The organism is Blastococcus sp. LR1 (assembly GCF_020166105.1).
Classification (GTDB): Bacteria; Actinomycetota; Actinomycetes; order Mycobacteriales; family Geodermatophilaceae; genus Blastococcus.
In genome coordinates this window covers 284,308-340,146 of record NZ_JAIUJY010000001.1, presented here as the reverse complement: position 1 = coordinate 340,146, position 55,839 = coordinate 284,308, and the positions used below count along the sequence as shown (strand labels likewise).

At 74.2% G+C, this 55,839-nt stretch carries 55 protein-coding genes, 1 pseudogene and 2 riboswitches (2 of these 58 cut by a window edge); of the genes and pseudogenes, 30 read left to right on the top strand and 26 right to left on the bottom strand.

Annotation, left to right across the window (positions count from 1 at the left end):
- Positions 1 to 324 carry the 5' portion of a heme-copper oxidase subunit III gene (locus tag LBW97_RS01630; RefSeq protein WP_224497662.1) on the bottom strand. The gene continues 300 nt to the left of window position 1, outside the view, so 324 of the gene's 624 nt are visible here — the first part of the coding sequence; the start codon lies at positions 322 to 324; its stop codon lies beyond the left edge, outside the window.
- A 123-nt stretch (positions 325 to 447) separates the two neighbouring features.
- Between LBW97_RS01630 and LBW97_RS01625 the strand changes: the two genes are divergently transcribed.
- Complete coding sequence (locus tag LBW97_RS01625) at positions 448 to 876, top strand: hypothetical protein (RefSeq protein ID WP_224497661.1); 429 nt, start codon at positions 448 to 450, stop codon at positions 874 to 876.
- A complete protein-coding gene (trpD, locus tag LBW97_RS01620) occupies positions 873 to 1,925 on the top strand; it encodes an anthranilate phosphoribosyltransferase (RefSeq protein ID WP_224497660.1) in 1,053 nt (350 codons plus the stop codon). The genes LBW97_RS01625 and trpD overlap by 4 nt, the downstream gene beginning before the upstream one ends.
- Here the strand turns inward: trpD and LBW97_RS01615 are convergent.
- Together LBW97_RS01615 and LBW97_RS01610 are read right to left on the bottom strand one after the other, a co-directional pair.
- Positions 1,922 to 2,209, bottom strand: coding sequence for an Lrp/AsnC family transcriptional regulator (locus tag LBW97_RS01615; protein WP_224497659.1), 288 nt, complete (start codon positions 2,207 to 2,209; stop codon positions 1,922 to 1,924). The genes trpD and LBW97_RS01615 overlap by 4 nt on opposite strands.
- Positions 2,206 to 3,987, bottom strand: coding sequence for a DEDD exonuclease domain-containing protein (locus tag LBW97_RS01610; protein ID WP_224497658.1), 1,782 nt, complete (start codon positions 3,985 to 3,987; stop codon positions 2,206 to 2,208). Before LBW97_RS01610 ends, LBW97_RS01615 begins: the two co-directional genes overlap by 4 nt.
- A 183-nt stretch (positions 3,988 to 4,170) precedes the next feature.
- Between LBW97_RS01610 and LBW97_RS01605 the strand changes: the two genes are divergently transcribed.
- The 5 genes from LBW97_RS01605 to LBW97_RS01585 all read left to right on the top strand — a co-directional run bounded on the left by LBW97_RS01605 (position 4,171) and on the right by LBW97_RS01585 (position 10,296).
- The gene (locus LBW97_RS01605) at positions 4,171 to 5,919 is read left to right on the top strand and encodes an NlpC/P60 family protein (RefSeq protein ID WP_224497657.1); all 1,749 of its coding nucleotides are present in this window, start codon (positions 4,171 to 4,173) and stop codon (positions 5,917 to 5,919) included.
- A gap of 85 nt (positions 5,920 to 6,004) precedes the next feature.
- Positions 6,005 to 6,328: a hypothetical protein gene (locus LBW97_RS01600; RefSeq protein WP_255600386.1), complete on the top strand. Its 324-nt coding sequence runs from the start codon at positions 6,005 to 6,007 to the stop codon at positions 6,326 to 6,328.
- Positions 6,329 to 6,513: 185 nt separating this feature from the next.
- A riboswitch (cyclic di-AMP (ydaO/yuaA leader) is annotated at positions 6,514 to 6,687 on the top strand.
- Between the two features lie 17 nt (positions 6,688 to 6,704).
- A complete protein-coding gene (locus tag LBW97_RS01595) occupies positions 6,705 to 7,796 on the top strand; it encodes a C40 family peptidase (RefSeq protein WP_224497656.1) in 1,092 nt (363 codons plus the stop codon).
- Positions 7,797 to 7,894: 98 nt separating this feature from the next.
- A complete protein-coding gene (locus LBW97_RS01590) occupies positions 7,895 to 9,178 on the top strand; it encodes a M48 family metallopeptidase (protein WP_224497655.1) in 1,284 nt (427 codons plus the stop codon).
- Complete coding sequence (locus tag LBW97_RS01585) at positions 9,175 to 10,296, top strand: glycosyltransferase family 4 protein (protein ID WP_224497654.1); 1,122 nt, start codon at positions 9,175 to 9,177, stop codon at positions 10,294 to 10,296. Before LBW97_RS01590 ends, LBW97_RS01585 begins: the two co-directional genes overlap by 4 nt.
- A 118-nt stretch (positions 10,297 to 10,414) precedes the next feature.
- Here the strand turns inward: LBW97_RS01585 and LBW97_RS01580 are convergent, their stop codons facing one another.
- On the bottom strand, positions 10,415 to 12,208 hold the full coding sequence (locus LBW97_RS01580) for a long-chain fatty acid--CoA ligase (RefSeq protein ID WP_374489195.1): 1,794 nt from the start codon (positions 12,206 to 12,208) through the stop codon (positions 10,415 to 10,417).
- Positions 12,209 to 12,362: 154 nt separating this feature from the next.
- On the opposite strand from LBW97_RS01580, the gene LBW97_RS01575 reads away from it, so the two are divergent.
- From LBW97_RS01575 to LBW97_RS01560, 4 genes are read left to right on the top strand one after another with little or no spacing between them, the layout of a single operon-like run.
- Positions 12,363 to 12,794, top strand: a complete 432-nt coding sequence (locus tag LBW97_RS01575) for an SRPBCC family protein (protein WP_224497653.1) — start codon at positions 12,363 to 12,365, stop codon at positions 12,792 to 12,794.
- A 5-nt stretch (positions 12,795 to 12,799) separates the two neighbouring features.
- Positions 12,800 to 13,948 carry an ArsA-related P-loop ATPase gene (locus LBW97_RS01570; protein ID WP_224497652.1) on the top strand — a complete coding sequence of 383 codons (1,149 nt, stop codon included), beginning with the start codon at positions 12,800 to 12,802 and terminating at the stop codon, positions 13,946 to 13,948.
- Complete coding sequence (locus tag LBW97_RS01565) at positions 13,945 to 14,253, top strand: hypothetical protein (protein ID WP_224497651.1); 309 nt, start codon at positions 13,945 to 13,947, stop codon at positions 14,251 to 14,253. The genes LBW97_RS01570 and LBW97_RS01565 overlap by 4 nt, the downstream gene beginning before the upstream one ends.
- Positions 14,250 to 15,236, top strand: a complete 987-nt coding sequence (locus LBW97_RS01560; RefSeq protein ID WP_224497650.1) for an ROK family glucokinase — start codon at positions 14,250 to 14,252, stop codon at positions 15,234 to 15,236. The genes LBW97_RS01565 and LBW97_RS01560 overlap by 4 nt, the downstream gene beginning before the upstream one ends.
- Before the next feature lie 9 nt (positions 15,237 to 15,245).
- Here LBW97_RS01560 and LBW97_RS01555 read toward each other — a convergent pair whose 3' ends face one another.
- Both LBW97_RS01555 and LBW97_RS01550 read right to left on the bottom strand, forming a co-directional pair.
- Positions 15,246 to 15,926: a hypothetical protein gene (locus tag LBW97_RS01555; protein WP_224497649.1), complete on the bottom strand. Its 681-nt coding sequence runs from the start codon at positions 15,924 to 15,926 to the stop codon at positions 15,246 to 15,248.
- Positions 15,923 to 16,741 carry a carboxylesterase gene (locus LBW97_RS01550; protein ID WP_224497648.1) on the bottom strand — a complete coding sequence of 273 codons (819 nt, stop codon included), beginning with the start codon at positions 16,739 to 16,741 and terminating at the stop codon, positions 15,923 to 15,925. The genes LBW97_RS01555 and LBW97_RS01550 overlap by 4 nt, the downstream gene beginning before the upstream one ends.
- Positions 16,742 to 16,851: 110 nt before the next feature.
- On the opposite strand from LBW97_RS01550, the gene LBW97_RS01545 reads away from it, so the two are divergent.
- Entirely contained in the window at positions 16,852 to 17,613 is a 762-nt protein-coding gene (locus tag LBW97_RS01545; protein ID WP_224497647.1) for a 1-acyl-sn-glycerol-3-phosphate acyltransferase, read from the top strand.
- Here LBW97_RS01545 and LBW97_RS01540 read toward each other — a convergent pair.
- Genes LBW97_RS01540 through LBW97_RS01530 form a run of 3 tightly spaced genes read right to left on the bottom strand, consistent with a single transcriptional unit; the run spans position 17,610 to position 20,717 of the window.
- Positions 17,610 to 18,224 (bottom strand): TetR/AcrR family transcriptional regulator, encoded by a 615-nt coding sequence (locus LBW97_RS01540; protein WP_224497646.1) that lies wholly within the window; start codon positions 18,222 to 18,224, stop codon positions 17,610 to 17,612. The two genes, LBW97_RS01545 and LBW97_RS01540, sit on opposite strands and share 4 nt — an antisense overlap.
- Positions 18,225 to 18,234: 10 nt before the next feature.
- Positions 18,235 to 19,176: an alpha/beta fold hydrolase gene (locus tag LBW97_RS01535; protein ID WP_224497645.1), complete on the bottom strand. Its 942-nt coding sequence runs from the start codon at positions 19,174 to 19,176 to the stop codon at positions 18,235 to 18,237.
- Complete coding sequence (locus LBW97_RS01530) at positions 19,173 to 20,717, bottom strand: NAD(P)/FAD-dependent oxidoreductase (RefSeq protein WP_224497644.1); 1,545 nt, start codon at positions 20,715 to 20,717, stop codon at positions 19,173 to 19,175. The genes LBW97_RS01535 and LBW97_RS01530 overlap by 4 nt, the downstream gene beginning before the upstream one ends.
- 105 nt (positions 20,718 to 20,822) lie before the next feature.
- Between LBW97_RS01530 and LBW97_RS01525 the strand changes: the two genes are divergently transcribed.
- The 7 genes from LBW97_RS01525 to LBW97_RS01495 all read left to right on the top strand — a co-directional run bounded on the left by LBW97_RS01525 (position 20,823) and on the right by LBW97_RS01495 (position 26,594).
- The gene (locus LBW97_RS01525) at positions 20,823 to 21,737 is read left to right on the top strand and encodes an SDR family oxidoreductase (protein ID WP_224497643.1); all 915 of its coding nucleotides are present in this window, start codon (positions 20,823 to 20,825) and stop codon (positions 21,735 to 21,737) included.
- A gap of 90 nt (positions 21,738 to 21,827) precedes the next feature.
- Positions 21,828 to 23,117 (top strand): cation:proton antiporter, encoded by a 1,290-nt coding sequence (locus LBW97_RS01520; RefSeq protein WP_224497642.1) that lies wholly within the window; start codon positions 21,828 to 21,830, stop codon positions 23,115 to 23,117.
- A 45-nt stretch (positions 23,118 to 23,162) separates the two neighbouring features.
- Positions 23,163 to 23,600 (top strand): RidA family protein, encoded by a 438-nt coding sequence (locus LBW97_RS01515; protein WP_224497641.1) that lies wholly within the window; start codon positions 23,163 to 23,165, stop codon positions 23,598 to 23,600.
- A gap of 2 nt (positions 23,601 to 23,602) precedes the next feature.
- The gene (locus LBW97_RS01510) at positions 23,603 to 24,088 is read left to right on the top strand and encodes a polyadenylate-specific 3'-exoribonuclease AS (protein WP_224497640.1); all 486 of its coding nucleotides are present in this window, start codon (positions 23,603 to 23,605) and stop codon (positions 24,086 to 24,088) included.
- 74 nt (positions 24,089 to 24,162) lie between these two features.
- A complete protein-coding gene (locus tag LBW97_RS01505; RefSeq protein ID WP_224497639.1) occupies positions 24,163 to 25,371 on the top strand; it encodes a CdaR family transcriptional regulator in 1,209 nt (402 codons plus the stop codon).
- A 101-nt stretch (positions 25,372 to 25,472) separates the two neighbouring features.
- On the top strand, positions 25,473 to 25,898 hold the full coding sequence (locus LBW97_RS01500) for an STAS domain-containing protein (protein WP_224497638.1): 426 nt from the start codon (positions 25,473 to 25,475) through the stop codon (positions 25,896 to 25,898).
- A 66-nt stretch (positions 25,899 to 25,964) separates the two neighbouring features.
- On the top strand, positions 25,965 to 26,594 hold the full coding sequence (locus LBW97_RS01495; RefSeq protein ID WP_224497637.1) for a hypothetical protein: 630 nt from the start codon (positions 25,965 to 25,967) through the stop codon (positions 26,592 to 26,594).
- A gap of 63 nt (positions 26,595 to 26,657) precedes the next feature.
- Here LBW97_RS01495 and LBW97_RS01490 read toward each other — a convergent pair whose 3' ends face one another.
- The gene (locus LBW97_RS01490) at positions 26,658 to 28,802 is read right to left on the bottom strand and encodes a methyl-accepting chemotaxis protein (protein ID WP_224497636.1); all 2,145 of its coding nucleotides are present in this window, start codon (positions 28,800 to 28,802) and stop codon (positions 26,658 to 26,660) included.
- A gap of 229 nt (positions 28,803 to 29,031) precedes the next feature.
- On the opposite strand from LBW97_RS01490, the gene LBW97_RS01485 reads away from it, so the two are divergent.
- The 3 genes from LBW97_RS01485 (at position 29,032) to LBW97_RS20295 (ending at position 33,729) form a co-directional block, all read left to right on the top strand.
- On the top strand, positions 29,032 to 30,369 hold the full coding sequence (locus LBW97_RS01485) for a class II 3-deoxy-7-phosphoheptulonate synthase (RefSeq protein ID WP_224497635.1): 1,338 nt from the start codon (positions 29,032 to 29,034) through the stop codon (positions 30,367 to 30,369).
- Entirely contained in the window at positions 30,366 to 31,385 is a 1,020-nt protein-coding gene (locus LBW97_RS01480) for a low specificity L-threonine aldolase (RefSeq protein WP_224497634.1), read from the top strand. Before LBW97_RS01485 ends, LBW97_RS01480 begins: the two co-directional genes overlap by 4 nt.
- A gap of 160 nt (positions 31,386 to 31,545) precedes the next feature.
- Complete coding sequence (locus LBW97_RS20295) at positions 31,546 to 33,729, top strand: EAL domain-containing protein (protein ID WP_224497633.1); 2,184 nt, start codon at positions 31,546 to 31,548, stop codon at positions 33,727 to 33,729.
- A gap of 24 nt (positions 33,730 to 33,753) precedes the next feature.
- On the opposite strand, the gene LBW97_RS01470 is transcribed toward LBW97_RS20295, so the two are convergent.
- The 5 genes from LBW97_RS01470 to LBW97_RS01450 form a co-directional block, all read right to left on the bottom strand.
- Positions 33,754 to 34,920, bottom strand: coding sequence for a S8 family peptidase (locus LBW97_RS01470; RefSeq protein ID WP_224497632.1), 1,167 nt, complete (start codon positions 34,918 to 34,920; stop codon positions 33,754 to 33,756).
- Between the two features lie 142 nt (positions 34,921 to 35,062).
- A complete protein-coding gene (locus LBW97_RS01465) occupies positions 35,063 to 35,980 on the bottom strand; it encodes a deoxyribonuclease IV (protein ID WP_224497631.1) in 918 nt (305 codons plus the stop codon).
- Between the two features lie 13 nt (positions 35,981 to 35,993).
- Entirely contained in the window at positions 35,994 to 37,982 is a 1,989-nt protein-coding gene (pknB, locus tag LBW97_RS01460; protein ID WP_224497630.1) for a Stk1 family PASTA domain-containing Ser/Thr kinase, read from the bottom strand.
- A gap of 123 nt (positions 37,983 to 38,105) precedes the next feature.
- A complete protein-coding gene (locus LBW97_RS01455; RefSeq protein WP_224497629.1) occupies positions 38,106 to 39,572 on the bottom strand; it encodes a glycine hydroxymethyltransferase in 1,467 nt (488 codons plus the stop codon).
- 25 nt (positions 39,573 to 39,597) lie between these two features.
- Positions 39,598 to 39,682: riboswitch (ZMP/ZTP riboswitch) on the bottom strand.
- Between the two features lie 4 nt (positions 39,683 to 39,686).
- Complete coding sequence (locus tag LBW97_RS01450) at positions 39,687 to 40,826, bottom strand: alpha-hydroxy acid oxidase (RefSeq protein ID WP_224497628.1); 1,140 nt, start codon at positions 40,824 to 40,826, stop codon at positions 39,687 to 39,689.
- Positions 40,827 to 40,839: 13 nt separating this feature from the next.
- Here LBW97_RS01450 and LBW97_RS01445 point away from each other — a divergent pair, with 13 nt between their 5' ends.
- The 3 genes and pseudogenes from LBW97_RS01445 to LBW97_RS19710 form a co-directional block, all read left to right on the top strand.
- Positions 40,840 to 41,163, top strand: a complete 324-nt coding sequence (locus LBW97_RS01445) for an Rv2175c family DNA-binding protein (RefSeq protein ID WP_224497627.1) — start codon at positions 40,840 to 40,842, stop codon at positions 41,161 to 41,163.
- 15 nt (positions 41,164 to 41,178) lie between these two features.
- Positions 41,179 to 41,601 (top strand): lycopene cyclase domain-containing protein, encoded by a 423-nt coding sequence (locus LBW97_RS01440; protein WP_224497626.1) that lies wholly within the window; start codon positions 41,179 to 41,181, stop codon positions 41,599 to 41,601.
- A pseudogene (locus tag LBW97_RS19710) lies at positions 41,598 to 41,807 on the top strand (lycopene cyclase domain-containing protein); the annotation flags it as partial. The gene LBW97_RS01440 and the pseudogene LBW97_RS19710, both read left to right, overlap by 4 nt.
- Here LBW97_RS19710 and LBW97_RS01430 read toward each other — a convergent pair.
- The 3 genes from LBW97_RS01430 to LBW97_RS01420 are packed head-to-tail and all read right to left on the bottom strand — an operon-like array spanning position 41,804 to position 45,326.
- The gene (locus LBW97_RS01430) at positions 41,804 to 42,739 is read right to left on the bottom strand and encodes a phytoene/squalene synthase family protein (RefSeq protein ID WP_224497625.1); all 936 of its coding nucleotides are present in this window, start codon (positions 42,737 to 42,739) and stop codon (positions 41,804 to 41,806) included. The pseudogene LBW97_RS19710 and the gene LBW97_RS01430 sit on opposite strands and share 4 nt — an antisense overlap.
- Positions 42,736 to 44,217 (bottom strand): phytoene desaturase family protein, encoded by a 1,482-nt coding sequence (crtI, locus tag LBW97_RS01425; protein ID WP_224497624.1) that lies wholly within the window; start codon positions 44,215 to 44,217, stop codon positions 42,736 to 42,738. Before crtI ends, LBW97_RS01430 begins: the two co-directional genes overlap by 4 nt.
- Entirely contained in the window at positions 44,214 to 45,326 is a 1,113-nt protein-coding gene (locus LBW97_RS01420; protein ID WP_224497623.1) for a polyprenyl synthetase family protein, read from the bottom strand. The genes crtI and LBW97_RS01420 overlap by 4 nt, the downstream gene beginning before the upstream one ends.
- Before the next feature lie 198 nt (positions 45,327 to 45,524).
- On the opposite strand from LBW97_RS01420, the gene metF reads away from it, so the two are divergent.
- Positions 45,525 to 46,439: a methylenetetrahydrofolate reductase [NAD(P)H] gene (gene metF, locus LBW97_RS01415; RefSeq protein ID WP_224497622.1), complete on the top strand. Its 915-nt coding sequence runs from the start codon at positions 45,525 to 45,527 to the stop codon at positions 46,437 to 46,439.
- Here metF and LBW97_RS01410 read toward each other — a convergent pair.
- Positions 46,429 to 47,064, bottom strand: a complete 636-nt coding sequence (locus LBW97_RS01410) for a hypothetical protein (protein WP_224497621.1) — start codon at positions 47,062 to 47,064, stop codon at positions 46,429 to 46,431. The two genes, metF and LBW97_RS01410, sit on opposite strands and share 11 nt — an antisense overlap.
- Positions 47,065 to 47,107: 43 nt before the next feature.
- A complete protein-coding gene (locus tag LBW97_RS01405; protein WP_224497620.1) occupies positions 47,108 to 47,905 on the bottom strand; it encodes a lipase in 798 nt (265 codons plus the stop codon).
- Between the two features lie 45 nt (positions 47,906 to 47,950).
- Between LBW97_RS01405 and LBW97_RS01400 the strand changes: the two genes are divergently transcribed.
- Both LBW97_RS01400 and LBW97_RS01395 read left to right on the top strand, forming a co-directional pair.
- Positions 47,951 to 48,643 (top strand): CDP-alcohol phosphatidyltransferase family protein, encoded by a 693-nt coding sequence (locus tag LBW97_RS01400; RefSeq protein WP_224497619.1) that lies wholly within the window; start codon positions 47,951 to 47,953, stop codon positions 48,641 to 48,643.
- A gap of 124 nt (positions 48,644 to 48,767) precedes the next feature.
- The gene (locus LBW97_RS01395; RefSeq protein ID WP_224497618.1) at positions 48,768 to 49,742 is read left to right on the top strand and encodes a carbohydrate kinase family protein; all 975 of its coding nucleotides are present in this window, start codon (positions 48,768 to 48,770) and stop codon (positions 49,740 to 49,742) included.
- Between the two features lie 107 nt (positions 49,743 to 49,849).
- On the opposite strand, the gene LBW97_RS01390 is transcribed toward LBW97_RS01395, so the two are convergent.
- From LBW97_RS01390 to LBW97_RS01365, 6 genes are read right to left on the bottom strand one after another with little or no spacing between them, the layout of a single operon-like run.
- The gene (locus LBW97_RS01390; RefSeq protein ID WP_224497617.1) at positions 49,850 to 50,509 is read right to left on the bottom strand and encodes a flavin reductase family protein; all 660 of its coding nucleotides are present in this window, start codon (positions 50,507 to 50,509) and stop codon (positions 49,850 to 49,852) included.
- Positions 50,506 to 51,642, bottom strand: coding sequence for a glycosyltransferase family 2 protein (locus LBW97_RS01385; protein ID WP_224497616.1), 1,137 nt, complete (start codon positions 51,640 to 51,642; stop codon positions 50,506 to 50,508). Before LBW97_RS01385 ends, LBW97_RS01390 begins: the two co-directional genes overlap by 4 nt.
- Positions 51,639 to 52,430, bottom strand: coding sequence for a carotenoid biosynthesis protein (locus tag LBW97_RS01380; RefSeq protein WP_224497615.1), 792 nt, complete (start codon positions 52,428 to 52,430; stop codon positions 51,639 to 51,641). Before LBW97_RS01380 ends, LBW97_RS01385 begins: the two co-directional genes overlap by 4 nt.
- Positions 52,427 to 54,085: an NAD(P)/FAD-dependent oxidoreductase gene (locus tag LBW97_RS01375; protein ID WP_224497614.1), complete on the bottom strand. Its 1,659-nt coding sequence runs from the start codon at positions 54,083 to 54,085 to the stop codon at positions 52,427 to 52,429. Before LBW97_RS01375 ends, LBW97_RS01380 begins: the two co-directional genes overlap by 4 nt.
- Positions 54,082 to 54,687: an N-acetyltransferase gene (locus LBW97_RS01370; protein ID WP_224497613.1), complete on the bottom strand. Its 606-nt coding sequence runs from the start codon at positions 54,685 to 54,687 to the stop codon at positions 54,082 to 54,084. Before LBW97_RS01370 ends, LBW97_RS01375 begins: the two co-directional genes overlap by 4 nt.
- Positions 54,684 to 55,178: a YbaK/EbsC family protein gene (locus LBW97_RS01365; RefSeq protein WP_224497612.1), complete on the bottom strand. Its 495-nt coding sequence runs from the start codon at positions 55,176 to 55,178 to the stop codon at positions 54,684 to 54,686. The genes LBW97_RS01370 and LBW97_RS01365 overlap by 4 nt, the downstream gene beginning before the upstream one ends.
- Positions 55,179 to 55,370: 192 nt before the next feature.
- Here LBW97_RS01365 and LBW97_RS01360 point away from each other — a divergent pair, with 192 nt between their 5' ends.
- Together LBW97_RS01360 and LBW97_RS01355 are read left to right on the top strand one after the other, a co-directional pair.
- Positions 55,371 to 55,697 carry a DUF6504 family protein gene (locus LBW97_RS01360; protein WP_224497611.1) on the top strand — a complete coding sequence of 109 codons (327 nt, stop codon included), beginning with the start codon at positions 55,371 to 55,373 and terminating at the stop codon, positions 55,695 to 55,697.
- Positions 55,697 to 55,839: the beginning of an SAV_6107 family HEPN domain-containing protein gene (locus LBW97_RS01355; RefSeq protein ID WP_224497610.1), read on the top strand. The gene runs 325 nt beyond the window's last position; the window shows 143 of its 468 coding nt (coding positions 1-143); the start codon lies at positions 55,697 to 55,699; its stop codon lies off the right edge, out of view. Before LBW97_RS01360 ends, LBW97_RS01355 begins: the two co-directional genes overlap by 1 nt.

The following is a 55,839-nucleotide window of genomic DNA, read 5'->3' as shown; positions in this document are numbered from 1 at the left end:
GATGGTGAACCAGCGCCGGAGGCCGTAGACGTTGCCCTGTTCGGCGGCGAAGACGCCGAACTGGCAGGTGAACGACGACGCCACGAGGATCACGGTGAAGACCGTGGCGTACGGCAGGTTCAGCTCGGTGGGCTCCGGTGGCCACCCATCGGTGGCCCGGGCTCGCGCAGTGAAGTACATGGCGAACAGGCCGGCGAAGAACATCAGCTCACTGGCGAGCCAGATGATCGTGCCGACGCTGACCATGTTCGGTCGGGTCAGGGAGTGCACCCGCGAGGTGTCGAAGGTGCTGCTCGCCACGGGGGCCGTTGTCACGAGGCTCATCATGGCATCGGCAGGCCCCGGTCACGACTGCGGGTGGCGACGGCGTGGCGTCGTTGTGATCAGCTCGATACCGACTCGCAGTGTTGGCCTGCAACAACGCCCCCGGGCACTAGGCTCGGCGACGTGAGTGCCGCCGAGAAGTCCGCCGCACCGGCCACCGTGCTGCTCTACAGCCACCGTCCCGAGGTGCGCGACGCCGTCCGTACCGCGGTAGGCCGCCGCCCCGCCGCCGACGTCGGCCCGCTCACCTGGGTCGAGTGCTCCACGGCCGCCGAGGTCGTCTCGGTCGTCGACGCCGGAGGCATCGATCTGTGCGTCCTCGACGGCGAGGCGCAGCCGACCGGTGGCATCGCGCTCACGCGTCAGCTCGAGGTCGAGGTCGCCGACCGGCCTGCGGTGTGCCTCCTGATCGCGCGCCAGCCGGACCGGTGGCTGGCGCACTGGTCGCGCGCGGAGGCGACGCTGTCGCTCCCGGTGGACGCGCTGGTGGCCCCGGGCGTGGTCGCCGACCTGCTGCGCAGCTCCATCCGCCGTCCGGCCGCACGCCCGTGACGCGCACGCACACCTGGCCCGGCCTGCTCAACCGTCTCCTCGCCCGGGAGGACCTCACCGCCGAGGACACCCGCTGGGCGATGCGCGAGGTCATGACCGGGGAGGCGACGCCGGCGCAGGTGGCCGGCTTCACCGTGGCGTTGCGGGCGAAGGGCGAGGCGCCGCAGGAGGTCGCCGGCCTGGCCGCCGAGATGCTGGCCCAGGCGACGCCGGTGCAGCTGCCGATGGACTGCGTGGACATCGTCGGCACCGGTGGCGACGGCGCCCACACGGTGAACATCTCCACGATGGCCGCGGTCGTGACCGCCGCGGCCGGGGCTCCGGTCGCCAAGCACGGCAACCGTGCCGCGTCGTCGTCCTCCGGTGCGGCGGACGTGCTCGAGGCCCTCGGCGTGGTGATCGATCTTCCTGCCGCGGCCGTGGCGCACTGCGTCGGCGAGGCGGGCATCGGCTTCTTCTTCGCCCCTGTCTTCCACCCGGGGATGCGCTTCGCTGCGGCGCCCCGGCGGGAGATGGGCATCGGAACGGTCTTCAACTTCCTCGGTCCGCTCACCAACCCGGCGCGCCCGGTGGCTGCCGCGATCGGCTGCGCCAACGCCCGGATGGCACCGGTCCTCGCCGAGGTGCTCGCGGCCCGCGGGACCCGGGCACTGGTCTTCCGCGGCGACGACGGTCTGGACGAGCTGACGACGGCGACGACGTCGTCCGTGTGGGTCGTACGGGAGGGGACGGTGCAGCCCGACCGGGTCGACCCGTCCGCCCTCGGGATCGCGACGCCGGGCCCCGACGCGCTGCGCGGCGGGGACGCCCGTGCCAACGCCGACGTCTTCCGCCGGGTGGTGGAGGGCGAGCAGGGCCCGGTCCGCGACGCGGTGCTGCTGAACGCCGCCGCGGCGCTGGCCGCCTTCGACGAGCGCGACGTGCGGCTGCACGATGCGCTGGGCGCCGGCCTGGAGCGGGCCGCCGCGGCGGTGGACGACGGCCGTGCGGCTGCGCTCCTCGACCGCTGGGTCGAGGTCAGCCGGCAGGCGGTCGCGGCGACGCGCTAGTCGCCGGAGTCGAAGCCGATCGAGAAGGCGGACTCGAGGTCGTGCTTGGAGTAGGCGCGGAAGGCGATGTGCGTCTCGGTCTCGAGCACGCCCGGCACCTTGTTGATCCGTCCGGCGATGACCTCGGCGATCTGCTCGAACTCGCGGACCCGCACGACGGCGATCAGGTCGACCTCGCCGGCGGTCGAGTAGACCTCGCTGACGCCGTCGAGGTCGGCGATCGCGCCCGCCACCTCGGGGATCGAGTCCGTCGCGGCGTCGATCATGACGATGGCGGTGATCACGCCGGCGATGCTATCCGCTCCGGGCGGGCGCGGGTCCTCAGCGAGCGGCCGTCGGCGAACGGATCCCGCTCCGTGCGACCGGCCTCGACCTGGCCCAGGAAACCGCTGTAGGCGCCGGTGCCCGGCGCGGGGCTGGCGAGGGTGCCGGTGAGCTGGACCAGGCGGGTGCCCGGCTTCTCGATCCAGCGCAGCACGAGCTCGGTCTCGTCGACGGACGTCGTCGCGGCGCCGTCGGTCCCCGGCAGCGTCTCGGCGGTGGTGAGCAGGTCCGGCAGCATCCGCCGCACGGTGGAGCCGCTCGGTGCGGTGCCGGCCGCGACCAGCCGGCCGTAGCGGACCACCGACAGCTCCCATCCGCCGGAGCCGTCGGGATGGGCCAGCACCAGTTCCGGCACGGCGGCGAGCGACTCCAGGCGCTGGCGGCGGCGGACGGCCCGCACGAGGACGGCGATCCGGTCCCGCAGGACCGCGGCGTCCTCGTACCGCTCCTCGGCGGCCAGGCGTTCGACCCGGTGCAGCAGCGGGGCCATGAGCGGCCGGGGGTCGGAGCTGACGGCCGCGGCGAAGACGGCGGCGACGTCGGCGTACTCGAGCACGGACTGGGCGCCGGTGCAGGGGGCGCCGCAGCGGCCCATGCCGGCGAGGACGCAGGCGTTGGTCGGCGTCCGCGGGGAGAGGCGGGTGGTGCACTGCCGCAGCGGGAGCGCCTCGTGGACGGCGGCGACGGCGGCGTCGGCGGCCCGGCGGTCGGGGAACGGCCCGAGGAAGACCCCGGCGTCGGGCCGGACGCGGCGCACCACCGAGAGGCGTGGGAACGGCTCGTCGGTGAGCCGCACCCACAGCGCCCGCTCGGGGAACCGGGACCTGCGGTTGTACCGCGGCTTGTGCTCGGCGATCAGCCGGAGCTCGCGGACGGAGGCCTCGAGGGCGTGGGCGCAGGAGATGGTGTCGATCCGCTGCGCCAGGCGCACCATCTCGGTCATCCGGCTGCGTTGCTCGCTGGAGGAGAAGTAGCTGCGGACCCGGGTGCGGAGGTCGGTCGACGTGCCGACGTAGAGCGGCTCGTCCCGCGGTCCGCGGAACAGGTAGACGCCAGGACCGTGCGGCACGCCGTCGGCCAGGTGGCGCTTCCGGCGCCGCTCGGGATCGATCTGCCGGGTCAACCCGGAGAGCTCCTCGAGCGTGGTGACGCCGAGCGGGCCCAGCCGCTCGAAGAGACCGTGCAGGACGTCCACCGTCGCCCGGGCGTCGTCCAGGGCGCGGTGGGTGGGGGAGGTGCTGGCGGAGAAGTAGGGCGCCAGCGTGCCGAGCTTGCAGTTCGGAACCTCGTCGCGGCTCAGCAGCCGCCGTGCCAGGACCGCCGTGTCGACCGAGGCCGCGCCCGGCCACGGGATGCCCGTCCCGGCGCAGGCGGCCTTGAGGAAGCCGAGGTCGAACGGAGCGTTGTGGGCCACCAGCACGGCGTCGCGCGCGAACTCCAGGAAGGCCGGCAGGACGGCGTCGATCCGGGGCGCGGTGGCGACCATCATCGAGGTGATCCCGGTGAGGACGCTGATGTAGGGCGGGATCTCGTGCCCCGGGTCGACCAGCGTCTGGAACTCGCCGAGCACCTCCCCACCACGGACCTTGACCGCCCCGATCTCGGTGATCGCGCTGTCCTTCGGGGAGCCGCCGGTGGTCTCCAGGTCGACCACGACGAAGGTGACCTGGGACAGGTGCGTCCCGATGTCGGCGATCGAGACCTGCTGGTAGCCCGGGGCGGGAACGGAAGGTGGCACGCGGCGGACGCTAGGTCGGGGTGCTGACAGTCCGGGGGACGCGCGCCGGGCCCGGCGTCCCCCGTCCAGGGGGGTTCGAGGCCGGGGAGGCCGCCCCGCCTGGCACTTCGGGCGTGAGCAGGACAACATTCCTGCTGGTGGCGGTCGCGCACGGGGCGACCGTCCGTCGACGAAGGTGGTCCGATGCTCGCGCGCTCCTGGCCGCGCCCGTTCGCCCCGCCGACACGGAGGGGTCTGACGCTCGCGACGGTCTCGCTCGCCGTCCTCCTCTCCGTCGCCCCGGGGGTGGCGTCGGCGGCACCCAGCGACCAGCCCGGCGGCACCTCCGGCGTGCTCGACAGCCGTGACCTCGACCGGCTGCAGGACAAGGCCGCGCAGGTGCAGGACGACCTGCGCGCCCAGCAGGACGACGTGGCGGCTGCCCGTGAGGAGCTGGCCGCGGCCCAGCGGGCGGTCGAGGAGGCGCAGGCGCTCCTGGACGAGAGGCAGAGCGAGCTCTCGGTCCACCAGCGCGCGGTCGCGGGGTACGCCTCCGCCGTCTACCGCGACGGCGGGGCGCTGACGCGGCTCACCCTGCTGCTCGAGAGCGGTGACCCGGGGGACGTGCTCTCCGCCATGGGTTTCCTGGATGCCGTCGACTCCCACGCGGCCGAGGTCATCGGCGTGGCGGAGAAGCACCGGAAGGCCGCGCTGGACGAGCAGCAGCGGGCCCGGGCCGCGCTGGACCAGGCCTCCGAGCGGGCGGACGAGGTGAGCGCCCGCGTGGCCGAGCTGGAGGCCGCGGCCGACGCCGTCACCGCCGAGCTGGACGAGGCGCTGGACGTGGTCGACGGGCAGCTGGCGCAGCTGCAGCAGGAACAGCTCGACGTCAACGAGAAGACCGCGGCCAACTGGCGCGCCTACGTCGACCAGCTCGTCGCGGCCGGTCTCGCCGCGGTGCCGGCGGCCGAGCTCCGGAGCCCGGCACAGGGGCTTCCCGAGGGGTTGGTGCCGGTGGCCGCCTCCGGCGGTGGCGCCCAGGCCGGCGCCGCCCAGCGGCCGGCGCAGCCCAGCTCGGTCCTCGTGCTGCCCGGTGAGACGCTGACCGCGGTCGGCGCCGCGATGGAGGCGCTGGGCAAGCCGTACGCCCCGGGGACCGCGGGACCGGACTCGTGGGACTGCGGATCCCTGGTGCAGTCGGTGTACGGGCGGGCGGGGATTCCTCTCCCGGACACGCAGGGAGAGCTGTTCGCCACGACGACGCCGGTGGCCCCGGCCGACGTGCTGCCCGGTGACCTCGTCTTCCTGGGCACCCCCGAGGCCGGGCTCGGGCACGTGGGCATCGCACTCGACCAGCGGACGATGCTGGCGGCCGACGGGCGCGCCGGTGCGGTGGTGGTGCGGACGCTGCCGGGGGACCAGGTGCTGGGCATCGGGCGGCCGAGCCTGCCGGCGCGGACCGCCGTCGACGTCCCCGAGCCGACCGACGGCGCGCTCCGCATGGAGTGCGGCAACACCGTCTACCCACCGAGCTACGACGGCGCCCGGTCCTGGGGCGGCTATCCCAACGGCCTGATCCCGCCGAGCGCGATGTGCCCGCTGGGGGCCGCCGGGCACACCCTGCGCTGCGACGCCGCGGCTGCCTACCGGGCGATGTCGCAGGCGTACGCGCAGGCCTTCGGTGGCCCGATCTGCATCACCGACTCCTACCGCACCTACGCCAGCCAGGTGAACCTCTACGGGCGCAAGCCGGCGCTGGCCGCCGTGCCCGGCACCAGCAACCACGGCTGGGGGCTGGCCGTGGACCTCTGCGGGGGGATCGAGCGCTTCGGGACGCCGCAATACGCCTGGATGGTCGCCAACGCCGGCCGCTTCGGCTACCTGCACCCGACCTGGGCCGATCCGGGGAACGGCCGCGAGGAACCGTGGCACTGGGAGTACGCCGGCACCTGAGCCGGAGGTGGCCGGGACTCCGCGGAACCGAATTTGTCGGTGGCTCCTCCTACCGTGCGGAACGACTCACGGAGGAGAACCAGAGATGCTCATCGACTGCGATACCTGCACCGCCCGGGGTACCGGCTGCGCCGACTGCGTGGTCACCGTCCTGCTCGGCGCACCCCCGGGATGGCAGGGGGTCGACCCGGTGGTGGTGCCGATGGCCGGACGCCCGCGCGGCGGCCCGGCGGAGATCAGCGCGGAGATCAGCGCGGAGGACGTCGTCGTGCCCCCGCCCGGCGTCGTCGTGGACTTCGACGACGTGGAGCGGCGCGCGGTGCGGGCGCTGGCGGAGGGCGGTCTGGTGCCTCCGCTGCGGCATCACGACGGCGTCGGCGACGGCGGACGGGATCGTCGGATCGGCTGACGCGCGCCCCGTCCGGGAGGCGCCGGGCACGTACACCTGTCGACGCCTACCACGGCGCAGGCGCGCCTGAGCAGGCGGGATGTACGTCACACACGAATCACGCCCCCCATTTGTCACAGCCGGATCACGGTCGTAGGGTCGTCGCCGTTCAGTCGAGCGGTCGTCATCCGCAGAGGGATGACCTCGACCGGGCACCGCCTAATCACGCACGGCGCGCAGCACTGGCGCCCGAGTGAACCGGGGACCCACCGCAGTCTTGGGGTGAATTCCTCCACGGCCGGCTCGCCGGCCCGGGGGATAGGGCCAGTCTTCCCAGCCCGAACCCGTCAGCTAACTCGGTAGGCGGTCGTAGAGGAAGAATGGAGAGCCGCCGCTCGTGGCGACCCTTGACGCACTGACGCACGCCCCTGGACAGCTCCATACCGATCGTCTGGCCGGCTCCGCTCGTGGACGCCGCTTCGGGCCGCTGCGCACGAGTCTGCTGATCGGCGCCACCGCCGCGCTGACCTTCACCGTCCTTCCCGGTACCGCCTCCGCCGTTCCCGGCGAGGCGACCACCGCCGACCAGGCTGCCGCCCAGGTCGCCGACGCCGAGCACCGGCTTGAGGTCGTCTCCGAGGAGCTCAACGAGGCGCGGGTGCTGCTCGAGCAGCACCAGAACGCCGCCCGCGCCGCCGACGAGGCCGCCGACGACGCCCAGCGCCGTCTCGACGCCCTCGACGGGCAGATCCGGCAGCTGGCCCGCAGCGCCTACACCGGTAGCGCGACCTCCCGTCTCGACGTGCTGCTCAGCAGCGACTCCGTCGACGACGTCGTCTCCCAGATGGGCACGCTGGACGCCATCGCCGGGCACACCAACGAGGTGCTCGCCGAGGTCTCGGTCGTCGCTGAGGGAGCCGAGCAGTCGCGCGAGGCCGCCGACAGCGCGGCCGCCCAGGCCCAGGAGACGGTCGAGGAGATCACCTCCCGCCAGGAAGAGCTCGAGGCGGACATCGCCGACTTCCAGCGCCAGTACGACGCCCTCACCGCCCCGCAGCGGGTCGAGGTCGCGCGGGCGCACGGCGGTGGTGGCGAGAGCATCGCGGCGCCGAGCGGGGTCGTGGCCTCCAGCGCCGCTGCGCAGAAGGCCGTGGACACCGCGCTGGCCCAGGTCGGCGACCCCTACGTCTGGGGTGCCGGTGGGCCGAACGCCTTCGACTGCTCGGGTCTGACCGCCTACGCCTACGCGGCGGCCGGCGTGAGCCTCCCGCACTCCAGCCGGAGCCAGGCCCAGATGGGGCAGAGCGTCTCCGCGGCCCAGCTGCAGCCGGGTGACCTGCTGTTCTTCTACAGCCCGACCAGCCACGTCGCCATGTACATCGGCAACGGCCAGATGGTGCACGCCTCCACCTCCAGCCAGCCGGTCAAGGTGGCCAGCTTCGACGCGATGAAGGGCGATTTCACCCACGCCCGTCGCATCGCCGGCTAGCAACCGATCGCCCCACCGACGGCCGGTGGCCCCGTTCCGGGGTCGCCGGCCGTCGTCGTGCGCGGGGGCGTCCGAGCGGCGCCTTCTAGGATCGCCGGGTGAGCGCGGGAGATCGGCCAGGTGCCCGCGCCGCCCTCGTGGTGGCCCTGGTCCTCGGGCTGGCCGCGCTGCTCGTCGTCGCCGTCACCACCCCGTGGGACGTGCTGCCCGAGCCACCGGGCGGCCGCACCCCGCTGGACCCCACGGCCGGCCTGTCCGCCGAACAGCTGGCGCGGGCCGAGGCCTTCGTGGGCGCCCTGCGGCCGGCCTCGCTGTTGTCCCTCCTGCTGGGGCTGGTCGTCTCCGCGCTCCTGGGCCTCACCCCGCTCGGCGGTCGCCTGGTGCGCGCCGTGGGCGCCCGCGTGGGCGGGCGGTGGTGGGCGCAGGTGCTGCTCGGTGTCCCGGCACTGATCCTCGCGGGGCGGCTGGTCACGCTCCCGGTCTCCGCGTACGCCGAGACGGTCCGGCACCGCTACGGGCTCTCCACCCGCGGCTGGGGGCTCTGGCTGCGCGACGTCGCCGTCTCGTTCGCGATCAGCGCAGCCCTGACCGCCCTGATCGTGCTCGCGGCGCTGTGGCTCGTCCGTCGCGCACCGCGCACCTGGTGGGCGTGGGCGGGGCTGGCCACCGTCGGGCTGGTGGTCGTGGGCTCGTTCCTCTACCCGGTCGTCATCGAGCCGGCCTTCAACCGCTTCGAGTCGCTGCCGGCCGGTGAGCTCCGCAGCGACGTGATCGCGCTCGCCGAGGAGAACGGCACGCCGGTGCGGGACGTCCTCGTCTCGGACGCCTCGCGGCGCACCACGGCCCTGAACGCCTACGTGTCCGGCTTCGGCTCCACCCGGCGGGTCGTCCTCTACGACACGCTCCTGGAGCGGCTGCCGGACGAGGAGATCGAGTCCATCGTCGCCCACGAGCTCGGGCACGTGGCCGCCGACGACGTCCTCACGGGCACGCTCATGGGTGCGCTGGGCGCAGGCGCCGCGACCGCGCTGGCCGGCTGGCTGCTGTCCTGGGCGCCGTTGCTCCGCCGCGCGGGGGCGGAATCCCCAGCCGATCCGCGGGTGGTCGCGCTGGCGCTCTTCCTCGTCTCGGCCGGTGGGCTGGTGGGCACCCCGGTGCAGAACCTGGTATCGCGGCAGATCGAGGCCCGGGCGGACGTGCACGCGCTCGACCTCACCCGCGACCCCGAGGCGTTCATCGCCATGCAGCGCCGGCTGGCCTCGACCAACCTCGGCGACCCCGACCCGCCGGCTGCCTGGCACTGGTGGTTCGGCAGCCACCCCACGGTCGCCCAGCGGATCGCGATGGCCGAGGACTGGCAGCGACTGGAGGGCCGGCGATGAGCCGCACCCTCGTCGTCACCAACGACTTCCCTCCGCGGCAGGGCGGCATCCAGACCTTCGTCGCCGCGCTGCTGGAGCGCCGTCCGCCGGAGTCCCTGGTCGTGCTCGCGTCGGACTCGCCCGGATCGGCCGAGCACGACGCCGCGCTGCCCTATCCGGTCGTCCGGCGGCCCACCGGGATGCTGCTGCCCACCCGCGGCACCGCGCGGACCGCCGTCGAGCTGGTGGAGCGGTACGGCTGCGACACGGCGTTCTTCGGCGCCGCCGCCCCGCTGGGGCTGCTAGCGCCGACGCTCCGGAGCGTCGGCGTCCGGCACCTCGTGGGCGCCACCCACGGCCACGAGACCGGCTGGGTGGCGCTGCCCGGCAGCCGGCAGGTGATGCAGCGGATCGCCTCCGGGCTCGACGTCCTGACCTACATCAGCGAGTACACCCGCGACCGCCTCGCCCCGGCGCTGGACGGGCGCACCCGGCTGGCCCAGCTCTCCCCGGGCGTCGACGTCGACCGGTTCACCCCGGCGGTCGACGGCGCCGTGGTCCGGCGCCGGTGGGGGCTGGGGACCGCCCCTGTCGTCGTCTGCGTCTCCCGGCTCGTCGCCCGCAAGGGCCAGGACGTGCTCGTGGCGGCCTGGCCCCGTGTGCTGGCGCGGCACCCCGGGGCGCGGCTGCTGCTCGTCGGCGGCGGGCCGGACGAGCGGGAGCTGCGCCGGGCCGTCGCCGCGGCGGGGCTGGCCCACTCGGTCGTCCTGACCGGCCCGGTGGAGCCCGACGAGCTGCCCGCCCACTACGCGGCCGGCGACGTCTTCGCGATGCCGTGCCGCACCCGCCGCGGGGGACTGGACGTGGAAGGCCTCGGCATGGTCTTCCTCGAGGCGGCGGCCACCGGGCGCCCGGTCGTCGCCGGGACGTCCGGCGGAGCGCCGGAGGCCGTCCAGGAGGGCGTCTCGGGCCACGTGGTGGACCCGCGGTCGCCGGAGGCGGTGGCGGAGGCGCTGAGCGGGCTGCTGGACGACCCGGCGCGTGCCCGCGCGATGGGCGCGGCCGGTCGATCCTGGGTCGAGCAGCGGTGGTCCTGGACGACCATCGCCGCAACGTTCGCCGAGCTCCTCGAGCCGTAGACGCACCGAGCCGTAGACGCACCGAGGCCCGCCCCGCGATGCGGGACGGGCCTCGGTGCGGCCCCCTCGCAGGGTCCCGCGGCGAGCGTGCGAGCCGTGGGGGCGAGGGGGTCCTTCTTCAGCGGGTGTAGAGCTTGTCGACCTCGGAGCCGAACTCCTTCATGACGACGTTGCGCTTGAGCTTGAGGCTCGGGGTGAGCATCCCGTTGTCCTCGGTGAAGTCCGTGGCGAGGACCGTGTACTTCTTGATCGCCTCGGCCTTCGAGACCGCCTTGTTGGCGTCCGCGACCGCGGACTCGATCTCGGCCATGACCTCGGGGTCCTCGCGCAGCTGCTCGGCGGTGAGGGCCTTGTCCTTGCCCTTGCTCTCCAGCCACTGCGGAAGGGCCTCCTCGTCGAGGGTGATCAGCGCGCCGATGAACGGCTTCTGGTCGCCGACGACGATGCACTGGCTGACCAGCCGGTGCGAGCGGAGACGGTCCTCGAGGACGGCGGGGGCGACGTTCTTGCCGCCCGCGGTCACCAGGATTTCCTTCTTGCGACCGGTGATCTTGAGGAAGCCGTCCTTGTCGAGCTCGCCGACGTCGCCGGTGTGGAAGAAGCCCTCGGAGTCGATCGCCTCCTTGGTCGCCTCCTCGTTCTTCCAGTAGCCGCGCATGACGATGCCGCCCTTGATGAGGACCTCGCCGTCCTCGCCGATGCGGAACTCGACACCGGGCAGCGGGCGCCCGACCGTGCCGATGCGCAGCGCCTCGTCGTGGTTCACCGACGCGGCGGCGGTGGTCTCGGTCAGGCCGTAGCCCTCGAAGACGGTCACGCCGATGCCGCGGTAGAAGTGGCCGAGCCGCTCGCCGAGCGGCGCACCACCGGAGATGGCACCCAGGCAGCGACCGCCGAGGGCCGCGCGCAGCTTGCCGTAGACGAGCTTGTCGAACAGCGCGTGCTGCACCTTCAGGCCCAGCCCGGCGCCGCCGTTGTCCTGGGCGCGGGACCAGTCGATGGCCACCTGGGCGGCCTTGTCGAAGATCTTGCCCTTGCCGTCGCCCTCGGCCTTCGCCTTGGCGGAGTTGAACACCTTCTCGAACACGCGGGGCACCGCGAGGACGAAGGTCGGCTGGAAGGCACCGAGGTCCTCGAGCAGGTTCTTGACGTCGGGGGTGTGCCCGATGACGGTGCGGTTCTTGACGGCGCCGACCTGCAGGACGCGGGCCAGCACGTGGGCGAGCGGGATGAACAGCAGCAGCGAGCCCTGCACGCTCATGAAGCGGTCGAGGAGGGTGATGCCGTTGCCGATCTCGAACAGGAAGTTCGAGTGGGTGAGCTCGCAGCCCTTGGGGCGGCCGGTGGTGCCGCTGGTGTAGATCAGGGTGGCGAGGCTGTCGGCGTTCAGCGAGGCGCGGCGGGCGTCGAGCTCGCTGTCCGGCACGTCGGCGCCAGCCGCGGTCAGCTGCTCGATCGCGCCGTCGTCGATGACGTGCACGGTCTTGAGGTCGGGCGCCTGGTCGCGCACGGAGGCGATCGCCTCGGCGTGCTCGTCCCGCTCGACGACGGCCGCGGTGGCGCCGGAGTCGGAGAGGATCCAGGCGACCTGATCGGCGCTGGAGGTCTCGTAGATCGGGACGACGACGGCGCCGGCGGTCCAGATGGCGAAGTCGAACACCGTCCACTCGTAGCGGGTCCTGGCCTGCAGGGCCACCCGGTCGCCGGCGGCGACGCCGGCGGCGATCAGGCCCTTGGCGGCGCCGCGGACCTCCGCCCCGAACTGCTTCCAGGTGACATCGGTCCACTGCCCGTCCACCTGACGGCGAAGGCCCACCTCGTCGCCGTGATCGGCGATGTTCGCGGTGAGCATGTCGGTCAGGGCCTCCTCGGCTCCGACCTCGTAGGTCGCTGGAACGCTGAACTCGCGCACGCCCGGTCCTCTCCTCCCCGGCCGTCGCAAGGCACCGTCGCCCGCGCCCCGACCTGGGGACGTCGGCGTCAATCTAGCGGCTCTTCCTACTGGGGAGTAGCCGAGGATCACACTCCTTCCTCCCAGGTCGGCCGCGAGCGGCTAGCCTGCTGCCATGGCGGACCAGTCCACCCAGTCGATCGTCGTCGAGGCGCCCGCGGCCGAGGTCATGGCCGTCATCGCCGACTTCCCCGCCTATCCGCAGTGGGTCGCCGCCGCGAAGAAAGTGGAGGTGACCCGGACCGGGGACGACGGCCGGGCCCGCCAGGTCCACTTCGTGCTCGACGCCGGCGCGGTCAAGGACGACTACGTCCTGGAGTACACGTGGGACGGCGACCGCCGCGTCTCCTGGACCCTGGTCAAGGGTCAGATGCAGAAGCGGCAGGAGGGGTCGTACACCCTCGTGGAGACCGACGGCCGCACCGAGGTCACCTACTCGATCACCGTCGACCTCTTCATCCCGATGCTCGGGCTGATCAAGCGGCGGGCCGAGAAGGTCATCCTCGACACCGCGCTCAAGGAGCTCAAGAAGCGCGTCGAGGGCTGAGCCCGGTGCGCACCCTCCTCGTGACCGGCCCGGGTGGGGCCGGGACCTCCACGGTCGCTGCGGCCGCCGCGCTGCGATCGGCCCGTTCGGGCCGCGACACCCTGCTCCTCGCGCGCGATCTCCCGCCGGTCGCCGGTCTGGAGGACGAGCCGCAGCTGACGGTCCGCCGCATCGATGGCCCGCAGGCGGCGAGAGCGCTGTGGGGGGCGCACGCGGCGACCCTGACCGGGCTCCTGCCGCACCTCACGCTGCCGCCGGCGACGTCGGTCGTGCCGCTGCCCGGGGCCGACGAGCTCGCGCTCCTGGCGGAGCTGGGAACCGCCGAGGCCGAGCTGGTGGTGGTCGACGCCGGCCCGCTCGCGGCCGGACGCGCCCTGGTCGCCCTGCCGGGCACGCTGCGCTGGTGGCTGGACCAGCTGCTGCCGCCGTCGGTGCGGGCACTGGCGGCGGTGCGGACGGCGGGGGTCTCCGCGGGCGCCGTCCGCCCCGGCCCGGTCGACGCCGTCCTCGATGCGCTGCCCGGGCTGGAGCGGCTCCTGGCCGGCGACCGGCTGGCCGATCCGACGGGCACCGCCGTCTTGCTGACCGGCGAGGCCCGGGGGCCGGCCGCGGCGGCCCTCCGGCGGGCGTTGCCCGTCCTCGGCCTGCACGGTCTGCGGCCGTCCGCGGTGGTCGCCCGGGTGCTGCCGGCCGACGGGCCGGGGGAGTGGTGGCGGGACCGCGCCGCCGCTCAGGACGCCGCGCTGGCGGTGCTGGCGGAGCTGGCCCCGGTGCATTCCGTGCCCGAGGCGCCCGAGGGCCCGGCGGACGTGGACGCGCTGCTCGCGCTGCTCGACGGCCTCGACCTGCCCGCGACCGGAGGTCCGCCGGCTCCTGGCCCGCGCCGCGGCGAGGGCGGGTGGGAGCTGACCGTGCCGCTGCCCTTCGCCGAGCGGTCCGAGGTCGGCCTGACCCGGTGGGGCGATGACCTCGTCGTCGCCGTGGGGGAGGATCGGCGCTCGCTGCGGCTGGACTCGCTGCTGCGTCGGTGCGAGGTGACCGGGGGCCGGCTGGCCGATCCGGGCACCGCCCGGGCGCGGCTCGAGGTCAGCTTCCGCCCGGATCCCCAGCAGTGGCCGGCCGACCTCCTGGCCGCCGAGGAGAGGACCTCATGACCACCGGAGCCGACTGGGTCGACCAGGCCCGCCGCCTGCTCGACGCCTTCCGCGCGCCCGAGCCGACGTCCGCCGAGGGCGACGGCGAGCACGCGTCCGACTGCCGCTGGTGCCCGGTGTGCCAGGCGGCCTCCGTCCTCCGCGGCGAACGGCCGGAGGTGACCGAGGCCGTGGCCGATCTCCTGACGACGGCGGCAGCGGCGCTGCGGGCGTTCGCCGACGACATCCCGGCCGCGCAGCAGCCGGAGACCGAACAGCCGCCCGCCTCCGACGAACCCCGGGCGCAGCGGATCGACATCGCGTGACCGACGACGTGGGGAACCTGCCCGCGCTCGGCATCGACATCGGCGGCACCAAGGTCGCCGGCGGGGTGATCGCCCCCGACGGCACGATCCTGGCGACGGCCCGCCGGGCGACGCCGGGGGCATCCGTCACCGACACCGAGGACGCCATCGCCGCGGTCGTCGAGGAACTGGCGGACGGCCATGACGGAGAGCTCGTCGGCGTCGGCGTCGGCGCCGCGGGCTGGTTCGACCGGACCGGCGACACGGTGCTGTTCAGCCCGCACCTCGCGTGGCGGAACTCGACGCTCCGCAAGGACCTGGGTGCCCGGCTCCAGCGGCCGCTCTGGGTGGGCAACGACGCCGACGCCGCGGCCTGGGCCGAGTACCGCTACGGGGCGGCCCAGGGCTCCGACCTGGCTCTGATGATCACCCTCGGGACGGGGATCGGCGGCGGGATCGTCCTCGACGGCCGACTGCGCAGGGGCTCGCACGGGGTCGCGGGGGAGTGGGGCCACATGCGCGTCGTCCCCGACGGCCGGCTGTGCGCCTGCGGAAACCGCGGCTGCTGGGAGCAGTACGCCAGCGGCACCGCGCTCGGACAGACCGCGCGCGAGGTGGCGCGCACGTCGCCGGCCGCCGCGGCGCTGCTCCTGGAGCGCGTGGACTGCGAGCCCGACCGGCTCACCGGTGAGCACGTGGCCCGCGCTGCCTACGACGGCGATCCGCTGGCCCTGGAGCTGGTGACCGAGGTCGGCTATTGGCTGGGCCAGGGCATCGCCGACCTCGCCGCGGTGCTCGACCCCGACGTCGTCGTGATCGGCGGCGGCGTCAGCGTGCTCGGGGAGATGGTGCTGCGTCCGGCACGCGAGCGCCTGGACCGCGCGCTCCCGGGTCGCGGGTTCCGGCCCGGCCCGCGGGTGGTGGCGGCAGCGCTCGGCGCGCAGGCCGGGATCGTCGGCGCCGCCGACCTGGTGCGGAAGGCCGTCGCAGAGGGCGAGGCCTGAGCCACCGGCTCAGACGACCGCGCCGTCGTCCCCCTCGTCGGACCTCTCCCGCATGCGCGACACCAGCATCGCCGCCCCCCCGGCGACGACGGCGGCCCCCAGGACGAGGCCCACGTCGCCGGACAGCCCGATCACGGAGGGGACGCCGATGAGCAGCAGGCCCACGGCGACCAGCAGGACGGCGTACAGCGAGGCCGGCGCCGGAACCGGGAGCGGTGGCGGCGTCGGGGGCTCGTAGTGCTCGTCGGGCCGGTCGAGGATCGGCACCTCGTGCGGCACCGGCGCGGGAGCCCCCGGCGGGCGCTCGTCGACCGCGGTGCGGCCGTGCTCGGCCTCGAAGGCGGCCACGATCCGCCGCCACTCGGCGTCCTCGTCGACCTTCGGCCGGGGTTCCGGCGCCACCGGGCGGGGCCGGGCCGGGTGCTCGTCGGCGTGCTGCGCGACCACCCCGCGGGCCTCCTCGCGGCGCGACCTGTCGACGAAGAGCCGGTCCGAGGGAGGGCTGGGAAGGCTCACCTCCCGGGTGTAGGGCCCCACGTCGGCCGACGGCTCCAGGTAGGCGGCGATGCCCACGGCCTCCAGGACGTCGAGCAGGTGCTCGCCGACCCGCGGGTCGACGTCGCGCAGCGGGAACCAGAGCGTCGCGTCGAGGCCGTTGTCGCGGCGGCCCCGCCCCCGCCGCTCGGTCACCGGCGCCCGGCCGGCGGGGTGTCGGCCTCGTCCGCGCGCACGTGGGCGCGGATCCACTCCGCGGACCGGGCGAAGATCAGCGGGGCGTCGTTGTCCAGCGTCGCCACGTGGTAGCTGTTCTCGAGCACGACCTCCTCGGTGTCCGTGCTCGCGACGCCGGCCAGCAGGATCGTGCTGTTGACCGGCTCGACCACGTGGTCCTCGGCGCTGTGGAAGACGATGACCGGGGTGGTGACCCGGCCGAGCTCGGCGCGCGTGAGCGCCCAGAGGCCGCGCAGCTGCATCATCGCCCGCGTCGGCAGCTTGGGGTACGCGAGCTCGGTGACGCCGGGCTTCTTGATGTCGCTGGCGATCGGCGCCCACTTCGGCGTGATGCGAGCGAGCAGCGGCAGGAGCTTGGCGTCGAGGCGCTGGGTGAGCAGCGCCGGGTTGACCAGCAGCAGGCCCGCGACGTCGGCCGGCCGGACCTGGGCCAGCCGGGTCGCGAGCGTGCCGCCCATCGACAGGCCGGCGACGAACACCCGGTCGCAGCGCGCGGCGAGGGCGTCGAACGCGCGCTCGACCGTGGCGGTCCACTGGTCATGGGTGGTGGTGTTGCAGTCCTGCCAGCTGGTGCCGTGCCCGGGCAGCAACGGGCAGCTGACCGCGAAGCCCTCGGCGGCCAGGTGCTCGCCCCACGGTCGCATGCTCATCGGGTTCCCGGTGAAGCCGTGCACGAGCAGCACCCCGGTGCGGCCGTCCGGGCCGTTCCCGCCGGGGAACTCGAAGGCCTCGGCACCCGCCATGACCTCGGGTGCGGGGGTCTGTCCAGGCACGGTCGTCCTCCTCGGCGTCCGGCGCGACGCCGGTGTCGGATACGTCACGGTAGGCACCCGATTGTGATTCGGGCCCCAGGCTCCCTAGTCTGGCAGTCCCCGAGGGAGGCGTGTTGTTCTACTGGTTCCTGAAGTTCGTCGCGATCGGCCCGGTGGTCCAGCTGGTCTTCCGTCCGAAGGCCGAGGGCACCGAGCACGTGCCTGCGACGGGTGCGGCGATCCTGGCCAGCAACCACCTGTCCGCGGCCGACTGGATCTTCATGCCGCTGCAGCTGAAGCGGCGGGTCACCTTCCTGGCCAAGGCCGAGTACTTCACCGGCACCGGCGTGAAGGGGTTCCTGCAGCGGGCGTTCTTCACCGGCGCGGGCCAGGTGCCCATCGACCGTTCGAGCGCCTCGGCGGCCGAGAACGCGATCCAGACCGGCATCCGCACGCTGCGCGACGGCAAGCTGCTCGGCATCTACCCGGAGGGCACCCGCTCGCCCGACGGCCGGCTCTTCCGCGGCAAGATCGGCGTCGCCCGCATGGCGCTGGAGACCGGTGTCCCCGTCGTCCCGGTCGCCATGGTCTACAGCACCAAGAAGCTGCCCTTCGGCAAGAAGATCACCCGGGTGTGCGTCCGCTTCGGCCGGCCGCTGGACTTCTCCCGCTACGAGGGCCTGGCCGGTGACCGCTTCGTCGAGCGGTCGATCACCGACGAGATCATGTACGAGATCATGACGCTGTCGGGCCAGGAGTACGTCGACGTCTACGGCGCGACGGTGAAGAAGTCGATGGACGCCACCGGGGCCAGCGCCACCGAGGTCGTGGCCACCCTGCAGCCGCCGGCTGCCGAGGCCGCCGACCGCGCGCCGACGACGCTCGCCGGCTAGCGGCCCGCCTGCCGGAGGGCGGGGCGGTCGCCCACGAGTCCGCGGAGCACGTCGCGCAACAGGTCCAGGAGTTCCGGGCGGGTCGTCGTCGGCTCGTGCACCCAGTGGCCCACCAGGTCCTCGGTGAACGCGAACCAGGCCAGGACCAGCTGACGGCGCAGGGCGTCGTCCGGCAGCTCCAGGGCGGCCAGCGCCACCTCGACGAGCCGGCGGCGGGTGTCGTCGTAGACCTCGGTGACCCACGGGTCGCCGCCGGCGGCCCCGCGGACGAACGCCAGGTGGCTCTCCCGGAACGTCTCCACCCAGCCGACGTACCGGTCGAGCATCCCGGTGACCTGTTCCTCCGGCGGAGCGCCCGGGGCTGGGACCAGGTGTTCCCACATCAGGTCGGCCGCCGCCCGGGTGACCGCCGTGTAGTACTCCCGCTTGGTCGCGAAGTAGTGGAACAGCAGGCTCCGGCTGATCCCGGCACGCCGGGCCACCTCGTCGATCGTGAGCTCCTGGACCGGCGTCGTCGGCAGGAGCTCGAGCCCGATCTGGACCAGCTGCGCCCGCCGGTCGCCCGCCGTGCGCCGCTCGCGGGGGTGGGCGGGGCGGGAGGACGCCGTCACCGCGACGTCCTCAGCTCGTCCTCCGGCCGGCCGTCGCCTCACCGATTAGGCGGAGCAGACCGTCGACGACCAGCTGAGGGCGCTCCTGGGTGAGCATGTGACCGGTCCGCTCGGACTGGTGCAGTCGGGCGTGGGGGAGGACCTCCACCAGGTGCAGGGCGTGCCGCTTCGGCGTGAGCTTGTCGTTGTCGCCGACGAAGACCTCCACCGGCACGGAGGCCAGCGCCGAGAGCTCCTCGCGCTTGTCGTGGTCGCCGAGGGCGGGCATGAACTCGATGAACGACCTCAGCGTCGAGGCGTGCATGATCTTCGCGCCCTCGAGCACCATCTCGTCGGTGGCGTCGGCGCCGTACAGGAGCCCGCGGACCATCTTCTGGTGCCGCGGCGAGGTCGGCGGCACCAGGTTGCGCAGCCTCTCCAGCACCCGGGCCCCGGCGAGCAGCGCGGCCAGCATCCCGGGGCGGACCTTGGCCATCCGTCCGCCGGCCGACTTCGGGTCCGACGTCAGGTCGCCGGCCGACGTCGAGACCAGCGCGACGCCCAGCACCCGGTCGCCGAACAGCTCCGGCCGGGCGGCGGCGAGGCACATGATCGTCATGCCGCCCATCGAGTGCCCGCCGAGCACGATCGGCCCGGCCGGCACGAGCTGGTCGATGACCTCGGCCAGGTCGCTCCCGAGCTGGTCGATGGTGATCTCGGTGTCGCCCCACGTCGAGCGGCCGTGCCCGCGCTGGTCGTAGCGGACCAGCCGCAGCTCGCCGTCGGCGACGCGGTCGGCCAGCAGGGTGGAGACGTCGTCCCACGCCGCCTGGGAGAGCGTCCAGCCGTGCGCGAGGACGACCGTCACCGGCGCGGTCTCCGAGCCCTCCACCGTCGCGTGCAGCTGGGCGCCGTCGGGGGTGGCAACCGCGACCGTCCGCTTGCAGACGGTGCGGGTGAGCGTCGCGGTCATGCCGCCTCCTCCGTGCTGGCGGGCGCCCCGGCGGGGACGCCGACGTAGTTCTCGCGGTCCAGGGCCTTGGTGAGCTTGCGGAACCGGAAGGTGAAGTCCGGCCACAGCGTGCTGTTGTGCCCGTGCTTGTCCAGGTACCAGCTGGCGCAACCGCCGGCGAGCCATACGGTGCCCTTGGACTTCTCGGCGATCAGCTTCCGCCAGGCGGCCTGCGCCTCCGGCGTCGTCTCCAGGACGGCGAGGTCCTCGGTCTCCATCGTGCGCAGCGCGTCGTCGACGTAGGCCACCTGGGACTCGATCATGTAGACCATCGACGTGTGGCCCACGCCCACGTTGGGGCCGACGAGCAGGAACATGTTCGGGAACCCGGCGACGGCGGCGCTGCGGTTGGTCACCATGCCCTCCTCCCAGACCTCGGCCAGGGAGCGCCCGTCGCGGCCGCAGATCTTCTCCGCGATCGGCAGGTCGGTGACGTGGAAGCCGGTGGCCAGGACCAGGGTGTCGGTGGGCCGCTCGATGCCGTCGGTGGAGACGATCGAGTGCGGCCGGATCTCGGCGATGCCGGCGGTGACGAGCTCGGCGTTGGGTGCGGCAACGGCGGGGAAGTAGTCGTTGCTGATCAGGATCCGCTTGCAGCCGATGGTGTAGTCCGGCGTCAGGGCCTCGCGGAGCTTCGGGTCGCGCACCTGGCGCTCGAGGTGCGCCTTGGCCAGCGTGCCCACCGGCTTGAGGAACAGCCGCTGCTTCGCCAACCCGACCACGAGGAACTCTCGGAAGGTGTAGAGGATCCCGCGGATCGCCCGCTGCAGGCCGGGGACCATGCGGTACAGCCGCCGTGCCCACGGCTTCACCGGGTGGTCGGTGCGGGGGACCACCCAGGCGGGGGTGCGCTGGTAGACGGTGAGGCTCTCCACCTGCGGCTGGATGGCCGGGACCACCTGGATCGCCGAGGCGCCGGTGCCGATGACAGCCACCTTCTCGCCGCTGATGTCGTGCGAGGAGTCCCAGCGCGCCGAGTGCATCACGGTGCCCTCGAAGGACTCGATGCCCGGGATGTCGGGGAAGGTCGGGTCGGCCAGCGCCCCGGCCGCGGAGATCAGCACACGGGCGCGGAACTCACCCGCCGTCGTCGTCACGTGCCAGCGGCGGTCGCCCTCGTCCCAGCGGGCGGCGGTGACGTCGGCGCCGAAGACGCAGTGGTCGCGCACCCCGTAGCGGGCGGCGATCCTCTGCAGGTAGGCCTGGATCTCCGGCTGCTCGGAGTAGGACCGGCCCCAATCGGGGTTCGGGGCGAACGAGTAGGAGTACAGGTGCGACTGCACGTCGCAGGCGGCGCCGGGGTAGACGTTGTCGCGCCACGTGCCGCCGACGTCCTCGGCCCGCTCGAGGAGCACGAAGTCGGTCTCCCCGCGCTCGCGCAGCTTGATCCCCATGGCCAGGCCCGCGAACCCCGAGCCGATCACCGCCACGCGCACCTCGCGTGCCGCCACTGCCGCCGTCCCCGGGGAGGGAACGGCCTGTGTCTCGATGGTGCTGGTCACCTCGGTCTACTCCTCTCCTCCGGCTTGCTGAGCAACGCTCAACAAGCTACAACGGCTGGGAAGCAGTGCTCAATTCGAGCGCGACGACCCCTGAGGAGCGCCCCCATGGCGGCTGGATTCGGCAAGCGCAAGCGAACTCCCCTGGCGGGCAAGTCGGTCCTCGTCACCGGTGCCGCGCGAGGGATCGGTGCGGCGCTGGCGCGGAAGGCCGCCGCCCGGGGGGCGCGCGTCGCCCTGGTCGGCCTGGAGCCGCAGGAGCTGGCGAAGGTCGCCGACGAGCTCGGTCCCGAGCACCTCTGGGTGGAGGCCGACGTCACCGACCCCGAGGCGCTGGCCGCCGCCGTGCAGCGGACGGTCGACACGTTCGGCGGGCTCGACATCGTCGTGGCGAACGCGGGCATCGCCCCGCTGACGACGGTCATGACCAGCTCCGCGCACGCTCTGGCGCGCACGATCGAGGTCAACCTGATCGGCACCATGCTCACCGCGCACGCGGCGCTGCCCGAGGTCGCCAAGCGCAAGGGGCACGTGCTGCTGATCAGCTCCGCCGGCGCCTTCACGGTGCTGCCGGGCATGAGCGCCTACTGCGCGTCGAAGGCCGGTGTCGAGCGCTTCGGCGACGTGCTGCGTCTCGAGGTGGCGCACCGCGGCGTGACCGTGGCCAGTGCCCACCCCACCTGGATCGACACCGACATGGTCCGCGACACCGAGGAGGCGCTGCCGACGTTCAAGGAGGTCCGCAGCCAGCTCCCCGGACCCCTGGGGGCCTTCACCTCGGTGGAGATCTGCGCCGAGGCGCTCCTGGACAACCTGGAGACCCGCGGCCGCCGCGTCTTCGTGCCGCGCTCGGTCGGCACCGTCGCCGCGCTGCGCCAGCTGGTCACCGGGGCCGTCTCGGAGAAGGTGATGATGCTGGCCGCGGCCAAGAAGGTGCCGCAGCTGGAGCGCGACATCGAGGCGCTCAACGGTCGCGAGTTCGGGCCCAACTCCGTCGGCGGACGCGCGAAGGGCGCCGCCTGACCGTCGGCACGGCGTCCCGCCGCTGCCCGGGCGGTGGCGGGACGCATCGCGGACACTGACCGCGTGACCGATTCCCGGCAGCCCTGACGCGTGGACCCGACCGGAGCTGCCTATGCGGCAGCGGGTGCCGCAACCCTGCTCGCTGCGCTGCTGCCCCGGCTGGTGAGCCGCGCGCCGCTGTCGATGCCGATGGTCTTCGTCGGACTCGGCGTCCTCACGTTCGCGGTCCTGCCCGACCTCCCCGCGCCCGATCCGATCGCGCACGGGACGGCGACCGCGCATCTCACCGAGCTCGTCGTGATCGTGAGCCTCATGGGCGCCGGCCTCGCGCTGGACCGGCCGCTCGGATGGCGGGCCTGGGGTTCGACCTGGCGGCTGCTGGCCGTCACCATGCCTGTGACGGTCCTCGCCACCGCCTTCCTCGGGAGCTGGCTGCTCGGGCTCGGCGCCGCGGCCGCGATCCTGCTCGGCGCTGCGCTGGCCCCCACCGACCCGGTGCTGGCCACCGAGGTGCAGGTGGGCGAGCCGACCGACGACGAGGAGAGCGAGGACGAGGCGCGCTTCGCCCTCACCTCGGAGGCCGGCCTCAACGACGGCCTGGCCTTCCCCTTCACCTATGCGGCGATCGCCGTCGCGACGGCGGGGCTCGCGCCGGCGGGCTGGCTGGGGGAGTGGCTGGCGCTCGACGTCGCCTGGCGGACCGCCGCCGGCGTGGGTGCCGGGGCAGCCATGGGCTGGGTGCTGCGGACGCTCTTCTTCTCCCGTTCCGCGGAACGGGCGCACCTGGCCGAGCGGGCCGAGGGGTTCGTGGCCCTGAGCGGGATCTTCCTGGCCTACGGGGTCGCGGAGCTCATCGAGGGCTACGGGTTCATCGCCGTCTTCGTGTGTGCGCTGACCATCCGGGCGGCGGAGCGGACGCACGACCGGCACCAGGTGCTGCACGCCCAGGTGGAGCAGCTCGAGCGGCTGCTGACCGTCGTCCTGCTGCTGCTCGTCGGCGGCGCGGTGGCCCGCGGGATCCTGGCCGGCGTCGGCTGGCGGGAGTTCGTGCTCGCCGCCGTCTTCCTGCTCGTGGTCCGGCCGCTGGCCGGGCAGCTGGCCTTCCTCGGCAGCTCCACCGGGTCGCGGGAGCGGTGGGTCGTGTCGTTCTTCGGTGTCCGCGGCATCGGCTCGCTGTACTACCTCGCCTACGGGCTGAGCCAGGCCGACATCCCCGGCGCCGAGCAGCTGTGGCGCGTGACGGTGCTGGTGGTGGTCGGCTCGGTGGTCCTGCACGGCGCGACGGCCGGTCCGGTCATCCACTGGCTCGACCGGCAGCGGGAGCGCCGGGCCCGCGCGGTGCACGGGTCGGAGGAGCAGGCGCCGGTCACCCCGGTCTGACCGGCTCCGGACGACACCGGCCCGCCGGTGGCCCATGATCGACTCGTGACCATCGAGCTGGTGCGCCCGCCGGGCCTGACCGACTCCTCGCCGTGCGCCCACGCGGCGGTGACCGACCCCGGGCGGCTGGTCTTCACCGCCGGTGCCGGACCGCTCGGCGCGGACGGCTCGACGGTGGCCGTCGGCGACGTCCGCGGCCAGACGCGCCAGGTGATGACCAACCTGGCGGCGGCGCTGGAGGCGGCCGTGGCGGGGCTCGGCGACATCCTCCGGACGACGGTCTACGTCGTCACCGCTGACCGGGGCGAACTCCTGACCGCCGGGCAGGGAGTGCGCGAGGCGCTCGGCGCGCACCTGGCACCGAGCACGCTGGTCGGCGTCACCGTGCTGGCGCACCCGGACCAGCTGGTCGAGGTGGAGGCGGTGGCCGTCCGCGACACCTGGGAGGACCCGGGGCCGCCGGACGGCGCGGCTACGTTGTGAGCGTGCGGCGCTTCTTCTACGACACCGAGTTCATCGAGGACGGCACCACGATCGACCTCGTCTCCATCGGCGTCGTCGACGAGGCCGGCCGGGAGTTCTACGCGGTGAGCACGCAGTTCGACGAGCGCAAGGCGATCCCGTGGGTGCGCCGCAACGTGCTCGACCAGCTGCCTCCGCCGGCGGACAAGGCCTGGCGCAGCCGGGAGCGGATCCGCGAGGACCTGCTGGCCTTCCTCACCGGCCCGGGCGAGGAGATCGAGCTCTGGGCCTGGTTCGGCGCCTACGACCACGTGGCGTTGTGCCAGCTCTGGGGGTCGATGCCCGCCCTGCCCCGGCCGATCCCGCGATTCACCCGCGAGCTGCGCCAGCGGTGGGACGACCGCGGCCAGCCGGCCCTGCCGCCGAAGCCACCGGGCACCCACGACGCGCTGGTCGACGCGCGCTACAACCTCGTGCGCTGGAACGTGATGGAGGCCGCCCGCGGGTGAGTCCCGCGGACGGCCGCCGGCTCCGCCCGGGGTCCCCCTCGCCGCCCGTGGCGGGGAGCGGAAGACTGCGCGAGGTGCGCCGCAGCCAGAAGGTCCCGTCGTCGGCGGTGGTGACCGAGGTGGGCGAGGCAGCGGCCCGCGAGCACGGCCTGTCCGCGTCGCTGCTGGAGGGGTACCTGGCGGCGCTCGTCGAGGTGGCGGTGCACGGCCGGCGGCTCACCGACGCCGAGGAGGCCCGCTGCCGGGACCTCGGCGCCGAGGCCGCACAGCAGGGTGTCGCGCTCCCGGCACTGGTCGACCTCTACATGACCGCCTCCCGTCGGCTCTGGCCCCGCCTGCCGGAGCTCGTCACCGACGCGCGCGGCCGTCCGCTGGGGTCCTCGGGGCTCGTCGCGGTGGGGGAGGCGGTGTGGCAGGGAGCCGACACGGCGCTCGCGGCGCTGGCGGCCGGCCACGAGGAGGCCCAGCGCGAGGTGGTCCGCCGGGAGGAGGCGTTCCGCCGGGAGTTCGTCGACGACCTGCTCACCGGCCGGTCGGACGTCGGGTCCCTGGTGGAGCGCGCCGAGCGGCTGGGGCTCGGGCTGACGGGCAGCCACACCGTGACCGTGGCGGCCACCGATCGCCCAGCCGACTCCGGCATGCACCTGACGAAGTGGCTCGAGGGCGACGCCAGGATGCGCTTCGGCGACCGTGGGCTCCTGGTCGCGGCGAAGGACGGCCGCCTGGTGAGCATCATCTCCTCCGCCGGGGCGCATGGTCGCGGCGGCGACGGCCATGCGCTCGCCGAGGCGGCCGGCGCGGCCGTCGCCCGATTGACTCGGCGGCCGCGCTGGCGAGCCGGGGTGGGCCGCTCGCACCCGGGACCCCGAGGGGTCCTGCGGTCCTACCGCGAGGCGGTCGACGCCCTCGAGGTGGCCGAACGGCTCGACCTCCCCGACCGCGTGGTCCACGCCCGCGATCTGCTGGTCTACCGGGTCCTGCTGCGCGACGAGGCGGCCATCGCGGACCTGGTCGGCACCGTGCTGGGCCCGCTGTCCGACGCGCGCGGCGGACCCGAACCGCTGGTGGCGACGGTGGAGGCCTACTTCGCCGACGGCCGCAACGCAGCGTCGGCCGCCCGCCGGCTCCACCTGAGCGTGCGGGCGGTGACCTACCGCCTCCAACGGGTCCGCGAGCTCACCGGCTACGACCCTGCCGACCCGGCCGACCAGCTGCCGCTGATGGTCGCCGTCACCGGCGCGAGACTGCTGGACTGGCCCGCAGCGCCGCTCACCACGGACTGAGCGGAACCCGTCGGGCTGCCGGGACCCGGCAACCTGGCGAGCCGGTTGTCGTCCGGTTCCGGGACTCCCGGACCACGGCCCTCCCGCCCTAGCGTCGACGCATGACACGGATCGCCCATCCGCTCCCGCGGCTCCGCGCCGGTTCCACCGCCACCCGCCGTCCCGGGGCGTGGCGACCCTCCGCGATTCCGCAGCAGTCCTGCGGAGGCACGATCCCGAACGGGCAACAGGCGGCACTGACCGTCGACATCGAGTGGGACCGCCCGGGTCCGGTGGTGGTGGTCGCCGGTGAGCTCGACCTCGTCGGAGGGGAGCTGTTCGCTGCGGTGCTGGACCACGTGCGCTCGACCCGGCCGGGGCCGGTCACCGTGGACCTGTCGCGGGTCACCTTCGTCGACACCCACGGCCTGACGCCGGCACTCGGGGCCGACGTGGCGCTGGTGAACAGCTCGCGCGTCGTCCGCCGGCTGCTCTCGCTGATGGGCCTGCCGGACGTCGGCGCCGCTCAGCGGTCACCCCTCGGCTGACCGCCGGATCCACCGACGGACGGAGTTCTGCATGCCCTCCCTTCTCCGGCTGCTCGTCGTCGGCGCATGAGCACCGACGCGTCGCGGCCGGGGCGGTCGACGCCGTGGCGGACCGCCGCACGGGCGGGCCGGGCCGTCTGCGGAACGCTCTTCGTCGCGACCGCCCTGGTCGGCGCGGTCGTCACGCCGTGGATGGTGATGCTGGTCGCCGCGCCCGCGCTGGGTCTGCTCGCGGCCGGGACCGTGGCGTCCGCGGACCCGGACTTCCCGCGGGAGGCGGGGTCGCGCCGGATCGTCGTCCTCGTCGCCGCGGCGGGCGTGCTCGCCGTCCCGTTCGGCGCCGGGCTGCCGGCCCTCGGCGGTCTGGGCGGCGTCGTCGTCCTCGTGCTGCTGGTCGTGGGGTCGTTCGTGGCCGCCGAGGCCGCGACCGCGGCCGAGCCGACGACGCCGATCCGGGACGTCACCGAGCTCGGGGCGCTCCTGGGCACGCTGTCCACCGACGAGCTGGTCCGTGAGTGGCTCGTCACCGAGGACCACCTCCGCTCGGCCCGGCACCGGGGGCCCGCCGCCGAGGTCCGCGCCCTGCTGCTCGACGAGCTCGCCCGCCGGGATCCGGCGGGCGTCTCGGCGTGGCTCGCGGCGGGCGATCCCTCGCCCGGTCCCTACATCAGGACCGACCGGGATCTCACCGGGTGACCGCGCCCGACGCGGACGAGGCCCCTTCCGGATACCGGAAGGGGCCTCGTCAGGTGCTGGCTGTCAGACGGTGAAGACCGACAGCAGCCGGTTGAGCTCCTTGGACAGGCTGTCCAGCTCCTGAGCCGACGACCGGGCGCGGTCGACGTCGGTGGCGCTGTCCTCGGCGTCGCGGCTGACCGCCGTGAGCGTGGTGGTCACCGTGCCGGCGCCCTCGGCGGCCGTGGCCACGCTGCGGGTCAGCTCCCGGGTGGTGGCCGTCTGCTCCTCGACGGCGCTGGCGATCGTCGTCTGGTGGTCGTTGATCGAGCGGACCACCTCGGCGATCTGGGAGATGGAGCGCACCGCGGCCGTCGTCTCGGACTGGATGCCCTGGACCCGCTGCGCGATCTCCTCGCTGGCCTTGGCCGCCTCCTGGGCGAGCTCCTTGACCTCGTTGGCGACGACGGCGAAGCCCTTGCCCGCGTCACCGGCCCGGGCGGCCTCGATCGTGGCGTTCAGCGCGAGCAGGTTGGTCTGCTCGGCCACCCCGGAGATCACCTTGACGACGTCGCCGATCTCCGCGGAGCTGGCGCCCAGGGCGGCGATCGTCGACTCGGTCTTCTCGGCGAGCGAGGCTGCCTGACGGCCGACCTCGGCTGCCTCGGCGGCGCTGCGGGCGATCTCGGTGATCGAGACGCCCATCTCCTCGGCGCCGGCAGCAGCGGAGGAGACGCTCGCGCTGATGTCGGCGGCGGAGGTGTGGGCACCCTGCGCCTGCTGGCGGCTGCGCGTGGCGCGCGTGGCCAGACCGTCGGCGACGGTGGACACACCCGCGGCCGAGACGGCCACCTCCTGGGCGCACCGGTGGATGTCGCGGACGGTGGAGGCCACCTTCTCGACGAACCGGTTGAACGCGCCGGAGAGCTGGCCGACCTCGTCGTCGCGCGAGTCGTCCATGCGCTGCGTCAGGTCGCCCTCGCCGTCGGCGATCTCGGCCATGCGGTCCCGCAGATCGGTCAGCGGCTTGGTGAGCCGGCGACCGATGAGCTGCGCGATGGCGCCACCGATCAGCGCGATGACGGCCGCCGCGAGGACCAGCGCCCACACCATCGAGGAACGGCCGTCGGCCATGGCGTCCTTGGGGCCGGTGAAGTCGGCGTCCCGGGCGGCGGTGACGATCACCCAGTCCCACGGCTTGAAGTAGGAGACGCGCGCCGTGGTGGCGCCGGCCTCGGGGTCCATGTAGCGGACGGTGGCCTGGGCGCCGGGCTCGAGGGCGAGCGCGGCGTCGAGGATCTCCTGGACGTAGGGCTTGCCGTCCCGGTCGGTCGCCTCCAGCATCGGCTCGCCGTCACGGGCGCCGCCGGGGCTGATGAGCACGGTGCCGGCGATCGTGCCGGTGCCGCCGTAGACCTCGACCTGGCCCGTGTCGCCGACCTCGGTGGCCTCGAGGCTCTCCCGCAGAGCGGGGAGATTCTGCTGCTTCTGCCCGACGTAGAGCATGCCGATGACGTCGCCGGCGGGGCCGAGGATCGGCGTGTACGCCGAGACGTACCAGGAGTCGACGACGAGCGCGTTGCCGCGGTAGGTCTGGCCGCCGCTGACGGTGGAGACGACCGGGTTGGGCTTGCCGTCAGGGTTCACGGCGGGGATGTAGGTGCCGATGGCGCGCGCGCCGGTGGCGGCCACCACGTTGGTGGCGACGCGGAGCATGTTCCCCTCCGGCGTCTTCTGGAAGATGGTCGCGGTGCCACCGACCATCGCCTTGATGGTGTCGACGACCGGCGTCGCCGCGTTGACGTCGCTGTTCTTCCCGAGCCACTGGCTGCCGGCGAGCATCCGGGGCATGGTGACCGGCGTGACCTCGCTGGTCAGCTGGTTCTTCGCGTCCCAGGCGACGGAGGTACCCGGGTCCAGCTGGATCCCGCCGGACTGGCCGACGACGTACTGGGCGACGGCGAGGTCGGAGTCGACCTTCGCCGAGGTGGAGGCGCCCTGGGTGGCGACGACGTTGTAGACGCCGTCGGCGGTGCGGGTGATGTCCTCGGCGACCAGGGCGTCCAGGTCGCGGGCGGCGTCGTCGGCGAAGCCCTGGCTCTGCCACGCGCTGACGCCGCCCATCGCGACGCCCGTGACGGCGACGCTCGTCACCGCGAGCGCGACGACCTTGGTGCGGATGCCCCAATGCGAAGCAACCGCCCAGGTGGGCAGGTTCGTCGAGCTCATGTTCGGCCTTCCGTCGACTGCAGCGATCCGGTGCCACTGCTCTCAGGCTGTCTCGGCAGGCCGAAGCTGATCCGGTACCGAACCGACCGTTCGTGACCGCTTCGTCATGAGATGTGACTGGTGTTGCACAGTGATAGAGCGACTACACGTTGTAAGCGGGCCCGGGGGTCGGATCCGCGGGTGAGACGCGTCTCTCTGAGCCGATCGGGCCGCGCCGTACCCTCGGGGCGTGAGCCTCTCCGAATCCGCTCAGCTGGTGCCCGGCCTGGACCGGTGGCGCGAGCTGCCCATCGCCCAGCAGCCGCGATGGCCGGACCGGGCGGCGCTGGACACGGTGCTGGCGACCCTCTCCACCGTTCCGCCGATCGTCGCGCCAGCCGAGGTCGACACGTTGCGCGCCCAGCTGGCCGACGTCGCCCAGGGCAAGGCCTTCCTGCTCCAGGGCGGCGACTGCGCGGAGACCTTCGACCTCAACACCGAGCCGCACCTGCAGAGCACCACGCGGACGCTGCTCCAGATGGCCGTCGTCCTCACCTACGGCGCGAGCGTGCCGGTGGTGAAGGTCGGCCGGGTCGCCGGCCAGTACGCCAAGCCGCGTTCGTCGGACACCGACGCGCTCGGCCTGCCCTCCTACCGCGGCGACATGGTCAACGACCTGGAGCCGGTGCTGGAGAAGCGGATCCCCGACCCCAACCGGCTGGTCCGCGCCTACGCCAACTCCGCCGCGGCGATGAACATGATCCGGGCCTACGCCCGCGGCGGCCTCGCCGACCTGCACGCCGTGCACGACTGGAACAAGGACTTCGTCTCCAGCTCGCCCGCCGGCGTGCGGTACGAGGTCATCGCCCGGGAGATCGACCGGGCGCTGGCCTTCATGAAGGCCTGCGGCATCGACTCCGACGCGCTGCGTGGTGTGGAGCTCTACGCCTCGCACGAGGCGCTGATCCTCGACTACGAGCGGGCGCTGCTGCGCATGCACGAGGGCCGGCCCTACGCGCTCTCGGCGCACTTCGTGTGGGTGGGGGAGCGCACCCGGCAGATGGACGGCGCGCACATCGAGTTCGTCTCGAAGCTGGCCAACCCGATCGGTGTGAAGATCGGCCCGACGACGACTCCTGAGCAGGCGACCGAGCTGGTCGAGCGCCTCGACCCCGACGGCCTGCCCGGCAAGCTGACGCTGATCAGCCGGATGGGCAACGGGAAGATCCGCGACGTCCTCCCGGGCATCGTCGAGAAGGTCACCGCCAGCGGCCACCAGGTGGTCTGGCAGTGCGACCCGATGCACGGCAACACCCACGAGTCCTCGACCGGCTACAAGACGCGGCACTTCGACCGCGTCGTCGACGAGGTGCTGGGCTTCTTCGACGTCCACCGCGCACTGGGCACCTGGCCCGGCGGCATCCACGTCGAGCTGACCGGTGAGGACGTCACCGAGTGCCTCGGCGGCGCCATGGAGATCAGCGACGAGGACCTGAACAGCCGGTACGAGACCGCCTGTGACCCGCGGCTGAACACCGGGCAGTCGCTGGAGCTGGCGTTCCTCGTGGCGGAGATGCTGCGCGGATGACGGACGCTGCTGACCTGGTCGACCTGAGGTCGGACACCGTCACCCGGCCCACCGACGGCATGCGCAAGGCCATGGCCGAGGCCGAGGTGGGCGACGACGTCTACGGCGAGGACCCGGCCGTCCGCGCGCTCGAGGAGCGCGTGGCGGCGATGTTCGGCCACGAGGCCGCGATGTTCGTGCCCTCGGGGACCATGGGCAACCAGATCGGCATGCGGCTGGTCTGCGAGCCCGGCCAGGAGATCCTCTGCGACGCCGACGCCCACGTCGTCACCTACGAGATGGGTGCCGCGGCCGCGATCTTCGGCATCTCGACGCGCACCGTCGTCTCCGACCGGGGCCTGCTGGACGCCGATGCGCTGATCGAGCAGGTGCGGCCGAAGAGCGACTGGCACCTGACGGCCACGGCCGCGATCGCGGTGGAGAACACCCACAACCGTGGCTTCGGGCGGGTGCAGCCGCTGGACCAGCTGCAGAAGCTCTGGAACTGGTCGCGCGAGGCCGACGTCGCCGTCCACCTCGACGGCGCCCGGCTCTGGAACGCGCACGTCGCGTCCGGTGTCCCGCTGGCGACCTACGGCGGGCTCGCCGACACCGCCTCGGTCTGCTTCTCCAAGGGGCTCGGCACGCCGGTGGGCTCGGTGCTCGTGGCGTCCGAGGCCCGCATCGCGGCCGCCCGGCTCTGGCGCAAGCGGCTCGGCGGCGGGATGCGCCAGGTCGGCGTGCTGGCCGCGGCCTGCACCTATGCGCTGGACGAGCACCTGCCCCGGCTCGGGGAGGACCACGAGCACGCGCAGCTGCTGGCGACGCGGCTCGGCGTCGACCCGGCGACGGTGCAGACCAACATGGTGGTGCTCGACGACGTCGCCGCTCCGCTGATCGCCGAGGCCGCCAAGGCGCAGGGCGTGCTGGTCTCGCAGGTCAGCGCACGCCGGGTCCGGCTGGTCACGCACCTCGACGTCGACCGGGCCGCCGTCGAGCGTGCCGCCGACGTGCTGAACGGCCTCCTCGACCGCTGATCCGGCGGGCGGCCCGGCGGGGTGCGGGGCGGGACGTCGGTGGCCCCGCCCGGGTGGCGCGCGCACAATCGCGGGATGCAGATCCGGCCGCCGACGGTCCCCGGAGGAGACCGCGCGGCGGAACTGCCGGCCCGCAGCAGCGGCCCGCGGGCCTGACGCCGTGGATCGACGCGTCAGCCGGCTCGACGAGTTCTTCGTCGGTAGCGCGCTCTGCTTCGGCCCGGCCTCGGCGCTGTTCTGGGCGCTGTTCGCCGTCCCTTCGACCGGACAGTCGGCCGTGCTCCTCGCGTGCAGTGCCGCAGGCATGGCCGTCGGGGTGCCCCTGCTCCTGGGGCGCCGCCGGCGGGCGAGCGTCGCCGCGGTGCAGGTCGTCCTCGCCGTCTACGCGGTCGCCCTGTGCGGGGTGGCCTACGTGCTCGGGCAGCTGATCAACGCCGGGCCGTTCTTCTCCTACCTGATCTGGGCCTTCCCGCCGGCCTTCATCGTGCTGCCGCTGCGGCGCGCGGTCCTGCACTCGGGGTGGGTCCTCGCGTGCATCGTCACGGTCGAGGCCTTCACCCGACCGGACCTGGCCGGCAACGTCGAGGTGGCCCGGGTGGGGCTGATCCTGAGCACGCAGGTCGTCGCGGCCGCAGCCCTGGGGATCCTCGCGACCCGGGCCCGTCGCGCGGCGCTGCGCCAGCGGGTGCTGGCCGGGTTCGGTGCCCGGGCACTGACGACGGTGGCCGAGGAGGACCTGCTCGCCGACGCGCACACGGTGGCCGAGCAGTTGGCCGGCGGACCGGTGGCCTCGTCGCCGGGGCCCGACCCCGACCGGCAGGTCGCGGTGCCGTTGCGCCCGGGGGACCCGTCCAGTCCCGCGTGGTACCTGCCGCGACCGCGCTTCCCCTGGCAGGCGACCGGCGCCGACCTGGCCATGCTGACCACCCTGACCTCGATGACCACGGCGGCCCAGGACCGGCTCGCCGAGTTGAACCGCACCGAGCACGCCGCCCTGCACGATCCGCTGACCGGGCTGCCCAACCGGGCCCTCGGCCTCGACCGGCTGGCCCAGTCGCTGAGCCGCCGCACCAGCCGGGGGCTGGCCGTCCTGCTCGTCGACCTGGACCAGTTCAAGCAGATCAACGATGTGCACGGCCACGCCGCCGGCGACCTCCTGCTCCAGGAGCTCGGGGCACGCCTGAGCGCCGGCGTCCGCCCCCAGGACACGGTGGCCCGGCTGGGCGGCGACGAGTTCATGATCATCGCCGACGACGTGCACGGCGTCGCCGAGGCCGAGGCGGTCGCCGAGCGGCTCGGACGGATCTGGGAGCGCCCGTACCGGATCGGACCGGCCGAGGTCTTCGTGACCGGGAGCATCGGCATCGCCCTGGCCGGGTCCCGGGTGGGCGACGCCCCCGACCCGGCGGCACAGCTCTCGGGGGAGTGGGCGAGGAGCCACGCGGCCGAGCTGCTGCGGGAGGCCGACACCGCCATGTACGGGGCCAAGGCACGTCGACGCGGGGGCACCGCGGTCTACGACGACGCGGCGCGGCACTCCTCCGCGCGCCGCCTCGAGCTCGAGCACGAGCTGCGGAGCGCGGTCGCCGACGGTGGCTTCCACCTCGTCTACCAGCCCATCGCCGACCTGCGGTCGGGTGCGTTCACGGCGGTCGAGACGCTGCTGCGCTGGACGCATCCCAGGCTCGGCGAGATGCCGCCGGCGGAGTTCGTCCCGATCGCCGAGCAGCTGGGTCTCATCCGGCCGCTGGGGGAGCTCGTCCTGCGGCAGGCACTGGAGGTGGCCCGGGACTGGCAGGACCGCGGCCTCCGGTGCGACGGCCGGCCGATCGGCTTCACGGTCAACGTGAGCCCGGTCCAGCTCGACGACCCGCAGTTCCTCCTCGCCCTCGAGGCGCTGGTCGGGGCGACCGGCCTCCCGGCCGGGACCGTGGGGATCGAGATCACCGAGGGCGTGTTCCTCCGGGATCCGCACGCGGCCCGGCGGATCCTCGACGCGGCCCGGGACGCCGGCGTGCGGGTGCTGCTCGACGACTTCGGCACGGGCTACAGCTCGCTGGCCTACCTGAGCGACTTCGCGCCGGACGCCATCAAGATCGACCGGTCCTTCGTCAGCCGCCTCGACCAGGACCCGCGGGCGCGGGCCATCGTCCGCGCGGTGGCGACCCTGGGCCGGGACCTGGGGGCCGACGTCGTCGCGGAGGGCATCGAGACCGCGGACCAGCGGAGCCTGCTGTTCGACCTGGAGGTCACCCACGGCCAGGGCTTCGGACTGGCCAGACCGAAGCCGTGCGAGGAGGTCTACGCGCTGCTGACGGCAGGAGCCGGGAGTGGGGCGCGCTGACTCCCGACGCCGTGCGTCGTGAGGTCAGTAGGCGCTGAACAGCAGGTCGTTGTTCGCCGTCTTCTTCGTCGGCACGGCGTTCTTCGTGGTCGCGGTGCGGATCGCCGTGGCCACCGCCGCCGGCGTCGCCGCCGGAGCTCCCTGCAGGTGCAGCGCGGCGACGCCCGCCACGTGCGGGGTGGCCATCGACGTCCCGCTGATGCTGTTCCTGGCGGTCGTGTCGGTGTGCCAGGTGCTGGTGATCGAGACACCGGGTGCGAACAGGTCCACGCAGCTGCCGTAGTTGCTGAAGGACGCCGCCTTGTCGGTGCGGTCGGTGGCGCCCACGGTGAGGGCCGCGGGAACCCGGGCGGGGGAGGAGTTGCAGGCGTTCTGCGGAACGCCCAGGGAGTTGCCGTTGCCCGCGGCGACCGCATACGTCACGCCGTCGGCGATCGAGCGCTGCACCGCGCTGTCCACCGCGGCGCTCGCGCCGCCGCCCAGGCTCATGTTCGCCACCGCGGGAACGCCGGGCGCGTGGTGGGCGGTCACCCAGTCGATGCCCGCGATCACGCCGGCGTTGGTGCCGGAACCGGCGCAGTCGAGGACCCGGACCGCGACGAGGGAGACGCCCTTGGCCACGCCGTGCTCGGTCCCGCCCACCGTGCCGGCCACGTGGGTGCCGTGGCCGTTGCAGTCGTCCGCGCTGCCACCGTCGACGGCGTCGTAGCCGGTGACGGCCCGGCCGCCGAAGTCGGCGTGGTCCAGGCGGATCCCGGTGTCGATCACGTACGCGGTGACGCCGGCTCCGGTCGCCGTGTAGCTGTAGCTGCTGGTCAGCGGGAGGGCGCGCTGGTCGAGCCGGTCCAGGCCCCAGGTGGCCGAGCCCTGGGTGGCGGCCAGGGAGATGGGGGCGTCGCGCTCGACGGAGAGGACGCCGGGCAGTGCGGCGAGCCGGTCGGCCACGCGCGTCGGCAGCTGGACCGCGTAACCGTTCAGGGCCGCGGCGTAGACGTGGCGGACGGAGCCGCCGAGCCGGGCCGCACGCTCCGCGGCAGGGCCGGGGACGGTGCCCGGCTGGAGCGTGACGATGTAGGTGGCGACGGCCGAGTCCGGGGCGGGTGCGGCCGCGGCGGTGCCGGTCGTGGCGCCGACGCCGGTCGCGGCGACGGCCGTGACGGCCGCAGCCACCAGGGTCTTGCGGATCTGCACGGGTTCTCCTCGTCCACCGGTCGCCGCCAGCTGTAACGGCGCGGGTTCGCAGAGTGAAGCCCATCGGCCCGCGGAACGGAATGGCCCGTTACCGAAAGGCAGGTGAGTGCGGCGGTTCGCCCGCGCCCGGGCGTGTCGCCCCTCAGGCGAGGAGGTCGCCCGCGGGATCGCCGATCAGCGAGTTGAGCAGCTTGATGTCCGCGGCGTGGCCGCCGCAGGGGTCGCCGTCGCGCTCGCTCGGCGTCTCCACGACCATCGCCACGCCCGCCGTGGTGCGGTGTTTCAGCAGCTCGGCGAACGGGCCGGTGCCGTAGGGCCCGGAGCCGATCGTTCCCTCGCCGATGGTCGTGTGCCGGTCACGCTTGGAGCCGCAGCCGTCGAGCGAGTCGTTGACGTGCACCAGCCCGAGCCGGCCCGGGCCGACCGTGGCCTCCAGGGCGTCGAGGGTGGCGCTCATCCCACCGGGGACGGCGAGGTCGTGCCCGGCTGCCCAGGCGTGGCAGGTGTCGAAGCAGACGCCGACCAGCGGGTGCTGCTCGAGCGCGGCGAAGTAGGGGCCGAGGTCCTGGACCGTGGCGGCCAGCGCCTTGCCGCCGCCGGCGGTGGGCTCGATGAGCAGCCGCGGGCCGTCGGGGTCGGCGGCCTCCAGCACCGGCAGCAGCCGCTCGTGCAGCTGGCGCAGCGCCTCCTCGTAGCGGTCCTCGCCCACCGCGGAGCCCCCGTGGACGACGACGCCGTCGCAGCCCAGCTGCGCACCGCGGCGAAGGTTGTGCGCGATGGAGGCGATCGACTGCTCGACGGTCGCCTCGGTGGGGGAGCCGACGTTCACCAGGAACGGCGTGTGGATGAAGGAGGGCACGCCCCGCTCGGTGCAGCCGGAGGTGAAGAGCGCGTCCTGCTTCGGGTCGCCGTCGGTCAGCTTCCAGCCGCGCGGGTTGCCGACGAACACCTGGACGGCGCGGGCGGCGACGGCGTCGGTGTAGACGAGACCGCCCTTGGCCAGCCCGCCCTTGATCTGGATGTGCGCGCCGACGGCCGGCGCGGCAGTGCTGTTCGACAAAGGGGAGAGGTGCCTATCCGAAGGTCAGGAGGATGGTGACGGACGTGCCCTGCTCGACCTCTTCGCCGGCCGCCGGGCTCTGCCGGAGCACGCTGTTGCCGAAGAAGCGGGTGGCCTCGACCTTGAGGCCGGCGGCCTTCAGGATCGCCGTCGCCTCGTCACCGCTCCTGCCGACGACGTCGGGGACGGCGACGAGCGGAACGCCCGCCGACACCTGGATCTTCACCGTGCTGCCGAAGGGGATCCGGCCGGCCGCGGGCCCGGGGTCGATGGCCATGACCTCGCCCTTGTCCACCGCGGCGCTGCGCCCGTCCGGAACCCGCTCCACGGTGAAGCCGAGGTCCTGGAGGTTCTTGGTCGCCTGCTCGGGGGACTGTCCGGTGACGTCGGGGACGGCGACCGGCGCCCGGCCCTGGCTGACCACGACGGTGACGACCTGGTCGCGCTTGAGCTCGGTGCCGGCGGCGGGGTCGAAGCGGATGACGTGGCCGGGCGGGATCTCGTTGTCGTAGTCCTGGCCGCGGGTGACCTGAAGCGGCAGGTCCTCGAGCTGGGTCTCCACCTGCTCGACGGGCAGCGAGACGAGGTCGGGGGAGACGGTGTAGCGCTCCTTGCCCTTGGAGACGACGAGGCGCACGTCGGTGCTCCGGATGACCTCCGCGCCGGCCGCCGGCTCGGTCGACATCACGGTGCCGGCGGGGACGTCCTCGCTCCAGACCTCCTCGCAGCAGTCCGGGTCGAGCCCGGCGTTCTGCAGCAGGTCGATCGCGGCCGCCTGTTCCGAGCCCACCAGGTCGGGAGTGCTCGTCCAGCGGCCCTCGCCGAACCACCAGCCGATCGCGCCGGCGGTCACCGCGAGCAGCGCGACGACGGCGATGGCGAGCCGGGCGCGGCGCTTGCGGATGTGGTCGGGCACGCCCGGGCGCGGCCGCGCGGGGCCGGGCCGGCGGCCCTGGACGTCGGTGGTGGGGCCGGCGCCCATGCCGGGCAGCATGCTCGTGCTCCCGCCGCGGGCGGGGCGGCCGCCGAGCACCTTGGTGCCCGGGTCGCTGGGGTGCCGGTCGCCGGGACGCGGCCGGGTCGGCCGGTTGGTCGGCCGCAGCGTGCCCGGGCCGGCGCTCTGGCCGGTGGGCACCGGAACCGGGTCGATGCCGAGGTCCCTGCGGACGTCGTCGAGCTCGGCGAGGAACGCGCCGGCGTCGATCGGCCGGCCGGCCGGGTCGCGCCGGGTGGTGCGGGCGACGAGCTCGTCGACCGCCCAGGGGAGGCCGGGCACCTCGGCCGACGGAGCCGGGACGTCGTGGTGGACGTGCTGGTAGGCCACGGCCAGCGGGGTGTCGCCGCCGAACGGCGGGTGTCCGGTCAGCATCTCGTAGAGCACGATGCCGGCCGCGTAGATGTCCGAGCGGGCGTCGGCGCGGCCGCGCTCGAGCTGCTCGGGGGAGAGGTAGGCGACGGTGCCGATGAGGACGCCGCCGGTCTGGCTGGTCTGCCCGGTGCCCACGACGGCGCGCGCCAGGCCAAAGTCGGCCACCTTGACGACGCCGTCGACGCCGATCAGCACGTTCTCGGGCTTGATGTCGCGGTGCACAATGCCGGCCCGGTGGGCGGCGGTGAGCCCGCCGAGCACGGGCTCGAGGACGGCGAACGCCTCCGCGACGGTCAGCCGGCCGCGGGCGCTCAGCAGGTCGCGCAGGGTCCGCCCCCGCACCAGTTCCATCACCAGGAAGACCAGGCCCTGGTCGCTGCCCTGGTCGCTGACGCCGACGACGTTCGGGTGGCTCAGCATCGCGGCGGCGCGGGCCTCGCGGGTGAACCGGTCGACGAACGTCGGGTCGTGGGCCAGGTGCTCGGCCATCACCTTGACGGCGACGGTCTTGTGCAGCCGGAGGTCCGTGGCGGCGTAGACGGTGGACATGCCGCCGCGCGCGAGCCGCTCCTCGAGGCGATAGCGCCCCTCGAGGAGGAGGCCGACCACGGGGTCGGTCACGGCAGTGTCCACACCGACCGAGTGTAGGAGCGCCGACGCCAGGGAGCGCCCCACCACGCGGCACGGGGGACCGCCGTGGCCCGTGGTGCGGATGAACTCGTGGCGGGGGTCACGTCGGTCCCCGGTGCGGGCGGGTCAGGCCAGGTCCAGCCCCGGGTAGAGGGGGTGGTCGGCGAGCAGCTCTGCCGCGGCCGACCGCGTCCGGTCCGCCACGCCGTCGGCGGTGGTGAACTTGGCCTTGGACGGGGTGCCCGAGCTCGTGGCGGCCGGCGTGGTGGACCCGAGGACGTCGGCGATGAGCTCCGCGACCCGGTCGAACTCCTCGGTCCCGAAGCCCCGCGTGGTCAGCGCCGGCGTGCCGATCCGGACGCCCGAGGTGTACCAGGCGCCGTTCGGGTCGGCCGGGACGGCGTTGCGGTTGGTGACGATCCCGGCGTCCAGCAGCGCGGACTCGGCCTGCCGCCCGGTGAGGCCGAAGCTGCTCACGTCCAGGAGCACCAGGTGGTTGTCGGTTCCACCGGTGACCAGCTGGACGCCGCGGCGGTCCAGCCCCTCGGCCAGGGCGACGGCGTTGTCGGCGATCGCGCGGGCGTAGTCGGCGAACTCCGGCCGGCGGGCCTCGGCGAAGGCGACGGCCTTGGCGGCCATGACGTGGGGGAGCGGCCCGCCGAGCACCATGGGGCAGCCGCGGTCGACGGCGTCGGCGAACTCCGGCTGGGCGAGCACGAAGCCGCCGCGCGGTCCGCGCAGCGACTTGTGGCTGGTGCTGGTGACGACGTGGGCGTGCGGCACCGGGTCGAAGTCGCCGGTGAGCACCTTGCCGGCCACGAGCCCGGCGAAGTGCGCCATGTCGACGACGAGCGTGGCGCCCACCTCGTCGGCGATCTCGCGCATCGTCGCGAAGTTCACCCGGCGCGGATAGGCGGAGTACCCGGCCATGAGGATGAGCGGCCGGAACTCCCGCGCCCGTGCCCGCAGCGCGTCGTAGTCGAGCAGCCCGGTCCCGGGCTCGGTGCCGTAGGAGGACTGCTCGAACATCTTGCCGCTGATGTTCGGGCGGAACCCGTGGGTGAGGTGGCCGCCGGCGTCCAGCGACATCCCGAGCATCCGCTGGTCGCCCAGGGCGTGCCGCAGCGTCGTCCAATCGGCGTCGGTGAGGTCGTTGACGTGCTTCACGCCGGCCTTCTCCAGCGCCGGCAGCTCGACGCGCTGGGCGAGCACCGCCCAGAAGGCGACGAGGTTGGCGTCGATGCCCGAGTGCGGCTGCACGTAGGCGTGCGAGGCGCCGAAGAGCTCGCGGGCGTGCTCGGCCGCCAGGGCCTCGACCGTGTCGACGTTCTGGCAGCCGGCGTAGAAGCGGTGGCCGACGGTGCCCTCGGCGTACTTGTCGCTGAACCAGTTGCCCATGGTCAGCAGCACGGCGGGGCTGGCGTAGTTCTCGCTGGCGATCAGCTTCAGCGACTCGCGCTGGTCGGTGAGCTCCTGGCTGATCGCGGCCGCGACGCGCGGCTCGACGGCGCCGATCACCTCGAGGGCGCTGCGGTAGGCCGTGGAGGCGGCAGCGGCGTCGAAGCCGGTGGTGGGGCGGGCTGTGGTGGTCATTCGGGGCTCCTGCGCGTGAGGACGGTTAGGTGGCCCAGGCGCACGGCGGTGGTGGTGCGGACCGCTCCCCGGTGGTGGCCCACCTCGACGCGCCAGTCACGGCCCGGGCCAAGGTTAGCGCGCCGCGGTGATCGAGTCGCGGGGCACCGACCGGACGTCGTCCAGGCCGCACAGCACCATCGTGTGCGCCAGCTCCTCGGTGAGCCCCTCGAGCACCTGCGCGACGCCGGCGGCGCCACCGCCGGCCAGCCCCCAGGCGATGGGCCGGCCGAGGAACACCGCCCGGGCGCCGAGGGCGAGCGCGGTCAGCACGTCCGCGCCCGTGCGGATGCCGCCGTCGGCGTAGACCTCGGCGTCGTCCCCGACGGCGTCGACGATCTCCGGGAGGGCGTGCGTGCTGGAGACGGCGGGGTCGGCCTGGCGTCCGCCGTGCGTGGAGACCCAGACGGCCGACGCCCCGGCCTGCACGCACCGGACGGCGTCGTCGCCACGCAGCACGCCCTTGACCACGACCGGCAGCCCGGAGACCTCGCCGAACCGGGCGATGTCGTCGAAGGTCCACGTCGCGGTCGCCAGCTCGGTCAGCGCCGGGCGGCGGCCGTCGGCGTCCGGGTGGTTGGCCATGCGCAGCCCGGCCGGCAGGGCGAAGGCGTTGGTCATGTCGCGGTGCCGGCGGCCGAGGAGGGGCACGTCGACGGTCATGACCAGCGCGCGGTACCCGGCGTCGCCCGCGCGCCGGGCGAGGTCCTTGGTGTGTGCGTCGGAGTGCTGCCGGTAGAGCTGGAACCACTGCGGGGCACCGTCGGCCTCGGCGGCGATCTCCTCGAGGGTGTGCGTGGCGCTCGTGGACGCCGTCATGAGGGCGCCGGTGGCCACCGCCGCCCGGGCGGTGGCCAGCTCGCCGTCCGGGTGCGCCATGCCCTGGTAGGCCCAGGGGGCGACACCGATCGGGGTCCGGACGTGGCTGCCGAGCAGCTCGGTGCCCAGCTGCGCCTGCGTCACGCCGCGCAGCACGCGCGGCCGGAGCCGGTAGGACCGCCAGGCCTCGGGCGCCTCCCGCATCGTCGTCTCGGTGTCCGAGCCGCCGGCGTAGTAGTCGTAGACGTCGGGAGGCAGCAGGTCCCGCGCCCGGGCCTCGAGGTGGGCGAGATCGAGGAACGGAGCCACCTGCCCGGGGTCCTCGGGCGTGACCTCGGCCTCCGCGCGGGCCTGCGGCGGGGGTACCAGGTTGTCGGGTCCGTTGTCGCTCGCCATAGGCTGGCACTCTATGGACACGCTCACGCCCGCGGAGGTCGCCCAGCTGCTGGGCACCTCGCCGAACCGGGTCCGGCAGCTGCTGCGCGACCGCAAGCTGATGGCCGTCCCCGGCAGCGGGAACGGCAAGATCCCGGCCGACTTCATCCAGGACGGCGAAGTCCTCAAGCACCTCCCCGGTCTGCTGACCGTCCTGCAGGACGGCAGGTTCTCCGACGAGGAGGCCTTCGAGTGGCTCTTCCGCGAGGACGAGTCGCTTCCCGGGACGCCGGTGCAGGCGCTGCGCGACAACCGGCACACCGAGGTCACCCGCCGCGCCCAGGCCCTGGCGCTCTAGGCCCCCGGCCGGCGCATGGAGCAGTTCACCTATCTCGGGCTGCTCCTCGGCTGCCTGGTGGTGACCGCGCCGCTGGAGCTGCTCCTGCGGGTGCGGGTCTACGCGCGCTGGCGGCGGCTGCTGCTCGCCGTCCTGCCGGAGTTCTCGGTGTTCGTCGTGTGGGTGCTCTACGCCATCGCGCAGGGGCACTGGAACTACTCGGCCACCCGCACCCTCGACGTCCGGCTGCCCGGCGGCATCCCGGTCGAGGAGGTGCTGTTCTTCCTCGTCGTCCCGCTCTGCTCGGTGCTGGCGCTGGAGGCGGTGCGGAAGGTGACCGGTTGGGACGCCGGCTATCCGGCTGCCCCCGACGACAGCCGCGGGAGCATCGCAGCGAGGAACGAGCGAGGAGCGGACCGGGGCGCGGAGTCGGGTAGCGGCATGGAGGCCGACCGGTGAGCTACTCCGCCCTCGCGGTCACCGCCGTCGTCGCCGTCCTCGTGGTGGACCTGGCGGTGTACCGGACCCGCATGGTCACCCGGCCGGTCTTCTGGGTCGCCTACGCGATCATCGTGACCTTCCAGCTGCTGATGAACGGCGTGCTGACCGGCCTGGACGTCGTGGTCTACGACGAGCGCACCATCTGGGGTCCGCGGATCGCCTACGCGCCGCTGGAGGACCTGCTCTTCGGCTTCGCCATGGTGACCCTGACCCTGGCGAGCTGGGCGGCGGTCAACCGGCGGGCGAACACCCCCAGGCGCCGCGGCTTGGACACCGACACCCGCCGGTCGAGCACCCGGTAGTCGGCCCGCTCGATCGCGCCGAGGATCCCGCCGTACAGGGCGGTGGCCGCGCGGACGCAGTCCCTCGACTCCGGCGCCAGCAGGGGAGTGCCGGGCGCGGCGTCGTCGTAGCGACGGCGCACGACCGCCACCATCTCGCGCATCAGCTCGCGGAAGTTCGCGTCGAACCGCTTCTCCGCGAGCTGCTCCCGGGTGACGCCGTGGGCGGCCATCAGGTCCGCGGGCAGGTACACCCGGCCGCGGTCCACGTCCTCGCCGACGTCGCGCAGGAAGTTGGTCAGCTGGAACGCCTCGCCCAGGGCGATGGCGTGCGGTGCGGCCTCCTCGCGGGCCACCCCGGGCGCGGTGCCGAGCACGGGCAGGACCTGCAGGCCGATGACCGACGCCGAGCCCCACATGTACCGGTCGAGCGCGTCCAGGTCGGCGTAGCCGGTGACGTCGAGGTCGCTGGTCATGGCGGCCAGGAAGTCGACCAGGTGCTCCAGCGGGATGTCGTAGCGCCGGTAGGTGTGCACCAGCGCGAGCCGCACCGGGTCCTCGGACCACCCGGTCTCCAGCTCCGCCAGGAGCGACGTCGACCAGCTCGCCAGGTCACCCGCGGGGTCGGCGCCGGGGTGGTCGACGAAGTCGTCGGCCACGCGGGCCGCGGCGTAGAGCGCGTGCACGGCCGGCCGCCGGTCGGGGGTGAGCAGCCGGGTCGCCAGGTGGTAGCTCTTGCCGTGCTCGGCGGCGATCGCGGCGCAGTGCCGGTAGGCGGCGTCGAGCTGGACCTGGCGGTCGTCGAGCGCGGTCATCCGGTGATCCGTTCCGCGGCCAGCCGGCCGCTGATCAGCACCATCGGCACGCCGACCCCGGGCTGCACCGAGGAGCCGGCCAGCACCACGTTCTCCGGGCCCCGGCGCGGCAGGGTCGAGGGCCGGAACGGGCCGGTCTGGCCGAAGGTGTGCGCCAGCGCGAACGGGGTGCCCGCGGCCATGCCCTGGGCGGCCCAGGTGCGCGGGGTGTCCAGGTGCTCGACCTCGATGGCGCCGGTGAGGCCGGTGAACCCGCGGGCCTCCAGCGTCTCGAGCAGCTCGTCGCGGTAGCGGGGGGCGAGGGCGTCCCAGTCGAGGTCGGGGTTGCCGCCGCTGCGCCGGTCCAGGTTCGGCGTCGGGGCGACGACGCTGAGGACCTGTCCGCCCTCGGGGGCGAGCGAGCGGTCCGTCACCGACGGCATGCTGATCAGCAGGCTCGGATCGCTCATCGGGCGGCCGTCGTGGGTCAGCTCGTCGAACACCCCGCGCCAGGAGTCGCCGAAGCTGATCGTGTGGTGCGCCTGCCCGGGCACCTCGGTGCGCACGCCGACGTGCAGCGCCACGCAGGACGGCGAGTAGATCGGCCGACGCGGTCCCCGCAGCCCCGGCACCAGCGTGTGCGGCGCGTCGGTGGTGACGACGACGGCGTCGGCGGGCAGCCGCTCGCCGTCGTCCAGGACGACGTCGGAGATCCGCGAGCCGGAGGTGGCGAGTTCGCGCACCCCGGATCCGTAGCGGAAGGTCACGCCGGCGTCGACGGCCGCGGCGGCCAGGGCGCGGGGCACCGCGCCGATGCCGCCCACCGGGTGCCAGACGCCGGCGCCGATGTCGAGCTGGGCGATCACGGCGTAGGCGGCGATGGCGCGGAAGGGGGAGACCCCGGCGTAGAGCGCCTGGAAGCTGAACAGCCGGCGCAGCCGGTCGTCGGCGAAGTACTTCTCCACGTGCGCCGACAGCCGGCCGAAGCCGCCGCGGCGAGCGAGCTGGATCAGCTGCGGGCCGACCAGGTCCAGCGGTGAGTCGAGGTTCCGGTCGATGAAGGTGGTCAGCTGCAGCCGGTACAGCTCGGCGAGGTCCGCGAGGTACCGGCGCAGGGCCACCGCCTCGGCCGGCCCGCACAGCGCCGCCACCTCGTCGGCGAACCGCGCCGGGTCGGCGTGCACGTCGAGGTGCGTGCCGTCGGCGTACTGGGCCCGGTAGCTGGTCTCCAGGGGACGCAGGTCCAGCCGGTCCTCGAGCTTCTCGCCGACGGCGGCGAGGGTGTCGGCGACGACCTCCGGAGCGGTGAAGACCGACGGCCCGGTGTCCAGCACGTAGCCGTCCTGCTCGATGCGCCCGGCGCGGCCGCCGGGCCCGTGGGCCCGCTCGACCACGGTGACCTCGCGTCCGGCGCCGCGCAGCCGCAGCGCCGCGCCCAGACCGGCCAGGCCCGCGCCGACGACGACGACGCGATCGGTGCGACCCGGAACTGTCCTCATGCGGTGCGGGTGGTCGCCGCGACGGCGAGGGCGTCGAGCGCTGCCTTGGCGTCGTCGGCCATCGGGGCCTCGGCGATCGCGCTCCGCGCCTCCCTGGTGCGGGTGGTGATCCGCTCCTCGACCCGGTCGCGGGCGCCGGTGGAGACCAGCAGCTCGCGCAGCGCGTCGAAGTCCTCGGTGCGGGCGGTCTGGCTGCCCAGCAGGTCGGCCAGCAGACAGCGCCCGGCGTCGTCTGCGGCCTCCTCGGCGAGCGCGATGAGCAGGGTCTGCTTGCCCTCGCGCAGGTCGTCGTCGGCGGACTTGCCGGTGACCGACGGGTCCCCGAACACACCCAGGACGTCGTCGCGCAGCTGGAACGCCTCGCCCAGCGGCAGGCCGATGGCGGTGCACGCCTCCACGACCGCGGGCCCGCCGCCGGCGATGGCGACGCCCAGCTGCAGGGGGCGCTGGACGGTGTAGCCGGCGCTCTTGTACCGCGCGACGGTGAGCGCGCCGTCGGGGCCGGGAAGCCCGCCGGCCGCCCGCAGCAGGTCCAGGTACTGGCCGGCGGTGACCTCGGTGCGCATCGTGTCCCACACGGCGCGGGCCCGACCCAGCGCGGCCTCGGAGATGCCCGAGCAGCGCAGCAGCTCGTCGGACCAGACCAGGGCCAGGTCGCCGACGAGGATGGCGGCGCCGACGCCGAACAGCTCCCGGTCGCCGTCGAGGGCCTCGGCGGTGTGCTTGTCGGCGAAGCCGATGTGGGTGGTGGGTCGGCCGCGACGGGTGCCGGCGGCGTCCATGACGTCGTCGTGGACGAGGGCGCTGGCGTGCACGAACTCCAGCGCGGCGACGGCCCGCAGCACCGCGGCGTCCTCCTCGCCGCCGGCCTCGGGGCGGGCCCCGCGCCAGCCCCAGTAGGCGAAGGACGGGCGCAGCTTCTTGCCGCCCTCGGCGATCGCGCAGACCTCGTCGGCCACCGGCGCCAGCCGCGCGTCCATGCCGGCGAGGGTCGCGCGCTGCTGCTCGAGGAACCCGGTGAGGGCCTCGGCGACGGCGGCCCGCACCCGGTCGAGATCGGCGGCGGCCAGGGGAGCGACGGACTCGCGCTGCTGCGCCCCGGCGATCATCTGGTCAGTATCGCCCAACCCTGTGGGGGTCCACCTCGTGAGCGGGGCAACTGCCGTGCTCGGGTTCATCGCCGTCTCCTGTTCGATCCTCGGCCGGCCTGTTCCTCGGCCTTCTTCGGTCGACGGCCCGGCTTCGGATGCAGGAGATCTCCGGTGCTCCCGCGAGGCGGCCCGAGCGCGCCCGTACCCTCGGATGCCGTGACCCGGACCGTGCGCGAGCTGCTGGCGACCGAGCGCCCCACCTGGTCGTTCGAGTTCTTCCCGGCCAAGACGGCCGAGGGGGAGGCGCAGCTGTGGACCGCGCTGCGCGAGCTCGAGCGGCTGCGCCCCTCGTTCGTGTCGGTGACCTACGGAGCGGGCGGCTCGACCCGCGAGGGCACGCTCGCGGTGACCGAGCGGATCGCCACCGAGACGACGATGACGCCGCTGGCCCACCTCACGGCCGTCGACCACAGCATCGCCGAGCTGCGGCACATCGTCAGCCGGCTGGCGGCGGCCGGCGTCCGCAACGTCCTGGCGCTGCGCGGGGATCCGCCCGGCGCCGATCCGCAGGCGGACTGGATCGCGCACCCCGAAGGGCTGCAGTACGCCTCGGAACTGGTGGAGCTGATCCGGTCCATCGGCGACTTCTCGGTCGGGGTGGCGGCGTTCCCCGAGCTGCACCCGCGCTCGCCCGACCCGGACTCCGACGTCGAGCAGTTCGTGGCCAAGTGCCGGGCCGGCGCCGACTTCGCGATCACGCAGATGTTCTTCCGCGCCGAGGACTACCTGCGGCTGCGCGACCGGGTGGCCGCACAGGGCTGCGAGGTGCCGATCCTGGCCGGCGTCATGCCGGTGACCAACGTCCGGCAGATCAGTCGGATCGTGGAGCTGTCGGGTCAGGCGTTCCCCGACGACCTGATGGAGCGGTTCACCGCCCTCGACGGGGACCGGCCCGAGGACAAGGCGGCCGTCCGCGACCTCGGCGTCGAGGTGGCCACGGACCTGTGCGGGACCCTGCTGGACGAGGGCGTGCCCGGCATCCACTTCATCACCATGAACCGGTCGACGGCGACCCGTGAGGTGTTCACGAACCTCGTCGGCCGGCCCGGGGACGAGCCGGTCAGCCCTTGAGCGTGCCCTCCAGCACGTCGGCCGTGCGCCCCGCGGCGCGGCGCAGTCCCTCGCGCTCGGCCAGGTAGCCCCCGGCGACGCCGACGACCGGCAGGTTCGACACCGCCCGGGCGAACAGCCCACCCTTGGGCCGGACGTCGAGGGCGTCGTCGATCCGGGTCAGCATCCGGGCGGCCCGCCACAGCGTCTTCGCCGCACCGGAGACGCCGCTGCGGTCCTCCCGGCTGCCCAGGGCCTCGTCGACGTAGGCGCCCTTGGCCCTGATCAGCAGCGGCGTGACGCGGTCGGCCGGCAGGTCCCGGCCCAGCAGCACCTTCGCCAGCACCGACACCCGCTCCGCCGGGGCCTCGACGCCGTGCTCGCCGGCGACGCCGAGGACGACGAGCGACTGGACCGCCGTCCCCACGGTGTTCTGCAGCGGCAGCAGGTCGGCCAGCTTGCCGGCGAACCGCGGCGCCGCCGAGACGCCGGCCGCGACCCTGGACACCTCGTCGGCCCACCACCGCTCGCGCTCCTCGCGCGGGAGCGCCGGCGGGCGGCCGAGCCGGGTCGCCAGCGGGGTGAGCAGCCGGTCGACCCGGCGGAGGACGTCGACGACGACGGCGTCGGACAGCGGAGCAGCCATGCGCCGGTCCTGCCCGGGATCCCCGGATCCGACACACGGGCGCTCAGCCGTCGAGCGTCGAGCAGTCCTCGGCGGTGAGAGGGGCGAGATCCTGGGCGCCGAGTTGCCGCACCACGATGGCCTGCACGACCGGGTCGACGGGCAGCTGCATGTGGCCGACCTGGCGGTCGGCGCACACCGACTGGACGGTCACGTTCACCGCGCCGTCGAGCCGGGCCGTCTCGGGAGGGGTGACGATGGTGTCCTGCGTGGTCCAGACCGAGATCCAGTCGACGCCGTCGGGGGTCTCGTCCTCGGCGAGCGCCGTGAGCAGTTCGCTGCCCGGCACCATCTGCAGGCATGCCTCCGGGCAGCTCTCCGGAGCGAAGGTGGCCCCGAGCTGCGCCACGTCCGTGCCGTGGTGCGGAGCACCCAGGGTCACCACGCGGCGGGCGAGGTCGGCGTTGCCGTCGGTGATCCAGATCCGGGCCACCAGGCCGCCGGCGGAGTAGCCCACGACGTCGACGCTCTCCGCGCCGGTGCGGTCGAGGGCGTCGCGGGCGGCGTCGTCCAGGTTGGCCGCCACCTGGCGGAGGTCGCCGGTTCCGGGAGCCGGCCAGGGGACGACCGTGGCGTCCCGACCCTCCGTCCGCAGCCGGCCGGCCAGCAGGCCCATGCTCTCGACGCTCCCGCCGTAGCCGGGGACGAGCAGCACCGGACCCGGCTCCTCCGCGGCGACCTCCTCCCGCGGGGCCGGCGCGTCGCCCCAGGGGATCAGCAGGGCAGCGACCACCGCCGCGCCGACGAGCGCGATGATCAGGAGGACCAGGGGGAGGCGACGGGCGCGGCGGTCGCTGGACATGCTCCTACTCTCCCTGGTGGCACAGGGCGGGGCGAAGGAGGCGCGGTGCTGGACCGGGAGGAGTACCTCGCCGCGTGGTCGCGCTGGCACGGCGGAGCCGACACCAGCGCGCCGCTGGTGCGCGGCTGGCTGACGCTGGCGCACACCCTGGCCCGGCCCCTGGCGGCGCTCCCTCCGGCCGCGGCCACGGCCGCCGGGCTGGCAGTGGCTGTCGGCGCGGTCGTCCCGGCGGCGGCCGGCGGTGCCTGGCTGGTGCTCGCCGGCGTCCTGATCGGCGTCTCCGGGCTGCTCGACAGCCTGGACGGCGCCCTCGCCATCGGCACCGGGCGCGCGTCCCGCCGTGGGTACGTGCTCGACTCGGTCGTCGACCGGCTGACCGAGGCCGCCTACGCCGCGGCGCTGTGGGCCGCCGGTGCTCCGGGGTGGCTCGCGGTGACCTTCGGCGCGCTGTGCTGGCTGCCCGACTACCTGCGGGCCCGAGCCGGTCAGGCGGGGGTGCGGCGGACGGGTCCGATCTCGGTGTGGGAGCGCCCGACCCGAGTGGCGATGACCGGCCTCACGCTGGGTGGGGCCGGCGTCGTGTCCGGCCTCGACCTGGCCGACCTGGACCCGGTGCGCGTCGTGGTCACGGCCGGAGCCGCCGTCGGTGTGCTGCTGGGCGCGGTCGGCACGGCACAGCTGGGTCGCTGGCTGCACGGCGAGCTGGGCGGCCCGGACGACACCTCGCCGCCCGCCTGAGCCGCGACCTCGGGAGGTCACCGCCGGACGCCGCCTCCTAAGGTGTGCGGTGCCCGACCCCCTTCCAGGCCCTCGCAGCCGGCCGCGTGCCGCCGACGCCAGCCACCCTCACCAGGAGCTCCCCGTGCCCGTCGTCGTCACCGGTTCCATCGCCACCGACCATCTGATGACCTTCCCCGGCCTCTTCACCGAGCAGTTCGTGGAAGGGCAGATGGAGAACGTCTCGCTGTCTTTCCTGGTGGACGACCTGGTGCAGCACCGCGGGGGCGCCGGCGCGAACATGGCCTACGGGCTGGGGCTGCTCGGGCTCGCGCCGGTCCTGGTCGGCGCCGTGGGCAGCGACTTCGCCGACTACGAGGCGTGGCTCGGGCGGCACGGCGTGGACACCGGCAGCGTGCACTGGTCGGAGCTGAAGCACACCGCGCGCTTCGTGTGCACCACCGACCAGGCGAACAACCAGATCGCGTCGTTCTACTCGGGTGCGATGGCCGAGGCCTCGCAGATCGAGCTCGCGCCCGTGGCCGACCGCGTCGGCGGTCCCGACCTCGTCGTCGTCGGCCCGAACGACCCCACCGCGATGGTGCGGCACACCCAGGAGTGCCGGGACCGCGGCTACCCCTTCGCCGCCGACCCCAGCCAGCAGCTGGCCTGGGCCGACGGCGAGATGATCCGCGAGCTCGTGCACGGCGCGGAGGTGCTGTTCAGCAACGAGTACGAGGCGGCGCTGCTGCTGCAGAAGACCGGCTGGACCGCCGAGGAGGTGCTCGACCGGGTCGGCTGCTGGGTGACCACCCGTGCGGCCGACGGCGTGCTGGTGCGCCGCGCGGGCGAGGAGCCGCTGGAGGTCATCGCGGTGCCGGAGACCAAGCCGGTGGAGCCCACCGGTGGCGGTGACGCGCTGCGCGCGGGGTTCATCGCCGGGCGCGCGTGGGGCCTGTCCCTGGAGCGGGCCACCCAGCTCGGCTCCGCCGTCGCCACTTCGGCGGTCGAGGTCATCGGTACGCAGGAGTACGACCTGCCGCGGGAGAGCTTCCTCGGCCGCTTCGCCGAGGCCTTCGGCGCCGACGCCGCGGACGAGATCGCCGCCCACCTGCCATGACGCTGTCGTCCTCCGGACGACACCGCGGCCACCTGCCGTCCCGACTGCGCTGAGCCGCTGCGTCCTCGCTGCGCGGACCCCTCCGGGGCCCACTCGCGAGGACCAGTTCACTGCTCCCTGAGGCGCTCGCCGATCGAGGGGTCGGCGGACCAGGTGCGATAGGGGATGCGCGGGATCTCGCGCACCTCGCCGATCGTCGACCACTCGTTGCCGCCGAGACGGGCCAGCGGGCGCAGGTGCTCGATCCGCGGACGGCCGTCCCGCACCGCCTCGGTCCACGCGCTGACGTGCACCACCCGGCCGAGGACGACGGTGCTGTCGCCGAGCCGGAGCGTGGAGTGCAGCGTGCACTCCAGCGTCACCGGGGAGTCGGCGACGCGCATCGCGGCGACCTTCTCCGCGGGCTCCAGCCGCACCCCGGCCGCCTCCGCCTCGCTCTGGTCGGCGGGGAAGTCGGTGCCGGTGGCGTTGATCTGCTCGAACAGCGCCTCGGGCGTGAGGCTGACCGTGAACTCGCCGGTCGCCTCGACGTTGCGCAGGGAGTCCTTCCGGCCCACCGAGGTGAACTGGACGATCGGCGGGTCCACGCAGGCCACGGTGTAGAAGGAGTGCGGCGCCAGGTTGTGCACGCCCTCGGCGGAGCGGCTGCAGACCCAGGCGATCGGCCGGGGCACGACGACGGAGTTGAGCACCCGGTAGAACGCGCCGACCTCCATCTCGGTGGGATCGAACGAGGTGCGCGGCCGGGACGGATCGGGGGAGGTCACCGGCCCATCGTCGCCGAGGGCCCGCCGGTCGGCGCGACCGGCCGTCCGCGCCAGCTCAGGCTGCCCCGCCGTCGCCCGCGGACCGAGCGCAGCATCAGCACGTCGAGGGTGAGGATCGAGATCGGGTGCGCCAGGGCGTCCGGCCAGGCCCGGCTCCCGGACACGCGGGCGCTGAACAGCCGGCCGGCGACCCCGGCCAGGTAGCCGAGCAGCCCGGCGCGGGAGCCGCCGAGCGCGGCCACCGGCGGCAGCACGTAGACGGCGGTGAGCACCGCCGCCGCCGCGATCCCGGCCGCCGGGCGCCCACCGACCGAGGCCCACAGCGATTTGGCGTAGCCGTCGCGCACCTGCGGCCAGCCTTCGTACATCCGGCAGGCGGCCAGCCGGGAGCCGTCGACCGGGCCGCCGCTGCCACCGGCCCGCTTCACCGCGCGCAGCAGGGCGATGTCCTCCAGCACCTCGCCCCGCACGGCGCCGTGCCCACCGGCTCGGGCGTAGGCGTCCCGCCGGACGACCAGGAACTGGCCGTTGGCCGCGGCCAGCGAGGGCCGGGGGGAGCGCTCGGCCAGTCGCAGCGGCAGCGTCGTCGTCCAGAGCCAGGGGGCCAGCGGCTGCACCAGGCGCTCGGCCGCACCGGTCGCGAGCGGCCGCGGCCAGGGGGAGACGAGGTCCAGGCCGGTGCTGTCGAGCAGTGCGGCGGCGGCGGCGATCGCGTCGGGGAAGAGCCGGACATCGGCGTCCACGAAGACCAGCACCTCGCCGTCGCGGGGGTCGGTCGCCGCGACACCGGCGGCGCAGGCGTGCGGCTTGCCCAGCCATCCCGACGGCAGCGGGGGAGCCGTCACCAGCCGCACCCGGTGGTCGTGCACCGCCCGGACGACGTCGGCGGTGCCGTCGGTGGACCCGTCGTCGACCACCACCACCCGGAACCTGTCGAGCCCGCGCTGGTCGAGCAGCGCGACCAGGCAGTCGCCCACGTGGTGCGCCTCGTCGCGCACGGGGAGGACCACGGTGACCGGCCGGGCCGTTCGCGGCGGATCGGCCGGCGGCTTCCGCAGCAGCACGCTGTTCACGGCGGCGTGCGCCGCGCCCATCGCGGCGACGGCTGCCAGCCCGCGGACGAGGCGGCTCATCGGCGGCGCCGGACAGCAAGGGTCAGGAGCACCGGCACCGCGAGCGCCGCACCCCAGGCGGCGGATCCGGGGAGGCCCAGCCAGCCGGCGTGCGCCAGCGCGCCGCCGAGGGTCATCCAGGCCAGGGCGAGCAGTGGCGCCGCCGGGCCGATCCGGGGCGGTTCGGCGGTGCGCGCGACCAGCAGGTCCAGCAGCGTCATCAGCACCGCGCCGGCGAGCAGCCAGCCGGCCAGGTTGGTGAGCGGCACTGTGTCGATGCCGGGCAGCCCGGGGGAGGGGTGCGCCCAGGTCCAGTAGCCGGCCTGCACCATCTGCGGGTCGAGGACGACGTCCCACGCGGCGAAGATCCCGGCCGCCCAGGCGATCCGCGCCGGCCGCCGGTCGGCGAGATGTCCGGCGAGCAGCCAGCTGGGCCAGGCCATCATCAGCCAGGCCAGCGGCACCAGGAACGGAACGCCGAGCAGCGTCGGGCCCAGGGTGTCGCTGTAGGTGTAGCTGCCGTAGGGGTAGCCGGTGGCCAGGCCGATGCTCTCGAACACGATCGCGGTCAGGGCCACGAGCCCCAGGACCCCGACGCCGGTGCGCGCTCCGCGGCTGAGCCAGGCGTGCACCACCGAGAGCGTCGCGCCGAGCAGCACGATCGCCCAGCTGACCGCGTTGCGGGTGTCGCCTCCGGAGAGCGGATAGGCGATCGCTGTGCCGACGAGCGCGAGTGCCACGACGAGCGGCGCGACCTGGCGTGCGGTCCAGGTGCGGGGCAGTGGGAACGCGGCGATCGAGGGGATCACGAGCGCGCCCGGGCGAGCCGTTCGGCGGCGCGGCGCAGCGACCTGCCGGCCGCCGCCCGGGCGCGGGGGAGCGGGCCGCGGTCGGCGAGCAGCACACGGGCCGCCGTCCGCCCGGAGTTGCCCGAGACCCCGCCGCCGGGGTGGGTCGAGGCGCCGGCCAGGTACAGCCCTGGCAGCCCCGGCACGGTGTAGCCCGAGAGCGCAGGCGTGGGCCGGAGCATGAACATGCTGGCCAGCCCCATCTCCACGTGCATGACGTTGCCACGGAGCAGGGACAGTTCCCGCTCGAGCGCCAGCGGCGTCTGGACGTACATCTCCTGGACCGACGCCGCGAAGCCGGGCGCGTAGCGGTCGACGGCGTCGACCAGCCGACGGGCCTCGACGTCGGCGATGGCGTCCCAGTCGCCGCCGTCGGCCAGCGCGTAGGGGTACCACTGCCCCCAGATGGTGACGACGTGCTTCCCGGGCGGGGCCAGCGTCGGGTCGCTGGCGGAGAACGACATCGCCAGCGGAACCGGCTCGCGGGGAACCCGGCCCGCGCCCCAGTCGCCGTGGGCGGAGGCGAGCTGCCCGCGGTCGGTGCAGAGCAGCTGCAGTCCGTGCAGCGCCAGCTCCGGGTCGACGCCGGGATAGGCCGGCAGGGCGTCGGTCAGCGCGCGGACGACCAGGCCGAAGCCGTTGCCCAGCGGCGGGGCGGCGTCGGCCAGGGCCGGCGGTGCGTCCTCCGCGGCCAGCCGCCTGGTGACGTCGATGTGGCAGGCGGCGACGACGGCGTCCGCCCGCACCGTGCGGCCGGACCGGGTGCGCACGCCGGTCACCCGGCCGTCCTCGACCAGCAGCCGCTCGGCGCCGTCGCCGAGGGTGACCCGTCCGCCGTCGGACTCCAGCCGCGTGCGCAGCGCGCGGGTCAGGCCGCCCGATCCGCCGACCGGATGGCCGGGCGGCACGTCGTGCAGCAGTGCAACCCAGCCGACCATCGCCGCGGTGCCCGGCTCGGACATGGGCGGGCCGGACTGCGCGCCGAACCAGGCCAGCGCCGCCTTGAGCCGCTCGCTGGTGAACCACGTGTCGAGCAGCGCGTCACCGGAGCCCAGGAAGTCGACCGCCAGCTCGCCGCCGGGGGTGCGCGGACGGCCCTCGGCGGGTGCGCCGAGCGGCCAGAACGAGCCGATCAGACCCCGGGCGTTCGGCGCCCGCCCGAAGGAGGCGACGACGGCGCGGCTGCGCGGCCCCCACACCTCGACGAACCGGCGGTAGGCGGCGGCGTCCTCCGGACCGCAGGCCGCCTCGATGGAGGCGCAGGTGGCGTCCAGGTCGACGGAGAAGACCAGCGGGCGGCCGTCGGGTCCGGCGTCGCCCGGGTCCGGTGCGGGGGCGAAGCCCCACGGGTCGCAGTCGATGTAGGTCAGCCCGTGCGTGGCCAGGTCGAGGTCCTCGACGATGCCGCTGTGCCGGACGATCACGTGCGCGCTCGAGCCGCGGTCCACCTGGACGCCGGGCCAGCGCTCGACCGTGGACACCGCACCGCCGAGCACGCTGTCGGACTCGATCACCTCGACGGTCAGGCCCTCGCGGGCGAGGTAGCAGGCCGCCACCATCCCGTTGTGGCCGGAGCCGATGACGACGACGTCGGCCTGGTTCTGCGGGGTGCTCACGCCCGGGAGTTCTCCGGGGAACCGTCGCGCGGATGCATCGGCAGCTTGATGCCGAGGATCGCGAAGGGGCGGCTGTCGCCGGGGAAGTGGTAGTTCCGGGCCAGGTCGACGAAGCCGTCGGCCTGGTACAGCCGGAAGGCCTTCGTGTCGGCGTCGGGGGTGGAGAGCAGGGCGACCGGATGCGGGACGTCGACGAGCGCGTGCAGCAGCCGGCGGCCCAGGCCCTGGCTCTGGGAGCCCGGATCGACGTGCAGCTCGCACACCTCGAAGGCGCCGGGGAGCCACTTCTTCGCCGTCCGCCGGTCGAGCGCGGCGCGCACCTGGTCGTGCCACCACTGCCCGGGGGCGATCAGGTAGCCGTAGCCGAAGCCGACCAGCTGCTCGCCGGCAGGGCCATCACCTTCCCGGGCCTGGGCGAAGGCGCCCACGGCGCGGAAGCCGGGACGCTCGGTGTGCTGGATCGCGTAGCCGTACCGGCCGGCGACGACGCCGGAGTCGTAGCCCATCGCCGCCCCGTAGATGGCCAGCACCGCGTGCATGTTCTCCCGCATCCACTGCGGAGGGAGCTCGAGGATGCGGGTGTCGGGACGGGTGCCGGTCACGGGGCGCCCACCTCGGCCCCGACCTCGACGGCGGTGCCCGCGGTCAGCCGCAGCAGCTCGTCGTAGGTGGTGGGGAAGACGGCCGCGGGATGGCCGGCGGCGGCCCAGACCCGGTCGTGGCGGGCGAGCTCGACGTCGACCAGCGTGCCGAGGGGCTCGGGGTGGCCCAGCGGTGCCACGCCGCCGACCGGCTGACCCGTGTGCCGGCGGACCTCCTCGGCCGGGGCGGGGGTCAGCGAGCGCACGCCGAGGAGGGTCGCGACCTGGGTGGTGTCGACCCGGTGGGCGCCGCTGGTGAGGATCAGGACGGGCGAGCCGTCGGCGAGGAAGACCAGGCTGTTGACGATCGCGCCGACGGGCACGTCCAGCTCGGCCGCGGCGGCCGCGGCGGTGCGGACCTCGGTCGGGAGGACGCGCACCTCACCTCCGGCGCCGGCCTCGGCGAGGGCGCGGGCGACGGCGGCCACCCGGGGGTGCGGTGGTCGGCTCATGCGGTGATCCTGCCACCGCCCCGACGGCGGCGCGCCCGGCCGTGTCACGGCTTGACGGCGACAGGGCGCTCCGGTCTACTGGACGTGTTCGAACATGCGTTCGAACAGTGTTCGGCCCGTTCCGTCCGGCTCTTCCCCGCCGGTGGGACGCCGGGTCGGCGTACGCGCGGGGTGAGGCGTGGGGAGGCTGTCATGAGCCGGGTGCTCGGTGAGGTCGTCGGTCGGACCGGCGAAGAGGTGCAGGTCGAGCGGGGACCGCTCGGGCCGGTGCAGTTCTGGCGCGGGCAGTCGCGCTACGTCGTGGGCGAGATGCTCGACTCCTGGGTGGAGACGGCGCCGTGGTGGCTGCGCGGGAACGAGGCTGCCGGCGGGGCGTCGGCCGAGCTGGTGGCACCCCGCGAGGTCTGGCGGGTCGAGGCGGTCCGGGCCGGGCGGTCGCGGATGAGCTTCGCCGGGGTCTACGACCTGTCGTGGGACGCGTCGGGCAACCGTTGGTGGCTCGTCCGGGTGCACGACTGATGGGCGCCGCACGGGCCGTGCCGGCCGACCAGCTGCCGCTTCCCCCCGCGCTGCCCGCCGCCGCCACGGCGCTGCTCGGCCAGGCGCACCGTGGCCTGACCGCGGCCGCCGCGGCTCCCGATCCGCGGGAGCGGTACGCCAC

Coding starts and splice junctions, on each gene's coding strand:
- LBW97_RS01500 (WP_224497638.1), top strand. CDS start 25,473: ATGACACGGATCGCCCATCCGCTCCCGCGGCTCCGCGCCGGTTCCACC.
- LBW97_RS01410 (WP_224497621.1), bottom strand. CDS start 47,064: ATGGCTGCTCCGCTGTCCGACGCCGTCGTCGTCGACGTCCTCCGCCGG.
- LBW97_RS01405 (WP_224497620.1), bottom strand. CDS start 47,905: ATGTCCAGCGACCGCCGCGCCCGTCGCCTCCCCCTGGTCCTCCTGATC.
- LBW97_RS01600 (WP_255600386.1), top strand. CDS start 6,005: ATGCTCATCGACTGCGATACCTGCACCGCCCGGGGTACCGGCTGCGCC.
- LBW97_RS01480 (WP_224497634.1), top strand. CDS start 30,366: ATGACGGACGCTGCTGACCTGGTCGACCTGAGGTCGGACACCGTCACC.
- LBW97_RS01585 (WP_224497654.1), top strand. CDS start 9,175: ATGAGCCGCACCCTCGTCGTCACCAACGACTTCCCTCCGCGGCAGGGC.
- LBW97_RS01565 (WP_224497651.1), top strand. CDS start 13,945: ATGACCACCGGAGCCGACTGGGTCGACCAGGCCCGCCGCCTGCTCGAC.
- LBW97_RS01420 (WP_224497623.1), bottom strand. CDS start 45,326: ATGATCGCCGGGGCGCAGCAGCGCGAGTCCGTCGCTCCCCTGGCCGCC.
- LBW97_RS01490 (WP_224497636.1), bottom strand. CDS start 28,802: ATGAGCTCGACGAACCTGCCCACCTGGGCGGTTGCTTCGCATTGGGGC.
- crtI (WP_224497624.1), bottom strand. CDS start 44,217: ATGAGGACAGTTCCGGGTCGCACCGATCGCGTCGTCGTCGTCGGCGCG.
- LBW97_RS01525 (WP_224497643.1), top strand. CDS start 20,823: ATGGCGGCTGGATTCGGCAAGCGCAAGCGAACTCCCCTGGCGGGCAAG.
- LBW97_RS01365 (WP_224497612.1), bottom strand. CDS start 55,178: ATGAGCCGACCACCGCACCCCCGGGTGGCCGCCGTCGCCCGCGCCCTC.
- LBW97_RS01430 (WP_224497625.1), bottom strand. CDS start 42,739: ATGACCGCGCTCGACGACCGCCAGGTCCAGCTCGACGCCGCCTACCGG.
- LBW97_RS01535 (WP_224497645.1), bottom strand. CDS start 19,176: ATGACCGCGACGCTCACCCGCACCGTCTGCAAGCGGACGGTCGCGGTT.
- LBW97_RS01445 (WP_224497627.1), top strand. CDS start 40,840: ATGGACACGCTCACGCCCGCGGAGGTCGCCCAGCTGCTGGGCACCTCG.
- LBW97_RS01455 (WP_224497629.1), bottom strand. CDS start 39,572: ATGACCACCACAGCCCGCCCCACCACCGGCTTCGACGCCGCTGCCGCC.
- LBW97_RS01440 (WP_224497626.1), top strand. CDS start 41,179: ATGGAGCAGTTCACCTATCTCGGGCTGCTCCTCGGCTGCCTGGTGGTG.
- LBW97_RS01605 (WP_224497657.1), top strand. CDS start 4,171: ATGCTCGCGCGCTCCTGGCCGCGCCCGTTCGCCCCGCCGACACGGAGG.
- LBW97_RS01575 (WP_224497653.1), top strand. CDS start 12,363: ATGGCGGACCAGTCCACCCAGTCGATCGTCGTCGAGGCGCCCGCGGCC.
- LBW97_RS01495 (WP_224497637.1), top strand. CDS start 25,965: ATGAGCACCGACGCGTCGCGGCCGGGGCGGTCGACGCCGTGGCGGACC.
- LBW97_RS01360 (WP_224497611.1), top strand. CDS start 55,371: ATGAGCCGGGTGCTCGGTGAGGTCGTCGGTCGGACCGGCGAAGAGGTG.
- LBW97_RS01450 (WP_224497628.1), bottom strand. CDS start 40,826: ATGGCGAGCGACAACGGACCCGACAACCTGGTACCCCCGCCGCAGGCC.
- LBW97_RS01385 (WP_224497616.1), bottom strand. CDS start 51,642: ATGAGCCGCCTCGTCCGCGGGCTGGCAGCCGTCGCCGCGATGGGCGCG.